The organism is Sciscionella sediminilitoris, assembly GCF_000737195.2.
GTDB lineage: Bacteria > Actinomycetota > Actinomycetes > Mycobacteriales > Pseudonocardiaceae > Sciscionella > Sciscionella sediminilitoris.
In genome coordinates, this window is sequence record NZ_JALM01000016.1 from 57,128 (window position 1) to 114,798 (window position 57,671).

A 57,671-nucleotide genomic window follows, 5' to 3' on the forward strand; every position below is an offset into this window, starting at 1 on the left:
TCTACGGTCCGCCGGGGACCGGCAAGACCACGCTCGCCAATCTCGTGTCCACCGCGACCAACCGCCGGTTCGTGGCGCTGTCCGCGCTCTCGGCCGGGGTGAAGGAAGTGCGTGCGGTGATCGCCGAGGCCAAGAACCGGCTCGGCCGCAGTGGCGAGTCGACGGTGCTGTTCATCGACGAGGTGCACCGCTTTTCCAAGACCCAGCAGGACGCGCTGCTCGGCGCGGTGGAGGACCGGGTGGTGCTGCTGGTCGCCGCGACCACGGAGAACCCGTTCTTCTCGGTGGTCTCACCGCTGCTGTCCCGCTCGCTTGTGCTGCAGCTGCACTCGCTCACCGACGCGGATGTGGCCACCCTGCTCGAGCGTGCGCGCACCGAGGAACGCGGGCTCGGGGGAGCGCTGCGGATCACCGAGGAAGCACTCGAGCACCTGGTGCGGCTCGCTTCCGGGGATGCGCGCCGGGCACTGACCGCCTTGGAGGCCGCCGCGGACGCTGCCTCGGCGCTCAATGCCGAGGCGATCGAGCTGTCCACGGTCGAGTCCACCGTGGACAAGGCCGCGCTGCGCTATGACCGGGACGGCGACCAGCACTACGACGTGATCAGCGCGTTCATCAAGTCCATCCGCGGCTCGGATGTGGACGCCACCATGCACTACCTGGCGCGGATGATCGAGGCAGGGGAGGACCCGCGGTTCATCGCGCGCCGGCTGGTGGTGCACGCCTCCGAGGACATCGGCATGGCGGACCCGACGGCGCTGCAGTCCGCGGTGGCCGCGGCGCACGCGGTCGCGTTCATCGGTATGCCGGAGGGGCGACTCGCGCTCGCCGAGGCCGCCATCCATCTGGCCACCGCGCCGAAGTCGAACGCCACCATCACCGCGATCGACGCGGCGCTCGCCGATGTGCGCGCGGGAAAGGCCGGGATGGTGCCCGCGCATCTGCGGGACGGGCACTATTCGGGCGCGGGCAGCCTCGGACACGGTCAGGGCTACCGATACCCGCACGACACGCCGGACGGTGTGCTTGCCCAGCAGTATCCCCCTGATGAGCTGGTCGGCGTGGATTATTACCATCCGACTACACATGGGGTGGAACGTGGACTCGCCGAACGGGTGCCGAAACTGCGCAGGGTCGTGCGCGACCAGGCACGCTAGACTGTCCGGCCGGCAGGGCACGGGATGTGCGGACGTCGGGGTTCGCCACCACCGACGGGACGCACGGCGAGGGAAACAGACTGATGGTCGAGACGCTGACCAGCGATGACTCGCGGACACAGGTCCGAAGAAGACCGGGAATCCGGCACGCCTGGTGGTTGCCGGTGGCGGTCGCGGTGCTGTCCGCGCTGGTGTTCGCCGTCGCCGAACCGACCCTGATCGACGACACCTACATCACCCTGTCCTATGCCAGGAACATCGCCTTTCACGGGCACTGGGGGCTGATCCAGGACAGCGTCGCCAATTCGGCGACCTCCCCGCTGAACGTGTTGCTGCTCGCCGCCCTGACCTTCGTTTTCCGGAACGCCGTGGTCGCGGCGGGGGCGCTGTTCGTGATCACCCAGGTCACCCTCGCCCTGGCGCTGCGTGCGGCCGGAAGGCACGCCGGGCTGCCCGAGCGGTTCGCCCCGCTGGCCATTCTGCTGCTCACGGTGAACCCGCTGATGCTGTCCTCACTCGGCATGGAGGTCTCGCTCGGCGCCGCGGTGCTCGCCTGGGCGCTGGTGTTCGTGCTGCGGCACAAACCGCTCGCACTCGGTGCCACACTCGGCCTGCTCTCGCTGATCCGGCTGGACCTGCTGGTGCTCGGCGCGGTGCTCGTGCTGGTGCGTCCCCGGTTCTGGCGGGGACTCGGCCGCACCGTGCTGGCCACGATCGTGGTGGCGCTGCCGTGGTATCTGCTCAGCTGGTTCCTGCTCGGCTCGGCCGTCCCGGACACGCTGATCATCAAGACCATGCAGGGCACCTGGGGCAAATGGGGTTTCGGCAACGGACCGCTGCTGTACCTGCAGGCCTTCCCGAAGGCCACGGTGCTCTCCTTCCTTCCGGTGGCGCTCGGGGTGCTCGCCGGCCTGATCTGGCTCGCCCTCGCGGTACGGCGCGGACCCACGTGGAGCGGGTTGCGCCCGTTCGCGGTGCTGCTGCTGGCCGGGGCCGTGCACTACGTGGCGTACTCGATGCTGATCGTGCCGCCGTATCACTGGTACTACGGGCCGAGCATGTCCGCGGGCATCATCTTCCTGGCCGCGGCGCTGTGCGCGGTGCGCGGTCCCCTCGGCTGGATCGGCACCGGGATCGGCGGACTGCTGGTGGCGGCGAGCGTGGTCTGGTACACCGCGCACGGTCTGCCCCGCACTTACGCGCCGATCATGACCAACTGGACCTCGACCGCGGAGTACCGCAAGATCGGGCGGGAACTGCACTCGATCGTCGGCGACCGGCCGGTGCGCAGTGGCGGGGAGATCGGCGTGCTCGCCTACTCCTGTGACTGCGCGGTCGTCGACGAGTTCGCCGACCGCGGCATCATGCTCGGCGAGATCGACAAGGCGCGCAGCAAGTCGAGTGGTCTCGGCAAGACGTTGCAGGACATCAACTTCACCTTCCTCGACCGGAGCGTGCGCCCGCTCCGCCCCGAGTACGCACTCGGGGCGACCCTGTCCGCGCATGCCCCGGCCGGGGCGATCAAATCCTGGCCCATCGGATCGCCGTGGGCCAAGTACAAGGTGCTGTACCTGCTGCGCCAGCACTGAACTCCAGCACTGAACTCCAGCACTGAACTCCGGCACTGATCTCCGGTACCGGCGGCGGGCTCTAGGCGAGTGGCCGCACCGGCTCTCCGCGCTGGAACACCGCGCGCACCCGGGAGCGGTAGCCGGTGAAATCGAACGGGTCCCCTTCGAGCAGCACCAGATCGGCGCGGAAACCGGGTGCGATGGTGCCGACCTCGTCCGCGCGGCCGAGCAGTTCCGCCGCCCGCACGGTGGAGGCGCGCAGCACCGCGTCCGGTGCCATCGAGACACCGTGCAGCAGCTCCAGCTCGCGCAGGTTGTCCCCGTGCGGGAACACGCCGCTGTCGGTGCCCATGGCGATCGGTACCCCGGCCGCCACGGCACGGCGCATCGAGTCCCGGTGGATCTCGAGGACCTCGTACGCCTTGTCGACCACCGAGTCCGGCATGGCCGCGCCTGCCTCGATTTGCTCGATCAGAGCGGTGGGCGCGAGCAGCGTGGGCACCAGCCAGGCCTGCTTGTCCAGCAGCAGTTCGATGGCCTCGTCATCGAGATAGATACCGTGCTCGATGCTGCGCACCCCGGCACGCAGGGCGTTCTTGATGCCCTCGGTGCCCTGTGCGTGCGCCATCACCCGGAGCCCGGCGCGGGCCGCCTCGGCCACGCATACCGCGAGCTCCTCGGCGTCGAAGTGTGCGTGCCCCGGATCGTCGCCGGGGGAGAGCACCCCGCCCGTGGTGCAGATCTTGATGACATCGGCACCCGCGCGCACCAGCTCGCGCACCCGGACCCGCATCTGGTCCGGGCCGTCCACGACCATGGCCGGACGGCCCGGATGCTCCTGCATCAGCGGCAGGCAGGCCCCGTTCGGCAGCAGGCCGTCGGTGTGCCCGCCGGTCTGCCCGAGCACGGTGACCGCCGTGGCCAGTTCGGGTCCCTCGATCAGCCCGTCGGCGAGCGCGGTCTTCATCCCGAGATCGGCCCCGCCCGCGTCGCGTGCCGAGGTGATGCCGCAGTCGAGCAGCGCACGCAGGTTCCGCGCGGCCGCGTAGAACTGGTACGAGAACGGTTCCTGCATCATCCGCAGCCGGTCCGCGCCGGAGAACACGACGTGCACATGGCAGTCGATGAGTCCGGGGAGCACGGTCAGCCCGGTGACGTCGAGTTCGGCGTCACCGTCGAGTCCGGTGCCAACCTCCAGGATCCGGTCGCCCTCGATCACGAGCTCGGCCTCGCGGACCGTCGTGCCGTCGAATACCTTGCCGCCGCGCAGGATCGTTCGCTTCGTCATGCTATTGATCTTGGCACGGCCGGCTAGGAGAGCTCCCCGGCTTCGAGGATGCGCAGCACCGGGACTCCGGCTTCGTCCGAGGCGGCCAGGTCGATCTCGGCGAGGATGCCCCAGTCGTGATCGCCCTCGGGGTCGTCGAAGATCTGGCGCACCACCCAGCGCTGCGACTCGATGGTGATCATCAGCAGCGCGGGCCCGCGCGCGTCCGGACCGGTGCCCAGTTCGGCGTGCTCGGCGAAGTAGTCCTCGACCGCCTCCGCCCAGTCCTGCGCGCTGAGGTCGGTGAGTTCGGCTAGGGTCTCGTAGTCCCGGCGCGCGCAGCATTCGACCAGCCGGAACAGCTGGTTGCGCACCAGCACCCGGAAGGCTCGCTCGTTGCGGGTGACCGGTGGCGCCTCGGGTTCGGGTGCGGGACCGGCGGTCGGCTCCGGTGCCTCGGGATCGCGCAGCCGTTCCCATTCCTCCAGCAGGCTGCCGTCCACCTGGCGCACGAGCTCGCCGAGCCAGACCGTGATGTCCTCGAGCTCTTCGGTGCGGGCCCGATCCGGGACGGTGCGCCGCAACGCCGCGTACACATCCGCGAGATAGCGCAGCACCAGTCCTTCGGAACGGGCCAGCTGGTAGAAGCCGATGTACTCGACGAAGTTCATCGCCCGCTCATGCAGATCGCGCACCACGGACTTGGGGGACAGGGCGGCGTCGGCGACCCAGGGATGCGCCCGGCGATAGGTCTCGAAGGCGGGGTCCAGCAGCTCGGTCAGCGGCTGCGGATAGCTGACGTCCTCGAGCAGCTCCATGCGCTCGGTGTACTCGATCCCCTCGGCCTTCATGCTCGCCACGGCCTCGCCCTTGGCCTTGTTCGCCTGGGCGCGCAGCACCGGCCACGGATCCTCGACGGTGGCTTCCACGATGGAGAGCACGTCGAGTGCGTAGTCGGGCGCCTGGTCGTCGAGCAGTTCGATGGCGGCGAGTGCGAACGGGGCCAGCGGCTGGTTCAGGGTGAAGTCCCACTGCAGGTCTTCGGTCAACCGCACGGTACGGCCCGCTTCGTCCGGGGTGTCCAGCCGTTCGACGATCCCGGCGGCGAGCAGGGAGCGGTAGATGGAGATGGCCCGAAGGATCAGCTTGCGCTGGGTGGCGCGGTCACAGTGGTTGTCGGTGAGCAGCTTGCGCATGGCCGCGAAGGCGTCCCCCGGTCGCGCGACCACGTTGAGCAGCATGGCGTGGTTGACGGTGAAGCTGGAGGTCAACGGTTCGGGTTCGGCTTCGATCAGCTTCGTGAAGGTGGGTTCGCCCCAGCCGATCTGGCCGGGCGGCGGCTTCTTCTTCACCACCTTGCGGCGCTTCTTCGGATCATCGCCCGCTTTGGCGAGCGCCTTCTCGTTCTCGATCACGTGCTCGGGAGCCTGGGCGATGACGTTGCCCGCGTCGTCGTAGCCCGCCCGTCCCGCGCGCCCGGCGATCTGGTGGAACTCGCGGGCGGTGAGCAGCCGGGACCGGGTGCCGTCGTATTTGGACATCGCGGTGAACACCACGGTGCGGATCGGCACGTTGATGCCGACGCCGAGGGTGTCGGTGCCGCAGATGATCTTCAGCAGCCCGGCCTGGGCCAGCCGTTCCACGAGGCGCCGGTATTTGGGGAGCATGCCCGCGTGGTGCACTCCGATGCCGTGCCGGATCATCCGGGACAGTGTCCTGCCGAAGCCCGAGGAGAACCGGAACCCGCCCAGTTCGGCGATGATCTGGTCGCGTTCGGCCCGGGTGGCCACGTTGACACTGGTCAGTGCGGACGCCTGGGTGATCGCCGCCGCCTGGCTGAAGTGCACGAGATACGCGGGCGCCTGCTTGGTCTCCACGATCTCGTCGATGGTCTCCGGCATCGGGGTGAGCACATAGCGGTAGAACAGCGGGACCGGCCGCTGCGCGCTGGTGACCACGCTCGTGGCGCGGCCGGTGCGCCTGGTCAGGTCCGTCTCGAAGAAGCTCACATCGCCGAGAGTCGCGGACATCAGCAGGAACTGCGCGTGCGGAAGTTCGAGCAGTGGAACCTGCCAGGCCCAGCCGCGGTCCGGATCGGAGTAGAAGTGGAACTCGTCCATCACCACGAGCCCGATATCGGCTTCGGCGCCCTCGCGCAGCGCGAGGTTCGCGACGATCTCGGCGGTGGCGCAGATGATCGGGGCGTCGGCGTTCACGCTGGAGTCGCCGGTCATCATGCCCACGTTGTCCGCGCCGAACACCTCGATAAGGGCGAAGAACTTCTCCGAGACCAGCGCCTTGATGGGTGCGGTGTAGAAGGTGGTGCGGTCGGTGGCGATCGCCATGAAGTGCGCCCCGGTGGCCACCAGGCTCTTCCCGGTCCCGGTCGGCGTGGACAGGATCACGTTCGACCCCATCGCCAGCTCCATCAGCGCCTCGAGCTGCGCCGGGTACGGGTCGATACCGGTCTCCCCGACCCAGGTGGTGAAGGTGTCGAAGAGGCTGTCCGGATCGGTCGATGCGGGGATGCGGTCGGTGAGGGTCAATCCGGGGGCCTCAGAACGCCTTGTTGACCGTGGTCTGCCCGCGCCGCATGGTGTCGTCGCAGTGCCGCAGCGGCCACTCGAACTGCTTGGCGTCCATCTCGTGCACGGTCCGGTCGGCGTACTGGCGGAGTTTGGTCAGCATCGCCTGGTTCGGTACCACATCCTTGCGCACCCAGTCACCCGCGGGCTTGCCCTCCTGCGGCGGGTAGGAGATCACCGGGTAGTAGTCCCGGGCGATGCGCGGATCCGAGGACACCCCGTTGCCTGGGCCCCACGGTCCGCGTGAGTGGATGAAGGTCGGCTTCACCTGGTTGAACACGTAGTCACGCAGCCCGGGCATATCGCCGTGGTTGATCAGTTCGGCGATGTGCGGTTCGGCGAGCCCGGCCATGTCCACGATGTGCAGCCTGCTGGTCAGCGAACTGCCGCCGAGGTCGGGAGCGAGCAGGGTGCCGCCCTTGAGTCCGAGCATGTCGGCGTAGGCATTGAAGGTGCGGCCGATCCGGTCGGCCACATAGCACATGGACAGCGTCGGTTCGCTGCGGAACTGATGGGCCTGCGCCATGAGCCCGGACCCGGAGGCGGCCGCCGAGACCGCGAGGCCCAGGGAGAGCACCACCTGTCCGCGCGGTTTGCACTGCGCGAGGGCCCCGAACACGCCGAGGGTCCCGGTGATCGCGAGCAGTGCCCAGACCGGGGTGGCGAACCGGAACTGGCCCATCCAGTCCGGTTCGATGACCACATAGGCGAGTACCGCCAGGGTCAGCGGCACGAGCAGCGTGGCGAGAGCGGCGCGCCAGGGGCACTTGGCCAGGGCGAAGCCGATGCCGATCAGCGCGGCGAGCACCAGCGCGGGGCCGACGTAGTCGAGCAGTTCGCCGATCCGGTTCAGATTGGCCACCGTCGGCAGGCCCTGCGATTTGGCGACCGAGGTGTTCGGGACGAGTTTGCCGAACTCCAGGTAGCGCCAGAGCAGGTACAGCCCGAAGGGCACGATGAACGCGGCGACGGAGACCAGGATCCTGCGCACGCTGAGCGCGATGGTGTCCCGGTGCAGGTGCACGAGCACCGCGAGCGGATAGGCGCCCGCGTAGATCGCCCCGTCCGGCCTGGTCAGTGCCGCGAGCGCGGCCAGGACCCCGGCGATGATCCCGACCCGCGCGGTGAGCAGCCGCCCGTCGATCGTCGCGCGGAACAGCAGCACCGCGATCCCGACGGCGAGCAGCGCGTACAGCGAGTTCTCCAGTCCGGAGAAGCACCAGATCACGAAGGAGGGGATGGCCGCCATGACCGCCGCGGCCAGGAAAGTCGCCAGCCACGGACGCTTGGTCACCGCGCGCGCCGCGTGATGGCAGAGCACCAGGATGCCCGCGCAGCACAGCAGGCCGAGCAGTTTGGGGAACAGCACGTAGTCCGGGATGCCGAACCAGGTGCCGTGGTCGAACAGGCCGAGCAGCCTGCCGAGCACGAGCAGCACCAGCCAGGTCGGATTGGAGAAGCCTTCCACCGGGGCCGAACCCGGAGCCACGACGGGGCCGAGACCGTCGGCGACATCCCTGGCGTAGGCGAACGTGATGGCGGCGTCGTCGACGATCCAGTTGCCGTAGATCGAGGCTCGCCAGGCGATCAGGGCGAGCCCGGCGAGGATGGCGAGCACCGCGGGAGCGATGCGGCGTAAACGTCCTCTGCCGGTCTCCGCCGGGGCCTCGGGCTTGTCTTGTGAGGCGACCGGCTCTGCAGTTAGGGTCTGCGTCATCTTCTCTTCGGGGGTCGTCGGTACGCGCGCATGCGACACTAGTGAGTCGAGAGTGTATTCGCCGCTGGGTATGCGGTGCGCGCGGCCCTGCATCAACGGGGCGTATTCGTCCTGGGGTTACCGTGTCTCTCCGTGACGATCCTGTTCAATGTTCTGCTCTTCGCCCATTTCCTTGGGCTGGCCGCACTCATCGGAGCGGCCTTCCTGCAGCGCAGGGCCGCGGCCGGGGAGGGACTCTCCGTCGCCTGGCTGTGGGCCAGCCTGACCCAGTTGATCAGCGGCCTGGCCATGGTCGGGCTGCGGGACGCGCACGTGGTCAGTACTCCGCTGGACACGAGCGGGCACATCAAGATCGGCGTGAAGCTCATCGTGCTGCTCGTGATCGCGGTGCTCGCCATCGTCGGGCGTAACCGCACCGAGCGCGCTCGCGGTCTCGCGCTGACCATGGGCGGGTTGACCGTGCTCAACATCGGCATCGCAGTCTTCTGGGGGTAGCCACATGACCAGTAAGCAACTCGACGAACCGTTCATCTCCTCGGCGGAGGCGCCGCGGGAGATCACCGTCAAGGCGGTGATCCTCGGCGTGGTGCTCGCCGCCGTGCTCGCCGGCGCGAACGCCTACCTGGGATTGAAGGTCGGGCTCACCGTTTCGGCCTCCATTCCGGCCGCGGTGATCTCGATGGCGGTGTTCCGCCTGCTGCGCGGATCCACCATCGTGGAGAACAACATCGTGCAGACCGCGGCCTCCGCGGGCGAGGCGCTCGCGGCCGGGGTGATCTTCACGCTGCCCGCGCTGGTGCTGCTCGGCTACTGGCAGGGTTTCCCGTTCCTGCCGGTGATGGCGATCGCGCTGTGCGGCGGGGTGCTCGGTGTGCTGTTCACCGTTCCGCTGCGGCGCGCGCTGATCGTCAACGCGAAGCTGGCCTTCCCGGAGGGCGTGGCCACCGGTGAGGTGCTCAAGGCGGGCGAGCGCGGCGGCAAGGAAGCCAAGTACGTGGTGATCTCCGCGATCGCGGCCGGGATCCTCAAGCTGTGCCAGACCGGCTTCGGTATCGCGGCGGGCACGCTGAGCGGAGCGGCGACCGCGGGCCGGGCGGTGTTCGGCTTCGGCAGCGAGATGTCGGTGGCCCTGCTCGGGGTCGGCTACATCGTGCGGGTCAACATCGCCGGGCTGGTCTTCACCGGCGGCGTGCTCGCCTGGGTGGTCGGGATCCCGCTGTACATGACCTTCGCGGACCCCTCGGTGCTCGCGCACACCGTCGACGGCGCCACCGGTTACGACGCCGCCGAGGCGGTGTGGAGCGATCAGGTGCGCTACCTCGGTGTCGGCGCGATGGCCATCGGCGGGGTGTGGGCGCTCGGTTCGGTGCTGCGCCCGGTGGTGAACAGCATCCGCTCCTCGGTGCGCGCGGTGCGGGCGGCCAAGTCGGGCGAGTCGAACGGGCTCGAACGCACCGAGCGCGACATCCCGGCGAACTTCCTGCTGTGGGGCACCATCGGCATGGCGGTGCCGATCTTCCTGGTGTTCCTGTTCGTGGTGGACCGGGCCCGGCTGCAGATCAGCAGCGGGCTGTTCGTCGGCACGATCATCTTCGGGGTGCTGTTCGCCCTCATCGCGGGCTTCCTGTTCTCCTCGGTCTCCGGGTACATGACCGGTCTCGTCGGCTCCTCGAACAACCCGGTATCCGGGGTCACCATCCTGACGCTGCTGGTGGGCGCGCTGCTGCTGCTCGCGATCCTGGGCGTCGAGATCAACTTCACCGGGCACGAGCTGGCCGCGACGGTCGGTGCGGCCACCGCGGTGCTGATGGCGGCGGTGGTCAGCTGCGCGGCCGCGATCGCGGGGGACAACCTGCACGATCTCAAGGCGGGCCGCATCGTCGGGGCGACCCCGTGGAAGCAGCAGACCATGCTGATCGTGGGTGTCGTGGTCGCCGCCGTGTGCATCGCACCGATCCTCTCGGTGCTCTACAACGCGTACGGCATCGGCAGCTCGCTGCCCCGGCAGGGGATGAATCCGAGCGAGGCGCTGCAGGCACCGCAGGCCACGCTGATGAGCTCCATCGGCAAGGGCGTGTTCGACGGCGGCCTGCCGTGGTCCATGATCGGCATCGGGGCGGGCCTCGCGGTCCTGATCATCGTGCTGGACCAGATCCTGGTCCGCAGGGGTGCCCGGTTCCGTACCCCGGTGCTCGCCGTCGCGGTCGGGCTCTACCTGCCCATCGAGCAGTCGGTGGCGCTGTTCATCGGTGGCCTGGTCGCGGTGTTCGCGGACCGGGCGCTGCGCAAGAACGGGGCCGACCCGAAGGAACACCGGCGCGGCATGCTGTTCGCCTCCGGCCTGATCACCGGTGAGGCACTGGTCGGCATCATCCTCGCGATCCCGTTCGCCGCGGCACAGAGCGCCGACGTACTGGCGCTCAGTTCCTCGGCGCTCGGCATGTCCGAGGGAGCCTTCACGGTGCTCACCGATGTGCTCGGCGGCGCGGCCTTCGTGTGCTTCATCATCTGGCTGTTCCGGGTGGCCCGCAGGCGCAGTGAACAGAACGGCGAGCAGAACCAGGAGTGACCCGCGCACCCGCGCCGTGTTCACCGGGTACACCTGCGAACGCTCGGTAGCGGCGCGGGTAGGGTTGTCGACCACAGCACACTTCCGCACTGGGAGGAATTTCGTGACACCAGGGCAGATCGCCGCAGTCGTCGCCGCAGGGGCGTTCGTCGTGCTGGTACTGCTCGTCGCCGTCGTGGTGGTGAAGCTCTCGCGCACGCTCGACGAGGCGACGATCGCGATCCGCAAGGCGCACGAGAACACCGATCCGATCTTCACCGAGGCCTCGACCACGCTGACGCACGTGAACACCCAGCTCGAGCGGGTGGACGGGGTAACCTCGAACGTACGCACCATCACCGGAAACGCCTCGGCGCTGTCCTCGTTGTTCACCGCGACCCTCGGTGGCCCGCTGGTGAAGACCGCCGCGGTGTCCTACGGGGTATCCCGGGCGATCAAGGCCCGGCGCGAGGCGGCGGGTGCGCCGCAAGGCAAGCACACCAGGCGTGCGCGGAAGGGGCGCCGGAAGTGAAACGGTTGTTCTGGCTCGGGGTCGGCGTCACGGCAGGCGTGATCGCCACGCGCAAGGTGAACGCGACCGCGCGCAAGGCCACCCCGGCCGGCATCGGGGAGAACATCGGCGCCGGACTGCGCGAGCTGGCCGAGGCGGTCGGCGCCTTCGGCGCGGATGTGCGCGCGGGTATGTCCGAGCGGGAAGAGGAGCTCGCGCGCGGGGTGACCGAGCGTACCGGCGTCGAGCTGCCGGGGCGGCGAGCTCGCGGGGCGGGCGAGCGCGCGTCCTGACGTTCCGGCCAGCCCGTCCGCCGTTATCGGCCAACCACCCCGCAGTCACAAGGAAGAAACCGTGCAGACACACGAAATCATCAAGCGCTTCCGCGATCATTTCGAGAAGGCGGGCCATACCTGGGTTCCCTCGGCCTCGCTGATCTCGGACGACCCCACGGTCATGTTCATCATCGCCGGGATGGCGCCGTTCAAGCCGTTTTTCCTCGGCCAGCAGACCCCGCCGTACAAGACGGCGACCAGCGTGCAGAAATGCATCCGCACCCCGGACATCGACGAGGTCGGTAAAACCACCCGGCACAACACCTTCTTCCAGATGGCCGGGAACTTCTCGTTCGGCGACTACTTCAAGTCCGAGGCCATCCGGCTGGCGTGGACCCTGGTCACCGGCAAGGTCGCCGAGGGCGGGCTCGGTTTCGACCCCGAGCGGCTGTGGGCCACCGTCTACGAGTCCGACGACGAGGCCTACCGGCTCTGGCAGGAGGTCGCCGGGCTGCCCGCCGAACGCATCCAGCGCCGCAGCGGTGAGGACAACTACTGGGACATGGGCGTTCCCGGTCCGGGTGGCCCCTGCTCGGAGATCTTCTACGACCGTGGCCCCGAGTTCGGCGCCGACGGCGGGCCGGAAGCCGACGAGGACCGGTACCTGGAGATCTGGAACCTCGTGTTCATGCAGGACATGCGCGGGGAGCAGAGCCCGAAGAAGGGGTACCCGCCGGTCGGCGAACTGCCGCAGAAGAACATCGACACCGGTATGGGCGTCGAGCGGGTCGCGTTCCTGCTGCAGGGCGTGAACAACGTGTACGAGACCGATCTGCTGCGCGTGGTCATCGCCAAGGCGGAGGAACTCTCCGGGAAGCGCTACGGCGAGAACGAGGCCGACGACGTGCGGTTCCGGGTCATCGCCGATCACGCCCGCTCCGGGGTCATGCTGATCGGCGACGGTGTCACCCCGTCCAACGAGGGCCGCGGCTATGTGCTGCGCAGGCTGCTGCGCCGGATCATCCGCTCGGTGCGCCTGCTCGGGGTGCAGACCCCGGTGCTGGCCGAGCTCGCGGCGACGGTTCGGGACGCGATGGCACCGTCCTACCCGGAACTGGTCACCGAGTTCGAGCGGATCGAGTCGGTGCTGATCGCCGAGGAGCAGGCGTTCTCCGCGACACTGACCGCGGGTTCCCGGATCTTCGAGAACGCGGCCGAACAGGCCAAGGCGGCGGGCGCGCGGGTGCTGTCCGGGGACAAGGCCTTCCAGCTGCACGACACCTACGGGTTCCCGATCGATCTGACTCTGGAGATGGCCGCCGAACAGGGTCTCGAGGTGGACGAGAGCGGGTTCCGCGCGCTGATGTCCGAGCAGCGGGCCCGCGCGCAGGCGGACGCGAAGGCGCGCAAGTCCGGGCACGGTGACCTGTCCGAGTACCGGGAACTGCTCGACACCCACGGCCCGACCGAGTTCCTCGGGTACACCGATCTGGAATCGGACGCCCGGGTACTCGGGATGCTGGTGGACGGTAAGCCCGCGCGCACCGCGAGCGCCGGAACCGATGTCGAACTGGTCCTGGACCGCACCCCGTTCTACGCGGAGGGCGGCGGGCAGATCGCCGACACCGGCACGCTCTACGGCGAGGGTGTCGCGGTCCGGGTGCGCGATGTGCAGAAGCTGGTGCCCGGCCTGTTCGTGCACCGGGTCACGGTGACCGAGGGTGAGCTCGCGGTGGACACCCGCCTTTCCGCGCACGTGGACTCGGTACGCAGGCACGCGATCGAGCGCTCGCACTCGGCAACGCACCTGGTGCACGCGGCGGTGCGCGGGGCCTATGGCAAGCAGGCAGCGCAGGCCGGTTCGCTCAACGAACCGGGCCGGATGCGGTTCGACTTCACCGTGCCGCGCTCGGTCTCCCCGGATGTGCTCGCCGGGGTCGAGGAGGAGGTCAACCAGTACCTCCAGGACGACTGGGAGGTCAGCTCCTACACCACCACCATGGACAGGGCCATGGAGCTCGGCGCGGTGGCGCTGTTCGGTGAGAAGTACGGCGACAACGTGCGCGTGGTCGACATGGGCGAGTACTCCCGCGAGCTCTGCGGTGGCACGCACGTGAACCGGATCGGCCAGCTCGGCCTGGTCAAACTGGTCGGGGATTCGAGTGTCGGCTCCGGGGTGCACCGGGTCGAGGCGTTGGTGGGCATGGACGCGATGCGGCACGCCAGCAAGGAACACCTGCTCGTGTCCCAGCTGGCCGGTCAGTTCAAGGTGCCTGCCGAGGAGCTGCCCGAGCGCATCGAGGGCGTGGTCAACCGGCTGCGCGCAGCGGAGAAGGAGATCACCGAGCTGCGCACCAAGGAGGTGCTGGCCTCGGCGGGCAAGCTCGCGCAGCAGAGCACCGAGGTCGGCGGGGTGCAGGTGGTCGCCGAACAGGTCGAGGTCGGAGAGGGCTCGGCCCTGCGTTCGCTGGCCAGTGACGTGCGGGCCCGGCTCGGCTCCGCGCCCGGTGTGGTCGCACTGTTCGCCCCGAACGACGGCAAGCTCAGCTTCGTGGTCGCGACCACCGAGGCGGCACGGGAACGCGGGCTCGCCGCGGGCAAGCTCGTGGGCGCCCTCGCCCCTGCCGTGGATGGCCGCGGCGGCGGTAAACCGGACCTCGCACAGGGCGGTGGCTCGGACCCGTCCGGGGTCCCCTCGGCCATCGAGGCCCTGCGCTCGGCGGTAGCGGGCTGACCTTGGCAGGTGATCCCGGTCCCGGTCGCAGGCTCGGCATCGACGTCGGCGCGGTACGCGTCGGCGTCGCGCTGAGCGATCCCGCGCCACTACTCGCGTCACCACTCGTTACCCTCCCGAGAGACGAGCGGGACAAGACCGACATCGCCAAGCTCGTCGCGTTGATCGAGGAACACGAGGTGGTCGAGGTCGTGATCGGATTGCCCAAGACGCTCGCCGGCGGGCACGGCAGCGCTGCACAGCACGCGAGTGCCTACGCGGAGGAACTCGCCGCGCGCATCCGGGTGCCGATCCGGTTCGCCGATGAGCGCCTGTCCACGGTCAACGCGGGCCGGATGCTCTCCGATCGCGGCGTACGGGGCCGCAAACAGCGTTCGGTGATCGATCAGGCCGCCGCGGTGGACATCCTGCAGACCTGGCTGGACGCGCGGTCGAACGCCGCGGCGCGGGGCGATCTGGGCCGGGAGGACACGTGAACGACGACCTCGGCCTGTTCGACGAGGAGGATTACCCGCGCGAACCATCCAGATCCCGGGGGCGGGAGCAGCTGCGCAGAAAACGGCGGATCACCTGGCTCGGCTCCGGCGTGATCGTCGCGGTGCTGCTGCTGTTCGCCTGGTTCGGTGTCCGCCAGCTGCTCGGGCTCAGCTTCGCCGACTACGAGGGCGGCGGACAGGGACAGGTCGTCGTCCAGGTCACCGCGGGTCAGTCGCAGCGCGCGATCGCCGCCGAGCTCGCCGACAAGGACGTGGTGGCCAGTGCCTCCGCCTATACCCACGCCGCGGAGGACAACGACAAGGCGCTCTCCATCCAGCCCGGCTACTACCAGATGCGCGCCAGGATGTCCGGTCAGGCCGCGGTCGCTCAGCTCACCGACCCCGGTTCCCGGGTGGGCAACCTGCAGATCCGGCCGGGTACCCGGCTCCAGGATGTGAAGCAGCCGAACGGATCCGTCACCAAGGGCGTGCTCAGCCAGATGGCCGCGTCGAGCTGCGCGGAACACAACGGGGACAGCACCTGCGTCTCGGCGAACACATTGCAACAGGTGGCGGGTTCCACCGACCTGACGAGCCTCGGCGTGCCGTCCTGGGCGGCCAAGGAGGCGGGCAAGGTCGACGCGGCGCACCGGCTCGAGGGACTGATCCTGCCCGGTGTGTACGAGGTCAAACCGGGCTCCTCGGCGAAGGATCTGCTCAGCACCGTGCTGCGTGCCTCGGCGGAGAAAATGAGCTCCGCGGGTCTGCCACAGGCCGCCGAGGGGAGTGGGCTGAGCGCCTATCAGGTGCTCACCGTCGCCTCGCTGGTGCAGGGTGAGGGCGTGGAGAAGGACTTCGGCAAGGTCTCCCGGGTCATTCACAACCGGCTGACCCAGAAGCAGCGGCTGGAACTCGACTCGACGGTCAACTACGTGCTCGATCGCCCGGAGATCCGCACCTCGAAGACCGACCGGGACAAGGCGGGCCCGTACAACACCTACGCGAACGCGGATCTGCCACCTTCACCGATCGACTCGCCGAGCATCGAGGCGATCAAGGCGGCCGCGAAACCGACTCCGGGGGACTGGCTGTTCTTCGTGAAATGCGAGAAGGACGGGTCCTCCTGCTTCGCCAAGACCGTCGACGAACACCGGCAGAACGCCAAGAAGGCACAGGAGAGCGGTGTCTACTGAGCCAGCCAGGATCGCGGGAGTGCTCGGCGATCCGATCGAACACTCCCTTTCCCCGGTACTGCACAACGCGGCCTTCACCGCGCTTGGCCTGGACGACTGGGAGTACCGGCGAATCCGCTGCGGCGAAGCGGAACTGCCCGGTCTGGTGGACAGCTCCGGCCCGGAATGGGTCGGCTTCTCGGTCACCATGCCCGGCAAGCGGGCAGCACTGCGGCACGCGAGCTCACTGACCGGCAGGGCACACGCGGTCGGCGCGGCGAACACCCTGCTGCGCAAGAAGGACGGCTGGCACGCCGACTGCACCGATGTGAGCGGGGTGAGCGGGGCACTGCGCGCGGCCGCCGGGTTCACCGAGGGCGGTCGGGGAGTGGTGCTCGGCGCGGGCGGGACCGCCGCGGCCAGTGTGGTGGCCTTCGCCGAGCTCGGATTCACCGAGGCGACCCTGGTGGTCCGCGATCCGGACCGGGCAGGGGAGACCGTGGCCGCCGCCGAACGTGCCGGACTCGACGTACTGGTGCAGACCTGGGCGGAGACCGACTTCGGTGCGCTCGCCGCGAAGGCGGACGCGTTGGTGAGCACGGTGCCCTCGGCGGCCGTGGAACCCATCGCCGAGGAACTCGCGCAGGCGCACGCGCTGCTGGATGTCATCTACGATCCCTGGCCGACCCCACTGGCCCGGGTGGCGCCGCGATTGGCCACCGGGCTGGACATGCTGCTGCACCAGGCGTTCGAACAGGCCGAACTGTTCACCGGACAGGCAGCCCCGCGCGAGGCGATGCGTGACGCACTGCGCGCCGCGATCGGGGGCACCCTGGAGCTACCGCTGGACTGATCCGGCGAGGTGCTCGATTCCCGCCCGGATCCGGTCCTTGTCCATGCCCCGGGCGCTGAGCAGATAGTCCATGATGTCCGCGCGCATCGCGGTGAAGAGGGCATGCGCGAAGTAGTCCGCGTCGATGTCCGGGTTCACCGCGGCGATCCGCGCCCGCAGTTCGGCGATCCAGAACTGGCAGACCGGATTCGCGTAGTAGGCGTCCGGACCGAGATGCTCGAAGGCCCGGTTGAGCGCCCGGTTCTCCCAGGCGAACTCGAACAGCGCGTCCAGGATGGCGGCGAACGCCTTAGCCGGTTCGGCGCCCGGGCCGAGTGGCGGTGGTCCCTCGGTGAGCGCGGTGCGCAGCCGCGCCACTCGTGGTTCGAGGATTGCCTCGATCAGGCCGGTGCGGTCGGTGAACCTCCGGAACACGGTGCCCTTGCCGACCCCTGCCGCCTCGGCGATCCGCGCCATGCTCACGGGCGCCACGCCTTCCCGGTCGAACAGCTCGGCGGCCGCGCGGAGGATGCGTTCCCGGTTGCGGGCGGCGTCGGATCGCTCGGCGGGCACGAGAACCTCCTGGCATAACTGGACCGGTGGTCCGTATAGTATTGAAGCGGACCGTCGGTCCAGTTATACCCGAAGGAGATATCGTGCCGGAAACCGACCTGCGCAGCTGGAACGCCGAGATGATCGCGAGGTTCCTGGCCGCCCCTCCCGAACCGTATGCCGAGCACCGCCCCGTGGTGCGGGTGATCGAGGTACCGGGACGGCGCAGCGGGGAGCCGCGCCCGTTCGCCGTGAACATCACGCTGATCCGGGGTTGAGTAGCAGTGGTACAGCGGTTAGCGCTAAGCCGGGATCTGCTGGTCAGGGCGGTGCGGATACGGTTTCGTCGTGCCGGTGGAGTTTCTGACCGATGAGCAGGCGGAGTCGTACGGGACGTTTCGGGTAGAGCCGACTCGTCCGGAGTTTGAGCGGTTCTTCTTCCTCGACGACGAGGACCGTCGACTGATCGGCAAACGCCGTGGTGATCATTCGCGCCTGGGGTTTGCGTTGCAGGTGTGCACGGTGCGCTACATCGGGTTGTTCCTGGCTGATCCACTGGATGTGCCATGGCCGGTGGTGGAGTACCTGGCCGGGCAGTTGGGCATCGATGACCCTTCGGTGGTCAAGCGCTACACCGAGCGGCAGATGACGCCGTACGAGCATGCCTGGGAGATCGAGCAGGCGTTTGGCTACCACAAGTACGACGATCAGGTCTGGGGCAGGAAGTTCCGCACGTTCCTCTACGGCCGCGCTTGGACCCACGCCGAGGGGCCGGTGGCGTTGTTCAACCACGCGACGGCGTGGCTACGCCGGCACCGGGTGCTGTTGCCAGGGGCCAGCGTGCTGGCCCGGCAGGTTTCCGCGGCGAGGACTGCGGCAGAGGATCGGCTGCATGCCACGGTGGCTCGCGCGGCGCGACGGGCGGATCCGGCGCTGCCGCCGGCGTTGGTCGCGCTGCTGGCGGTGCCCGATGGTGAGCGACGCTCGGAGCTCGAGCGGCTGCGCCGGCCGCCTACGCGCTCGACGGGGACGGCGATGGCGCGGGCGCTGGATCGGGTCAATGAGATCTCCGGGTTCGGGCTGGGGAGAGTGGATGTGTCGCGGGTGCCGGTGAACCGCCTGTCCACGCTGGCGCGCTACGGGATTGCCAGCAAGGCTGCGGCGCTGGAGCGGGCGCCGGAACCGCGGCGGACGGCACTGGTGACCGCGGTGATGCGGAACCTGGAGGCGGCGGCGATCGACGACGCGCTGGATTTGTTCGCGCTGCTGATGGCCACGCGGTTGATCTCCCCGGCGCGGCGGTCCTCGGAGAAGGAACGTCTGGCGAATCTGCCGGGTTTGGAGCGGGCGTCGCGGACGTTGACCCGGGCCTCGGCGGTGCTGGTGCGGCTGTTGGATGAGGCCGTCGAGTCCGGGGTGGCGCTGGATCCGCCGCTGGTGTGGTCGAAGCTTGCGGAGGTGGCGCCGCGCGAGCAGGTCACTGCGGCGATGGCGATGGTGGACAAGCTGGTGCCCGAGGAGGACGGGTCGGCCGAGATCGCGTTGCGTAAGGCGCTGGCGGGGCGCTACAACACGGTGCGCCCATTTCTGACGCTGTTGGGCGAGTCCCCGGCGTTGGTGGCCGCGCAGGGAGGCAAGCGGGTGCTGGCCGCGGTGCGCAAGCTGCCGGGCTTGGCGCGGCGCAAGACCGGAAAGCGCCCGCTGTCGTCGGCAGAGGTCGATGCCGAGCTGGTGCCGCGAGCCTGGCGGCCGGCGGTGTTCGCGAACCCGGCGCTGCCCGCGGGCGCCGTCGATCGAGACGCCTATGTGGTGTGTGTACTTGAGCAGCTGCACCGAGCCCTGGTGCGTCGTGACGTCTACGCGGCGCCGTCGAATCGGTGGTCGGATCCGCGGGCCAGGTTGCTCGACGGCGCCGGGTGGGACGCGGTGCGCGAGGACGTGCTGGCCGGTCTGTCGCTGGACATGCCGGTCGCCGAACACTTGGCGGAGCTGACGGGCGGGCTGCACGCGGCCTGGCAGCAGATGGCCGCGCGGATGGACGAGGCCGGTCCGGAGGCGAAGGTCGAGGTCGTCGTCCCGCCGGAAGGCGGGCGGGCACGACTGAGCGTGGACAAGCTCGGCGCGGTCGACGAGCCGGAGTCGCTGACCTGGCTGCGCACGACGACGGAGGCGATGCTGCCCCGGATCGACCTGCCGGACCTGCTGTTCGAGGTGCACTCCTGGACCGGATTCCTCGACGCCTTCACCCACGTGTCGGAGGGCTCCTCGCGCATGGCCGGGCTCGACATCAGCCTGGTAGCGCTGCTGGTCGCCGAATCCTGCAACATCGGCCTGACACCGGTGATCAACCCGCACTACCCGCAGTTGACCCGCTCGCGGCTCTCGCATGTGGACCAGAACTATCTGCGTGGGGACACGATCGCAGCGGCGAACGCGAAACTCATCGACGAGCAGGCGCGGATTCCACTGGCGCAATGCTGGGGTGGCGGGATGCTGGCCTCGGTGGACGGGCTGCGCTTCGTCGTCCCGGCCCGCACCATCAACGCCGCCCCGTCACCGAAGTACTACGGCTACAAACGCGGCATCACCTGGCTCAACGCCGTCAACGACCAGGTGTCGGGAATAGGGGCAATGGTGGTGCCCGGCACCCCACGCGACAGCCTGTTCATCCTCGACACCCTGCTCAACCTCGACGGCGGCGTGAAGCCGGACATGATCGCGACCGACCATGCCTCCTACTCGGACATGGTGTTCGGATTGTTCAAGATGCTCGGCTACCGCTTCTCGCCACGCCTGCGGGATCTGTCGGACCAGCGGTTCTGGCGGGCGGAAGTGGCCGGTGAGCAGGAGGCAGGTCACTACGGCCCGTTGAACGCGGTCGCGCGGAACAAGGTGAACCTGTCCAAGATCGAGACCCACTGGCCGGACATGCTGAGGGTGGCCGGGTCGCTGGTCACCAACCAGGTCCGTGCCTACGACCTGCTGCGCATGTTCGGCCGCGAAGGCCGGCTCTCCCCGCTCGGGCAGGCCTTCGCCGAGTACGGCCGGATCGACAAGACGCTGCACCTGCTGGCGCTGTGCGACCCGGTCGACGACTCCTACCGGCGCCGGATGAACCGCCAGCTCACCGTGCAGGAATCCCGCCACCGCCTCGCTCGGGCGATCTGTCACGGCAAACGCGGCAACATCGTGCAGGCTTACCGCGACGGGCAGGAAGACCAGCTCGCTGCTCTTGGCCTGGTCTTGAACGCGGTGGTGCTGTGGACGACCCGATATCTGGACGCCGCGGTCGCCGAGATCGAAGCCACCGGACATGTCATCCCGGATGCGGACAAGGCTCGGCTGTCACCGCTCAAGGACAAGCACCTCAACTGTCTCGGCCGGTACGCCTTCACCGCGTCTCAGCCTGCTCGTGGCCTGCGCCCATTGCGCGACCCAACGACCCGCGGCGACGATGACACCGACGCCTGATCGGCTCAATTGGGGATCGGCTTGCGGCACATTCATGAACTGCCCTCTGGGGGTCGACACGCATGGGTTCCATCAGCGTTGGGCCGCTGCTCGGCGGTGTATGGCGGGCGGGTACCAGGGCTGCAGGTCATTCGGGTAAGCCTCCCAGAGGCGGAAATGGCGCCGCCCGCCGATCCGCGCTGACCGGCCACTCGGCGGGTGTTTGCGTCCCAGTCTGGCCGGGTAGTGCCTTCACTGTGGTTGTTGCCACACTATGAGGAGGCGTGATTGTCATGGCAGATGAGCTGCGCGGCCGGCGGGTCGCGATCCTGGCCACCGACGGTGTCGAGCAGGTCGAACTCACCCAGCCCCGCCAAGCGGTCGAGCAGGCCGGGGCGCAGGTGACGCTGCTGTCGATCCACACCGGACAGATTCAGTCGATGAACGCCGACATCGACAAGGGCGACACCTTCACCGTCGACCGGTTGGTCTCCGACGTTTCCGTTGATGACTTCGACGCCCTGCTCCTGCCCGGCGGCACGGTCAACCCCGACGGGCTGCGGGTCAACTCCGACGCGGTGGGTTTCGTGCGGGAGTTCGTGGGCTCCGGCAAGCCGGTCGGCTCAATCTGTCACGGGCCGTGGACGTTGGTCGAGGCCGACGTGGTCCGCGGCCGCACGTTGACCTCGTTCCCCAGCATCCGCACCGACATCCGCAACGCCGGCGGGAACGTCGTCGATGAGGAGATCGTCACCGACCAGGGTCTGGCCACCAGCCGCGACCCCAACGACCTGCCCGCGTTCTGCTCCAAGATCGTCGAAGAGTTCGCCGAAGGCCGCCACCGGGCCCCCACCAAGACCTGAGTCGAACCCAACCGCCAAGGAGAAGAACATGAAGGCACTGGTCTACAACGGCCCCCGCGACGTCACCGTCTCCGAGGTTCCCGACGCGCGTATCGAGCGGCCCAACGACGTCCTGGTCAAGATCACGGCAACGAACATCTGCGGGTCGGACCTGCACATGTACGAAGGGCGCACCGACTTCGATAAGGGCCGTATCTTCGGCCACGAGAACCTCGGCGAGGTCATCGAGGTCGGCGGCGGCGTCGACAAGATCAAGGTCGGGGACATGGTGTCCGTCCCGTTCAACGTCAGCTGCGGGCACTGCCGCAACTGCGAACACGGACTGACCAACTACTGCCTGGCCGCCAACGAACCCGACATGGCAGGTGGCGCCTACGGGTTCGCCGACATGGGCGGCTGGGCCGGCGGCCAAGCCGAGTACCTGCGCATCCCGTGGGGCGACTTCCAGTGCCTACGCCTGCCCGATGACGCCAAGGAGAAGCAGAACGACTACACGATGCTCTCCGACATCCTGCCCACCGGCTGGCATGCCGTGGAGATGTCCGGGCTGGTTCCCGGCGAAGCCATCGTGATCTACGGGGGCGGTCCGGTCGGGCTGATGGCCGCGCTGTCCGCGAGCGTCAAGGGCGCGGCGAAAGTGATGGTCGTCGACCGTCATCCCGACCGGCTGCGCCTGGCCGAGCAGATCGGCGCGATCCCGATCGACGACTCGAAGGGCTCCCCGGTCGACCAGATCATGGAGCAGACAGGCGGCCGTGGCGCCGACCGCGGTGCCGAGTGCGTCGGCTACCAGGCCCACGACCCCCAAGGCAACGAGGACAACGCGCTGACCCTCAACAACCTGGTCGCCTCGGTGAAGTTCACCGGCGGCATCGGCACCGTCGGCGTGTTCGTCCCCCAGGACCCCGGCGCGCCGGACGAGTTGGCCCAGCAGGGCAAGGCCCGGTTCGACTTCGGCTCCTTCTGGTTCAAGGGTCAGCAGATGGGCTGCGGGCAGGCCCCGGTCAAACGCTACAACCGCCACCTGCGCAACCTCATCGCCGAAAACAAGATCACACCGTCCTGGATCGTGTCCCACAACCTGACCCTCGACCAGGCGCCGGAGGCCTACCAGCACTTCGACGCCCGCGACGACGGCTGGACCAAGGTCGTGCTCAACCCCGCCTGAACCACCAAGCCGAGAAACCGGGTGCCGCGAGAAACGGACAGGGAAGCCAGCAACGATGAGACAGATCGAGACAGTGGCCCTCGACGATGCCCGCAGGGTGATCGCCGCAGGCGAGCAGAAGGCCCACGAGATCGGGTCGCCAAGCAACGTGGCCGTGGTCGACGCGGGCGGGAACCTGGTCGCACACATCCGGATGGACGACGCCTGGATGGGCAGCATCGACATTTCGATCAACAAGGCGTTCACCGCGCGGGCCTTCGACACCTCGACCGGTGACCTCGCGAAGAACTCCCAGCCCGGCGAGCAGTTCTACGGCATCAGCGACTCCAACCACGGCCGCGTGATGATCTTCGCCGGAGGTTTGCCGCTACACGGGAGCGACGGGAACGTCGTCGGCGGGGTCGGAGTCTCCGGGGGCACCGGCGAGCAGGACCAGATCGTCGTCGAGGCCGCCATGGCCGCGTTCTGACCCCCCGCACGACGTCTTCGAAGGAGATCGATCATGGCTGAACCAGTGACCGTCGGGCTTCTCGTGCGTATCGAGGCGCTACCCGGACGAGAAAACGACGTCGAGAACTTCCTGCAGCAGGGGCTCGGCATCGTGGAGCAGGAGCCCAACACGGTGCGGTGGTTCGCCATCCGTTTCGGGCCCTCGTCCTTCGGCATCTACGACGCCTTCCCCGACGACTCCGGTCGCCAGGCCCACCTCTCGGGCCAGGTCGCCCAAGCCCTCGCCGACAACACCGGCACCCTGTTCGCCCAGCCCACCATCGAACCGGTGGACGTGATCGCCGAGAAACCCCCGACCTGATCGGCCACCGAGGTGGTTGGGCTCGTCTCAACAGCCGAACCCTCACTGAGACAGCCGCGACGGATCGTCGCCGAAGTGATTGCCCATGTACGAGCAGGAACGACGGTGACCAGGCTCGTCTCAGTTACCTAGTACGGTGAAATTCTCACTGAGCGGGGGCTAACCGTTATACTCCTGCTCGTGTCCGGAACCCTGATCGGCTATGCCCGTTGCTCCACCGACGAACAAGACCTCACCGCCCAGCGCCAGCACCTGGCCGAGCTCGGCGTGACCGAAGATCGGATCTACCTCGATCACGGACTCACCGGCACCAAGCGAGCCCGGCCCGGCCTGGACCAAGCGCTCGCCGCCGTCCGCGAAGGCGACACGCTCGTAGTGCCGAAGCTGGACCGGCTCGCAAGATCGGTGCCCGATGCTCGCGCTATCGGTGATGACCTGGCAGGGCGCGGCATCAAGCTCTCCCTTGGCGGACAGGTCTACGACCCCACCGACCCGATGGGCAAAATGTTCTTCAACATCTTGGCCACCTTCGCCGAGTTCGAGGTCGACCTGCTGCGGATGCGCACGCGCGAGGGCATGGCCGTCGCCCGCGCCAAGGGCAAGCTGCGTGGCAAGAAACCCAAGCTATCCCCGAAACAACAGGCTGAACTCCGGCGAATGCACGCCACCGGCGAGTACACGATCGCTGACCTCACCGAGCTGTTCTCCGTATCCCGACCGACGGTCTACCGCACCCTGCAGCGCACCGTTAGCTGACGAACAGTCAGTTGACCAGTAGGTCCTGGCTTAGCGCTAACCGCTGTACGGCTGCTACTCAAGCCCGTGATCGACGGGGCGCGCTATGTGTGCACCTCGACGAGGAAGCGCGACTGGGTGCGGAATCTGCTCGCCGCGGGATCCTGCGCGATCCGGGGCGAGGGCCGGTACACCGCGGTGCTCGTGGAGGGAACCGCGGCGGCCCGGGTGTTCGCCACCTATCTGCCGCTGGCCGGCTATGTGGACGAGGCGCTGCCCTTCGCACCGGACGCGCCACTGGCCGAGATCGAACGGCACAGCGGCGAGTTCGCCGTGTTCCGGCTGGCGTAACCGCAGGGCTAGGCTCGCCGCATGGCATTCGAGGACGTCGTGGTCGGCGAAGCGCGGCCGTATGCGGACAAGGTGGTCATCGAGGAATACGACCCGAGCTGGCCGGACCGCTATCGGGCGCTCGCCGACCAGCTGCACGCCGTCCTCGGAGACACCCTGCGGCTCGTGGCCCACAAGGGCTCGACCTCGGTCCCCGGACTCGCCGCCAAACCGATCATCGACCTCGTGGCCGCGGTCACCGACTCCGCGGCGGAACCGAGCTATGTGCCCGCGCTGGAAGCGGTCGGTTACCGGCTCCGGGTACGCGAACCCGACTGGTACCAGCACCGGATGCTGCGCAAGCGGATCGTGGACGGTGCGGACGAGAACGCGCATCTGCACGTGTACACCGAGGGCTGTCCGGAGATCGCGAAGAACCTGGCCTTCCGGGACTGGCTGCGCGCCCACCCCGAGGACCGGGACCGGTACGCCGAGGTGAAACGCGAGCTCGCCAAGCGAGAGTGGCGCTACGTCCAGGACTACGCCGAGGCCAAGACCGAGATCATCGAGGACATCATCGCGAAGGCCCGCGCCGCCGGAGTGGAAGTCCCGGCCTGACCGGGCCTGCCCGCGTGAATGGACCGTTCACGCGGGGTTTTTCTTGTCGCGGGGTGGTTCCGGGCGCAAGGCTCGAAGCATGGAACTCGTACGTTCAGCCTGGCCGGTGCCCGTGCTCGCGCTGCTCGGCTGGCCGTCCGGCCGGGCGGTCCGGGCGCTGCTGGCCAGGGTTCCCCGTGGCGTGGACTGTTCCGGGCGATGGTGCGGGTGGGGAACCGCGGCGCTGTGGAGCCTGACCGGAGTGTTGGCGGTGACCGGGGTCCTGCCCTGGCGGTGGGTGCCCGTCGCGCTGGGGCTCGCCCTGTTCGCGGTCCCGCTCGTCCTCGCGGATGTGCGAGCCAGGCGGTTGCCCGATCCGCTCACCCTCGCGGCCCATCCCGTCCTCGGTGCCACGGCGGTGTTCGCGGAGCCGCAGGCATGGCAACGCATCGCGGCGGCGGGTCTGGTGCTCGGCGGCACCCATCTCCTCGTGCACCGGCTGGCCCCGCACGCGCTCGGTGGCGGGGACGCCAAGCTCGCTGGTGCGCTCGGTATGCCGCTCGGTGCACACGGCTGGTTCCCGGTGCTGGTGTTCGCCCCGCTCGCCGCGGTGCTCAGCCTGGGGCTGGCCCTCGGCACGCGGAGCAGGACGGTGCCCCATGGTCCCGCGATGCTCGCGTCCGGCTGGCTGCTGGTGGTGTTGTAGCCGTTGCCCCGGGTACCGGCTACTTCCGCTCCAGCGCGGCCAGGCGCAGTTCGAGCTGGTCGATCCGGTGCCGGAGCAGAGCCACCTGGGCTTCCAGGCTGACTTCCCGTTCCGCCCGGCGCTGAATGCGCGGCGACGTGGCGGCGCGTTCGATCACCGCCTCCAGCTGGACAAGGCGCTGCGGTCCGTGGGGGCCGTCCACCAGCCGGGAACGGATCTCACCGTTGCGGTACCAGGACCGCAGCGCCGAGCGGGAAACGCCGGTCTCGGCTTGCGCCCTGGCCAGCGTGACCCAAGGGGTCTCGTCCAGCTGCTCGAACAGCTCCAGCTCGTTCTGCCAGCGCGCGAGCCGGTCCTCCCAGTCCGACGGTGTCTCCATGACACCCTCCCTTCGGCATGGTGACCCTGTCAATAACAGTGTATTGACAGGGTCGCAACCATAGAACCATGCCATTCGAACGGTTCACGGTGAAAGCCCGCCAGGTGGTCGTCGCGGCCCAGGAAGAGGCGAGACGGCTCAAGCACGACCACATCGACACCGAGCACATCCTGCTGGCCTTGCTCGATGCACCGGACAGTACGGCGGCAACGGTGCTGCACCGGCTCGGCTACGACAAGCAGACCGCTCAGGCCGATATCGCCGCGCTGGTCGGCCCCGGCACCGGGGAGCTGAGCGGCCACATCCCGTTCACCGCGCGCGCGAAAAAGACCCTGGAGCTCGCGCTGCGCGAGGCGACGCAGCTGCATCACAACGAGATCGGTACCGAACACATCCTGCTCGCCCTTGTCGGGGAAGGCGGCGGTGTCGGCGCGAAGGTCCTCGCCGAGCGGATCACGCCGGTCGGCAAGATCCGGGCAGCGGTGCTGGCCTCGGTGCAGGGTTCACCGGAAGCGCCGGCGGATTCCTGGCCTGCGGGTACGCCTGCCACCGCGGACACTGTGGCGGGTGCGAGCGCGCTGGCCGGTGGCGCACCGGTCGGCAGCCACCACCTGCTCGAGGCGATGCTGCGGGCGGAGAACAGCATGGCGGCCAGGGTGCTGCGCGAACTCGGGGTCGACCCGGACACGGTCGCCGCCAAGATCGACGAGCTGGATCCGGAGAGCACCTCGGACGCGAACCCTGAGGAGGCCGCGGCGCGCAGGATGGAACTGCGGCTGCTCGGCGAGGAGGTGCACCTGATCCTGCGCGATCCGGCGACCGTCACGCTCGCCAAGCAGGTCACCGAGTTGTCCGGCGGCGCGATCCAGGGTTCCGGGCCGGTCGCGGGTCTGTTCGTCCCACTCTGGCGAGCGGCCGACCAGCTGCTGGCGCAACTGCGGCGGATGCTGGAACCGGAATCCGGAGAAGAACACGGCACCGCCAAGGTCGTGCGCACGGTCCTCGGGCCCCGGCTCCGCAGGCGAACCGGCTGAATCGGGGCAATCATGCGGATCGTCATCGTCGGCGCCGGGCTCGGTGGCCTGCTCCTTGCCCGGGTACTGCACCTGAACGGCCTCGATGCCGTGGTGTACGAACGCGAATCCTCGCATGCGGCTCGCCCTCAGGGCGGCATGCTCGACATCCATTCCGGACAGCGAGCCCTGCGCGAGGCCGGTCTGATCGACGGGTTCTCCGCGATCGCCCGGGGTGCGGGCCAGGACATGCGGCTGCTCGAGCCGGATGGCACCCTGTTGCTGCAGGAGGACACACCCGAGGACGCCCCGCTGGATCGTCCGGAGGTGGACCGCGCCGACCTGCGTGCGCTGCTGCTCGATGCTCTACCGGAACACACGGTGCGCTGGGGGCACGCGTTCGACCACGCCGATGGCCATGTCGCGCACTTCGCGAACGGCAACAGGGCGAGCTACGACCTGCTGGTCGGTGCCGACGGCGCGAACTCCCGGGTCCGTGCGTTGCTCACCGAGGTGCGCCCGGCGCACATCGGCCAGAACGTCGTGGAGATCGGGATTCCGGATATCGACCGCACCCACCCCGAGCTCGCGGCGATGCTCGGGCGCGGCAACTACTGGGCGCTCGGCAACGGGCAATCCCTGGCGGCGCAGCGTAACGGCGACGGCCGGGTGCGCATCGGGCTCAGCTTCTACAACACCGCCGAGGACTGGTTCGCCACCAGCGGGATCCCGTTCGGTGATCCGCCAGCCGCCCGCGCGCGGCTGATCGAACTGTTCGCCGGCTGGGACGCGCGGTTCACCGCACTGATCGCCGCCTGCGAGGACACGATCCTGCCCCGGTCGATCACCGCGCTCCCGGTCGGCCTGACCTGGCCATCGAGGCCGGGCATCACGCTGCTCGGCGACGCCGCTCACCTGATGCCGCCGGTGGGCCAGGGCGCGAATTTGGCGCTGCTCGACGGTGCCCTGCTCGGTCGCACCCTGGCCGCGAACCCGGACGACGTGCCCGCAGCCGTCGCCGAGTACGAGCGGCAGATGTTCGAACGCGCCGGAGCCGCTGCCCGGATGTCCGCGGATATGCAGGAATTGCTGATGTCGCCGGACGCCGCCCGCAAAATGCTGGAGTTCTTCCAGCCGGGCTGAACGCGGTACCCGGGTGCTCGCGGTGGACGGCGCGGAGCCGGACAGAAGCTCCAGGTTACGGCGTCGGCCCCGGCCGGTTCAGCCAGGCCTCTGCGTAGGCCGGTGGGGCGGTTCATGGGAGGATCGGACCCGTGCTGCGCTGGATGACCGCCGGAGAATCACACGGGCCCGCCCTGGTCGCGATGCTGGAAGGCATGCCGGCCGGTGTCGAGGTCACCACATCCGATATCGCCGCCGCCCTGGCGCGGAGGCGGCTCGGCTACGGCCGGGGTGCGCGAATGAAGTTCGAGGCCGACGAACTCGACATCCTGGGCGGGGTGCGCCACGGCAGGACCCAGGGTGGCCCGATCGCGGTTCGCGTCGGGAACAGCGAGTGGCCGAAGTGGCAGGAGATCATGTCCGCCGATCCGGTCGCGGACGAGGCACTCGAAGGCAAGGCCCGCAACGCCCCGCTGACCCGCCCGCGGCCCGGGCACGCCGACCTCTCGGGCATGCAGAAGTACGGCTTCGACGATGCCCGTCCGATTCTGGAGCGAGCGAGCGCGCGGGAGACCGCCGCCCGCACCGCGGCCGGTGAGGTGGCCCGGCAGTTCCTGCGCCAGAGCATCGGCGCCGAGGTGCTCAGCCACGTTGTCGCGCTCGGTTCGGTGCGCGCCGCGTCCGAATCCCTGCCCGGTCCCGGCGACCTGGAGCGGATCGACGCCAGCCCGGTGCGCACCAATGACGAGGCCGACGCCGCGGCGATGGTCGCCGAGGTGGACGCGGCGCGCGCCGAGGGGGACACGCTCGGCGGTGTCGTGGAGGTCGTGGTGCACGGACTTCCGCAGGGGCTCGGCTCGCACGTGCACTGGGACCGCAAACTGGACGGCCGCCTCGCCGGTGCCCTGATGAGTATCCAGGCGATCAAGGGCGTCGAGGTCGGGGATGGCTTCGAGGTCGCGATGAGCCGGGGAAGCGCCGCGCACGACCAGATGCACCCGGAGACGGTCGGGGTGAGCCGCTCCTCGAACCGCGCGGGCGGCCTCGAGGGCGGCATGACCAACGGCGAACCGCTGCGGGTCCGCGCGGCGATGAAACCGATCTCCACGGTGCCCCGCGCACTGTCCACAGTGGATGTGACCACGGGGGAGACGGCGGTGGCGATCAACCAGCGCTCCGATGTGTGCGCGGTGCCCGCCGCCGGGGTCGTCGCCGAGGCGATGGTGGCCCTGGTGCTCGCGGACGCCGTGCTGGAGAAGTTCGGCGGGGACACGCTCGGCGAGGTGGCCAGGAACTGCGCCGCCTACCGGTCCGAGCTCGCCGAGCGCTATGACTGGAGCACGAAATGAGCCGGCGTCCCGCCGCGGTGCTCATCGGTCCGCCTGGCGCGGGCAAGACCACCGTCGGGGAACTGCTGGCGGACCGGCTCGGCGTCCGGTTCCGCGACGTGGACGCGGATATCGTCGCCAGGCAAGGAAAACCGATCGCGGAGATCTTCGCCCAAGACGGCGAAGGGCGGTTCCGGGAGCTCGAGGAGCAGGCGGTCGCCGAGGCGCTCGCCGACCACACCGGTGTACTCGCCCTCGGTGGCGGCGCGGTGGGCCGTCCGGACACGCGCGACCGGCTGCTCGCCGGGCACCGGGTGCTGTTCCTCAACGTGGGCATCGAGGAAGAGGTGCGCCGGACGAGCACGTCCGCCGCCCGGCCGCTGCTGCACGGCACCGACCCGAGGACCCGGCTCGCGGCGCTGCTCGAACAGCGCCTTCCGCTCTACCGCGCGGTCGCCGAACTGGAGATCGACACCGACGGACGCAGCGCGGAAGAGATCGCCGCGCTCGCGGCCGAACACCTCGCCAAGACGGGAGCACCCAGCCAATGAGCGCATCGACCCTCGCCCGGATCCCGGTGAATGCCGAGCGGCCCTACGAGGTCGTGGTCGGCCGCGGCCTGCTGGACGACATCGTCCGCGCGGTCGCGGACTCGCCCTCGGTGGCGATCATCCACCCGCCGACCCTGACCGCCACCGCCGATGTGGTCCGTGAGGAGATCGTGGCCGCGGGGCCGGAAGCGAACCGCATCGAGATCCCGGACGCCGAGGACGGCAAGGACCTCTCGGTGGCCGCGTTCTGCTGGGAGGTGCTCGGCAAGATCAAGCTCGACCGCACCGGCACCATCATCGGGCTCGGCGGCGGTGCGGTGACCGACCTCGCCGGGTTCGTCGCCGCGACCTGGCTGCGCGGGGTGCGGGTCATCCACGTGCCGACCACGGTGCTGGGCATGGTGGACGCCGCGGTCGGCGGCAAGGCCGGGATCAACACCGAGGCGGGTAAGAACCTCGTCGGCGCGTTCGCCGAGCCCGCGGGGGTCTTCGTGGACCTCGCGACCCTGGAATCCCTGCCGCGTAACGAATTGCTCGCCGGGATGGCCGAGGTCGTCAAGGCCGGATTCCTCGCCGACCCCGCCATCCTCAGCGCGATCGAGGCCGATCCGGAACAGGCGACCGATCCGGCCGGGGATGTGCTCGGCGACCTGGTTCGCCGGTCGATCGCGGTGAAAGCGGAAGTGGTCTCCGCGGACCTGCGCGAGGCCGGACGGCGGGAATTCCTCAACTACGGGCACACCCTCGGCCACGCCATCGAGCGGCGGGAACGGTACCGGTGGCGGCACGGGGCCGCCGTTTCGGTCGGCCTGGTGTTCGCGGCCGAGCTCGCCCGGCTCGCCGGCAGGCTGGACGACGCGACCGCGGAACGGCACCGCGCGGTGCTCGAACTGCTCGGCCTGCCCACCCGGTACGCGGCCGATGCGCTGCCCGCACTGGTGGAGACCATGCAGGGGGACAAGAAGACCCGTTCCGGGGTGCTGCGCTTCGTGGTGCTCGACGGGCTGGCCAAACCGGGGCGCCTGGAAGGTCCCGATCCGAGCCTGCTCGCGGCCGCCTACTCGGCCGTTGCCGACGAACGCGGCCCGGGCGGTGGCGAGGTGCTGCTGTGAAGGTCTTCGTGCTCAACGGCCCCAATCTGGGCAGGCTCGGCAGCAGGGAACCTGGGATCTACGGCAGCACCAGCTACGCCGGGCTCGAGGAACTGTGCGCGCGCACCGGAGCCGAGTGCGGGGTCGAGGTCGAGACCAGGCAGACCGACCACGAGGGCGAACTGGTCGGCTGGCTGCACGAGGCCGCCGACGCGGACAGTCCCGTGGTGCTCAACGCCGGGGCATGGACCCACTACTCGATCGCGGTGCGCGATGCCGCGGCCCAGCTGCGCGCCCCGCTGATCGAGCTGCACATCTCGAATGTGCACGCCAGGGAGCCGTTCCGGGCGAAGAGCGTGCTCTCCGACATCGCCACCGCCGTCGTGGCGGGCCTCGGCGTACGCGGCTACGCGCACGCCATCCGCTGGCTGGCCGAACGGGATTCCTGACCGGATACCACAAGCAGCGCGAACGGGTGACCACGACGGTCGGTACCGGCAGCGTGGTGTCTCACTAGACTGGCCGCGTGGTCGGGGCAGATGGTCGCCGGAGCGCACGGCGTTCGGTGCAGGGTGGCATGATCACGGTCGCGCTCGGCACGCTGTTGCTGGCCGTCGGATGCGGCGCGGGCGAGGAAGCCGATGCCGCGGCGGCCTCACCGCAGCACGATCAGAACGACGGCGTACACGTTCCAGGGCAGGGGCCGCGGCTGTCCGTCGACCGGCCCCGGGACACCCTGAACATCGCGGGCGGGGGAACGGCCGCGCCGTACAACTACGCGCCGAGCGTCATGGCGGACGGTTCCACCACCCGGATGTGGTGGTGCAGCCAGCTACCGGACGCCGGCCCGCCGGGCGACGACATCCTGTACGCGCAGGCCCCCGGTATCGACGGCCCCTACGGTTCGAACGGGGTCGCCGCGACGGCCGCGCTCTCCGGCAGCGGCGGGACCGCCTTCGACGCGAAGCACACCTGCGATCCCTCGGTCATCCGGGTCGGCGGCACCTACTACATGTACTACACCGGTGCGGCCGGCGATAAGGCCCACGGCAACGCCATCGGGATGGCGAAGAGCACCGACGGGACGACCTGGCAGCGCAACGGCGAGCCGATCGTGCGGCCCTCGCTCGGCAACGACGGGCAGAACACCTACGGCGCGGGCCAGCCTTCGGCGCTGTACCTGGACGGCTGGTTCTACCTGCTCTACACCGACACCTCGAGCCGTTCGGCGGGGGACAACGGGGCGGGCCAGTTCGTGTTGCGGGCCAAGGATCCGACGTTCACCGAACAGGTGCAGATGCTCACCGGATCCGGGTTCACCGACAAGGGCATGCTCGCGCCGGGCAACGAGAAGAACCTGGTGGACGCGTTCTCCGCGGACTGGATGTTCTCCGATGCGCTGGACGCGTTCGCGCTGGCGCACGAGACCAAGCACGGCACCGAGATCACCTTCTTCGACCGGAACCTGCGCAGCCAGCCCTATCAGCCGGTGCTGCTCACCGGGCCATGGCAGGAAGGGCCGGGCCTGGCAAGGCGCGGCGACGGCCACGCACCGGTCTCCACGAGCGATCCCTGCTCCCGGGTACCGCTCGACGTGGTCCGCGCGACGGTCACGCCGAACGCGCCGTCCAATCTGAGCCATTTCGGGCTGGATGTCACCGGTGTGCACGGCTGTGCCACTCCGGGCCGCGCACTCGGCCTGCTGCGCGGCTACGGAGTGCTTTCCCCGCAACGGACCGTGTACCTGGTGGTGGACGGCGGCATCGTGCGGGTGGAACGGCGCTCCGTCGCCGAGGCGCTGGCCCTCGGGGTGCTGGACACCAGGGTGCCCGCGCTGGACGGGGCACCGATGCTCGCCGACCTCGCTCCGGCCGCGCCGGGGATCACGGCCACCGGGCGCCCGCTCGGCCTCATGCTCTCCGACGGGAAGCTCTGGCCGGTCGGCAAGGATGAGCTCGCGCGGCTGAACTCCTCACCTGTGCAGACCGTGTCCCCGGACCGATGGGACATCTACCCCTCGGGCAGCGACCTCTCCCGCTTGCGCGGCTGACGGCGGCGCACACCCTCGCGCCCGCCGACCAGCCTGCCGATCAGCAAGCCCAGCCAGGAGGGCACGAGCACGAGCAGGCCGATGAACGGGGCGGGCCCGATCAGCGCCGGACCGATCGCCCAGGCGCCGGTGTTGTCCACGAACGCGGCCTGGCCGATCACTCCGAGCAGGGCGCCGAGGACGCCCGCGAGCAGGGCGGCCTTGAGCCACAGATAGTTGTCCCCGGTGTTGCCGAGTAAGTGATCGATCGCCGCCCAGGCCATGGCGACCGCGCCGAGCAGGCACAGCCCGGCCACGGTCAGCGCCGCGGGAACGGAGCCGCCCACCGCGAGCTTGGCGTAGAGGGTCTGCACGATTCCCCACAACACCGCGAGGTTCACCCCGCGAATCAACCAGCCACGCATGACGCCAAGGCTAACCCCTCCTGGCCCACCAGGTAGCATTGATTGTCCCTCGAATACGCGGCGATCCAGCGCGGCGAACCGAGACCAGCGGCGATCGACGGCTGATCCAAGGCTAGTGACGACTCAAGAACAGGAGCGAGACCACCACCGTGGCCACAACCAATGACCTGAAGAACGGCCTCGTGCTCAACATCGACGGCCAGCTCTGGTCCGTCGTGACCTTCCAGCACGTCAAGCCCGGCAAGGGCGGCGCTTTCGTGCGCACCACGCTGAAGAACGTGCTGTCCGGCAAGGTCGTCGACAAGACCTTCAACGCGGGCACCAAGGTCGAGACCGCCAACGTCGACCGGCGCGACATGACCTATCTGTACTTCGACGGCTCCGACTACGTGTTCATGGATCCGGACACCTACGACCAGATCACCGTGCAGCCCGGCATCGTCGGCGATGCCGCGAACTACATGCTGGAGAACAGCACGGTGCTCGTCGCCAAGCACGATGAGAGCCCGCTGTACGTTGAGCTTCCGGGTTCGGTGGAACTCCTCATCGAGCACACCGACCCCGGCGTCCAGGGGGACCGCTCCACCGGCGGTTCGAAGCCCGCGAAGCTGGAGACCGGGGCGGAGATCCAGGTCCCGCTGTTCCTCAGCACCGGTGAGAAGGTCAAGGTCGACCCGCGGGATGGCCGCTACCTCGGCCGCGTGAACTCCTGAGATGGCGGATTCCGAGAGTTCCGGGAACAAGCGGCACGGCGCGGGCGCCCGTAACAAGGCGCGCAAGCGTGCCGTTGACGTGCTCTACGAGGCGGAGGCGCGCGAGCTCGATCCCGTCACGCTGATCGCCGAGCGCGTCGGCTCCACGGATGTGCCGCCGGTCAACGACTACACGGTGGCCCTTGTCGAGGGGATCCAGGCGAACCTGGCCCGGATCGACGAACTGCTCGCCGAGCATTCGGAGGGGTGGACGGTCGAGCGCATGCCCGCGGTCGACCGCGCCCTGCTCCGAATGGGTCTGTACGAGTTGCTGTGGGCTTCGGATGTGCCGGACGCGGTCGCCATCGACCAGGCCGTCGAGCTCGCGAAGGTGCTCTCCACCGACGACTCGCCGCGATTCGTCAACGGGGTGCTCGGGCGTATCCAGCTGATCGCCGACCAGCTGCGCGCCGTTCTGTGACTCACCCGAAGTAGGGGGCCGGGCACCGAGCGTGCCCGGCCGACGGCATACCAATACCGGCTTGGATCCGCGTGGTCCAAGCCGGTACGTGGTTATTCGTCGTGCGCCGGGCGGGCCTCCGGGGGCAGCACGCCCCAGTCGATCAGCCGCTCGGTGAGCTCACCGGGTGCCATGTCGTAGATGATCGCGAGCGAACGCAGGTCCTCGTTGCGGATGGAGAGCACCTTGCCGTTGTAGTCTCCGCGCTGCGCCTGGATCGTGGCCGCGTACCGCGCGAGCGGACCGACTTTCTCCACCGGCAGCTGCTGCAGCCGTTCCAGGTTGATCACGATCTTGGTCGCGGGTTCGGTCACGGCGGGACTGCGGCCTTCCGGAAGCAGCTCGGCGACCGGGACTCCGTAGAAGTCCGCGAGCTCCGAGAGCTTCTGCACGGTCACAGCACGGTCGCCGCGCTCATACGAGCCGACGACGACCGCTTTCCACCGGCCCGCCGACTTCTGCTCGACACCATGCAGCGACAGGCCCTGCTGCTGGCGGATACCACGAAGTTTCGCACCGAGTGCTTTGGCGTACTCGCCCATCTGGCGGTTCTCCATTCCCTACTTCCCCGGCGCCTCACGAGCGTCCACCGGGAGCTACCGTCAACACGCAGAGTAATGGTTACCGAGTGTTGTCACAACCGTCAAGCGTAATTCTTTTCGGGTCGATGCATAACTCCTGTCACCGGGATGCGCGGTTCAGTGCGCCGCCTGCTACGGTTCTACCAGCCGTTCGGGTGTTGCCCGTACGGGATTCGGACACCTTTAAGGCCCGTCCAGTGAGGCGGGGAAGGAGTCATGTGACGACACGCCGAGAAGGCGTGACGTCGGCCGAGGAACCAGAGGGTCGGCGAGTGCTGCTCTCCGAGGCCGATGTCGCGCGCACCATTGCCAGGATGGCCCATCAGGTCATCGAGAAGACCGCACCCGAAGAGGGTGCCCCGCCGGTGTTGCTCGGGATCCCGAGCAGGGGAGCGCCGCTGGCCAGACGACTGGCCGGGCGGATCGCGGAGTTCTCCGGGCAGACCGTGGACACCGGGATCATCGACGTCACGCTCTACCGGGACGATCTGCGGCTGCGCCCGAACCGGCCGCTGGAACCGACCACGCTGCCCGAGGACGGCATCGACGGCAGGCTGGTCGTGCTCGTGGACGACGTGCTCTACTCCGGACGCACCATTCGTGCCGCCCTCGACGCACTGCGTGATCACGGCAGGCCGAAGGCGATCCAGCTCGCGGTGCTCGTGGACCGCGGGCATCGTGAGGTGCCGATCCGCGCCGACTACGTCGGCAAGAACGTGCCCACATCCCGTGCGGAGGACATCGCCGTGCTGCTCACCGAGACCGACGGAACCGACAGCGTGGTCCTGCGGCCGGCCCGGGAGGAGGGCGAGAACGAATGACCCACCTGCTTTCCGCCGAGCATCTCGGCAGGGACGACGCGGTGGCCATCCTGGACACCGCCGAGGAGCTCAAGCGCACGCTGCTGCACCGCGAGGTGCGCAAGCTGCCCACGCTGCGCGGGCGGACCGTGATCACGATGTTCTACGAGAACTCCACCCGGACCAGGGTCTCCTTCGAGATCGCCGGGAAGTGGATGAGCGCGGACGTGATCAACGTGTCCGCGAGTGGTTCCTCGGTGAGCAAAGGGGAGTCGCTGCGGGACACCGCGGCCACGCTCGCCGCGGCCGGGGCCGACTGCGTGATCGTGCGCCATCCCGCCTCGGGCGCACCGCAGCGGATCGCCGGCTGGCTCGACGGGGTCAGCGTGATCAACGCGGGCGACGGGATGCACGAACACCCGACCCAGGCGCTACTGGACGCGGCGACCCTGCGGGAACGGCTCGGCGGGCTCGAGGGCAGGCGGGTGCTGATCGTCGGCGACGTGCTGCACTCCCGGGTGGCCCGGTCCAATGTGCACCTGCTGCGCACCCTCGGCGCCGAGGTCACCCTGGTGGCGCCGCCGACCATGCTGCCCGACGGGATGGACCGCTGGCTCGATGAGGCCAAGGTCCCGGTCAGCTACGACCTGGACGCCGAACTGCCCGGCACGGACGCGGTGATGATGCTGCGGGTGCAGGCGGAACGGCTCGGCGGGGGCGGCGGCGACTCGTCCGCGGGCTTCTTCCCGTCCACGCGGGAGTACTCGATCAGTTACGGGCTTTCCGAGGCCCGTGCCCGGCTGCTGCCCGAGCACGCGGTGATCCTGCATCCCGGACCGATGCTGCGCGGGATGGAGATCGCCTCCTCGGTGGCCGACGCGCGGAATTCGGTGATCACCGAGCAGGTGCGCAACGGAGTGCACGTGCGCATGGCGGTGCTGTACCACCTGCTCGCATCGGAGGAGACGAAATGAGTTCGCTGTTCAAGGGGGTCCGTCCGTACGGCGAGGACCCGGTCGACATCCGCGTCGAGGGCGAGGTGATCACCGAGATCGGTACCGGGCTCGAACCGGGGGAGGCGCGGGTCTACGAACGGGACGGGCTCGTCGCGCTTCCCGGGTTCGTCGATCTGCACACCCACCTGCGGGAACCGGGCCGCGAGGACGCCGAGACGATCGAGTCCGGTTCGGCCGCCGCGGCCCTTGGCGGGTACACGGCGGTGTTCGCGATGGCCAACACGGACCCGGTCGCGGACAACGACCTGGTCGTGGAGCACGTGCACCGGCGCGGGCAGGCGGTCGGACTGGTCGATGTCCAGCCGATCGGCGCGGTCACCGTAGGGCTGCGCGGGGAACGGCTCGCCGAACTGGGGGCCATGGCGCGCAGCTCGGCCGGGGTCCGGGTGTTCTCCGACGACGGGCACTGTGTCGCCGATCCGCTGGTGATGCGCAGGGCGCTGGAATACACGAAGGGGCTCGGCGCGGTGATCGCCCAGCACGCAGAGGAGCCCCGGCTCACCGCGGGCGCGCAGGCGCACGAGGGCGCGAACGCGGCGCGGCTCGGACTCGCCGGCTGGCCCGCGGCGGCCGAGGAGGTCATCCTGGCCCGCGACTGCCTGCTCGCCGGTCAGCTCGGTGCCCGGCTGCACGCCTGCCATGTCACCACCGAGGGCGGCGCGGACGTGCTGCGCTGGGCCAAGGCCCGCGGCGTCGAGGTCAGCGGTGAGGTCACCCCGCACCACCTGCTGCTCACCGATGAACGCCTCGCCGGCTATGACCCGGTGAACAAGGTCAACCCGCCACTGCGGGAGGGCTCGGATGTGCGTGCGCTGCGCGAAGCCCTCGCCGAGGGCGTGCTCGACTGCGTGGCCACCGACCACGCCCCGCACGCGGTGCAGGACAAGGACTGTGAATGGTCGGGGGCGCGCCCGGGCATGCTCGGCCTGCAGACCGCGCTCTCGGTCGTGGTGGAGACGATGGTGCGCACCGGGCTGCTCGACTGGCGCGGAGTCGCGCGGGTGATGAGCGAGCGGCCCGCGGAGATCGGCGGGCTGGCCGGGCACGGGCGGCCGATCGCGGTCGGCGAGCCCGCGAACCTGGTGCTGCTGGACGAATCGGCGGAGTGGACGGTGCGCGCGAGTGAGCTGGCCAGCATCGCGCACAACTCGCCGTATGACGGTATGCGGCTGCCTGGCACGGTGGTCACGACCGTGCTGCGCGGCGCGGTGACCGCGGACGAAGGGAAACTCGCCTGATGGAACGGACGCTTCTGGTACTCGCGCTGCTCGCGTTCTGCGCGCTGTGCGCCGGTCTGATGTGGCTCGGTTTCCGCAACCGCCGCAAGCGCCAGGCCGATCTGCCCACCCTGCCTGCGGTGCCCGCCGAGCTGGACCGCACCGAGCGGCTCGACCCGATCGAGGGCGTGTACGTCTCGACCACCACCACCGAGAGCTGGCAGGACCGGGTCGGGCAGGGCGATCTCGGGTTCCGCTCCCGGGTCGCCGTGCACCTCTACGAGCAGGGCGTGTACTTCGAGCGGACCGGGGCCCATGAGCTCTGGATCCCGCGCTCGGCGATCGAGCACGTACGCACTGCCCGCGGCCTCGCGGGCAAGGTGATGGGCACCGAGAGCCTGCTGGTGTTCCGCTGGTCGGTGGAGGGCAGCACGTTCGACACCGGAGTGCTGGCCGACGACCCGGCCTGTTACTCCGCATGGCTGACCGCCTTCGGCGGCGAACTGGCGAAAGGAGAACCGCGATGACCGCGGCACTGGTGCTCGAGGACGGCCGGGTCTTCCGCGGCGAGTCGTTCGGGGCGAGTGGCAGCACCCTCGGTGAGGTCGTGTTCTGCACGGGAATGACCGGATACCAGGAAACCCTGACCGATCCCTCGTATCACGGGCAGATCGTGGTTTCCACGGCCCCGCAGATCGGCAACACCGGATGGAACGGTGAGGACGACGAGTCCGGCCGGATCCAGGTCGCCGGCTACGTGGTGCGGGATCCGTCCCGGCGCAGCTCGAACTGGCGGGCGAGCGGCTCGCTGGACGACGCCCTGGAACGGGACGGTGTCGTCGGCCTCGCCGGGGTGGACACGAGGGCGCTGACCAGGCACATCCGCGAACGGGGCGCGATGCGGGCCGGGATCTTCTCCGGCGCGGCGCTCGCGGACGAGGACGCGATGGTGGCCCGGGTGCGCGAGGCACCCGCGATGGCCGGCGCGGACCTGGCCGGTGCGGTGTCCACGCCCGAGCCCTATGTGGTCGGAGCGGACGGCGAACGCCGCTTCCGGGTGGCCGCGCTCGACCTCGGGATCAAGTCGAACACGCCGAGGATGATGGCGGCCCGGGGTATCGAGTCGCACGTGCTTCCGGTCTCCGCGAGCCTGGACGAGGTGCTCGCGGTGGAACCGGACGGGGTGTTCTTCTCCAACGGTCCCGGCGACCCGGCCACCCAGGAGCACTCGATCGAACTGGTGCGCTCGCTGCTCGAGCGGCGGATTCCGCTGTTCGGGATCTGCTTCGGTAACCAGATCCTCGGGCGGGCGCTCGGTATGGGGACCTACAAGATGACCTACGGGCACCGCGGGATCAACGTGCCGGTGGTGGACACCGCGAGCGGGCGGGTCTCGATCACCGCGCAGAACCACGGATTCGCGCTGGAGGGGGAGCCGGGCGCGCCGTTCGGCACCCCGTTCGGTTCGGCCGTGGTCAGCCACGTCTGCCCGAACGACCAGACCGTGGAGGGGGTGCGCTGCCTCGAGGTGCCCGCCTTTTCGGTGCAGTACCACCCGGAGGCGGCCGCGGGACCGCACGACGCCGCCGTGTTGTTCGACGAGTTCACCGAGCTGATGGAGTCCCACCGTGCCCAAGCGCACTGATATCGAACATGTGCTCGTGATCGGCTCGGGTCCGATCGTGATCGGGCAGGCGTGCGAATTCGACTATTCGGGCACCCAGGCCTGCCGTGTACTGCGCGCCGAGGGGCTGCGGGTCTCGCTGGTGAACTCGAACCCGGCGACGATCATGACCGATCCGGAGTTCGCCGACGCCACCTATGTCGAGCCGATCACCCCGGAGTTCGTCGAGCAGGTGATCGCCAAGGAGCGCCCGGACGCGCTGCTGGCCACCCTGGGCGGGCAGACCGCGTTGAACGCCGCCGTGGAGCTGCACGAGCGCGGGGTGCTCGAACGCTACGGGGTGGAGCTGATCGGCGCGGACATCGACGCCATCCAGCGGGGCGAGGACCGGCAGAAGTTCAAGGACATCGTGGCCTCGATCGGTGGGGAGGTGCCGCGCAGTCAGGTGTGCCACTCGATGGAGGAGGTGCGCGCCTTCGTCGAGGAACACTCGCTTCCGGTGGTGATCCGTCCCTCCTTCACCATGGGCGGGCTCGGCTCCGGCATGGCGCACACCGAGGAGGACCTGGAGCGGATGGCCTCGCTCGGGCTGTCCGAGTCCCCGGTGCACGAGGTGCTCATCGAGGAGAGCGTGCTCGGCTGGAAGGAGTACGAGCTCGAGCTGATGCGCGACCGCAACGACAACGTCGTGGTGGTCTGCTCGATCGAGAACGTGGACCCGATGGGCGTGCACACCGGTGACTCGGTGACCGTGGCCCCCTCGATGACGCTGACCGACCGCGAGTTCCAGCACATGCGCGATGTGGGCATCGACGTGCTGCGCGCGGTCGGGGTGGACACCGGCGGCTGCAACATCCAGTTCGCCATCAACCCGGAGACCGGGCGGATGGTCGTGATCGAGATGAATCCGCGGGTCTCCCGTTCGAGCGCGCTCGCCTCCAAGGCGACCGGGTTCCCGATCGCGAAGATCGCCGCGAAACTCGCCATCGGCTACAGCCTGGACGAGATCACCAACGACATCACCGGGGAGACCCCGGCCTCGTTCGAGCCGACGCTGGACTACGTGGTCGTGAAGGTGCCCCGGTTCGCCTTCGAGAAGTTCCCGGCCGCGGATCCGAGCCTGACCACCACCATGAAATCGGTCGGCGAGGTCATGTCGATCGGGCGGAACTTCACCGAGGCGCTCGGCAAGGCGCTGCGCTCGAGCGAGACCAAACGGGTCGGTTTCTGGACCGCGCCGGACCCGGACCGGAGCCTGGAACGGACCCTGGATGTGCTGCGCACCGGACACGACGGGCGGATCTACGCGGTCGAGCAGGCGCTGCGGCTCGGGGCGAGCGTGGAGCAGGTGGCCACGGCCTCCGGCATCGACCCGTGGTTCGTCGACCAGATCGCCTCGATCAGCGAGTTCGGCACCGTGCTGCGTGAGGCGGCCACCCTGTCCACGGAGCTGCTGCGCCGGGCCAAGTACATGGGCATCTCGGATGCGCAGATCGCCGCCCTGCGCCCGGAACTGGCGGGCGAGGACGGGGTACGCACCCTGCGGCACCGGCTCGGGGTGCGCCCGGTGTTCAAGACGGTGGACACCTGCGCGGCGGAGTTCGCCGCCAAGACCCCGTACCACTACTCGGCCTACGAACTCGATCCGGCAGCGGAATCCGAAGTCACCGAACAGCGCGAGCGGCCCAAGGTGATCATCCTGGGCTCCGGTCCGAACCGGATCGGGCAGGGCATCGAGTTCGACTACTCCTGCGTGCACGCCGCACTGTCGCTGCGCGCAGCGGAGTTCGAGACCGTGCTGGTCAACTGCAACCCGGAGACCGTCTCCACGGACTACGACACCGCGAACCGGCTCTACTTCGAGCCGCTGACCTTCGAGGATGTGCTCGAGGTCGTGCACGCCGAGCAGCAGTCCGGAACCGTGGCCGGGGTGATCGTGCAGCTGGGCGGGCAGACCCCGCTCGGTCTGGCGAAGCGGCTCGAGTCGGCCGGAGTGCCGATCGTGGGGACCAGCCCGGACGCGATCCACCTCGCCGAGCACCGCGGCGCGTTCGGTGAGGTGCTGGAACGGGCCGGGCTCCCGGCTCCCCGCTACGGCACCGCGACCAGCTTCACCGGGGCCAAGGAGATCGCCGACGACATCGGCTACCCGGTGCTGGTGCGCCCCTCCTACGTGCTCGGCGGGCGCGGTATGGAGATCGTCTACGACGAGGCATCGCTCGCCGACTACATCTCCCGGGCCACCGAGGTCACCCCGGAGCACCCGGTGCTGGTCGACCGGTTCCTGGACGACGCCATCGAGATCGACGTGGACGCGCTCTGCGACGGCGAGGAGGTGTTCCTCGGCGGGGTGATGGAGCACATCGAGGAGGCCGGGGTGCATTCCGGTGACTCGTCCTGTGCCCTTCCGCCGATCACCCTCGGCGCCCAGGACATCGAGGCGGTACGCCGTTCGACCGAGGCGATCGCGCACGGCGTCGGGGTGCGCGGGCTGCTCAACGTGCAGTACGCGCTCAAGGACGATGTACTCTACGTGCTCGAGGCCAATCCACGGGCCAGCCGCACCGTGCCGTTCGTGTCCAAGGCGACCGCGGTGCCACTGGCCAAGGCGGCCGCCAGGGTCATGCTCGGATCCCGCATCGCCGATCTGCGCACCGAAGGACTACTGCCCGCCGAAGGCGATGGCGGGCACACCCCGCCGCACGCACCGATCGCGGTCAAGGAAGCGGTGCTGCCCTTCCACCGATTCCGCACCCGCGAGGGTGAGGGCGTCGATTCGCTGCTCGGGCCGGAGATGAAGTCCACCGGCGAGGTCATGGGGGTGGACGCCAGCTTCGGCAAGGCCTTCGCCAAGTCCCAGGCCGCGGCCTACGGCTCACTGCCGACCAAGGGCACCGTGTTCGTCTCGGTGGCCAACCGGGACAAGCGAGCGATCATCTTCCCGGTGAAACGCCTGGCCGACCTCGGGTTCGCGATCCTGGCCACCGAGGGGACCGCCGAGGTGCTGCGCCGCAACGGGGTGGAGGCCACCGTGGTGCGCAAGCACTTCGAGGCCGAGGACAACATCGTCAGCCAGATCCTCGCCGGTGAGGTGAGCATCATCATCAACACGCCGTACGGCAACCGCGGGCCGCGCGCGGACGGCTACGAAATCCGTACCGCCGCGGTGGCACGGGACATTCCCTGCGTCACCACGATCCAGGGCGCGGCGGCCGCGGTGCACGGCATCGAGGCCTCGATCCGCGGGGACATCGGGGTGCGGCCGCTCCAGGAACTCCACCGGGACCTGGCATGACGGGACCCGCGGAGACCTTCGGCGAACGACTCGCCTCGGTCACCGGGGAGCGCGGCAGGCTGTGTGTGGGCATCGACCCGCATCCCGGCCTGCTGCGCGACTGGGGGCTCGAGGCGGATGCCCGGGGGCTGGAGAAGTTCGCCAGGACCTGTGTGGAGGCCTTCGGATCACTCGCCGGGGTGATCAAACCGCAGTCCGCGTTCTTCGAGTCCTACGGTTCGGCGGGCATCGCGGTACTCGAGCGGGTGCTCACGGACGCGCGCGCGGCCGGGGCGGTGACCCTGCTGGACGTCAAACGCGGCGACATCGGCTCGACGATGAGTGCCTACGCGCAGGCCTACCTCGCGGATGGCGCGCCACTGGCCGCGGACGCGATCACGCTCTCACCCTATCTGGGCTTCGGCTCCCTCGAACCGGCGATCGAGCTGGCCAGACGTACCGGCAGGGGAGTGTTCGTGCTCGCCCGCACCTCCAATCCGGAGGGGGCGGGCGTGCAGCGGGCACATACGGAGGGCCGCAGCATCGCCCAGGCCATCGTGGACCACGCAGCCGAGATCAACGCGGACGGCGCGGGCAGTGTCGGCGTGGTGATCGGCGCGACGGCCGCGCACGGGCTCGACATCGGCTCGCTGCGAGGTCCGATCCTCGCCCCGGGGTTCGGGGCGCAGGGGGCCGGCCCGGAGGAGCTCAGCAGCGTTTTCGGGGCCGCCAGGGAACACGTGCTGCCCGCGTCCTCCCGGGACATCCTGGCCAAGGGCCCGGAGGTGGACCGGTTGCGGAACGCGGTGCGCACGGTGTCGGCACTACTCTCCGAACACGAATGAGCGGTAAATTGACTACTACCAGTAAAAAAACGGTGGTGAAGCGGACAATGACCGGCGTGTCGACCGTCAGGGGGCTGTGAACCGCGGCGCCGCTCTGGTAGAACGATCAGTCGTCGCGACCCGCGCAGCACGCAAGCTCACCCCCGCGTCACAGCGGTTTTTCGCAGGTGGGTACGGTCGCGAAGCGGAACAAATCCGATCGAACCCCCGAACGAAACCACGGAGGAAATCGTGGCCCTTCCCCAGCTGACCGAGGAGCAGCGGGCCGCAGCCCTGGAGAAGGCGGCTGCCGCTCGGCGTGCCAGGGCTGAACTCAAAGAGCGTCTGAAGCGAGGCGGAACCAGCCTCAAGGACGTTCTCGACAAGGCCGAGAGCGACGAGGTGCTCGGCAAGATGAAGGTCGCTGCTTTGCTCGAGGCGCTTCCCGGCGTCGGCAAGGTTCGTGCGCAGCAGATCATGGAGCGGCTCGAGATCGCCCCGAGCCGTCGGCTTCGCGGTCTCGGCGAGCGCCAGCGAAAGGCACTGCTCGCCGAGTTCGCGGCCTGACGCGTGCCAGGGCACGCGGGCGCCCCCGAGCGGGGTGCCAGCCGCAAAGGCGACGCCTCGAAGGGCCGGCTGGTTGTTCTGGCCGGCCCTTCTGGCGTCGGCAAGAGCAGTATCGTGGCCGAACTGCGCAAGCTGTACCCGCAACTGTGGTTCTCCGTCTCGGCGACCACCAGGGAACAGCGCCCCGGCGAGGTGGACGGGCGGGACTACCGCTTCGTCAGCCCTGCCGAGTTCGACCGGATGATCGCCGAGGGCGAGCTGCTCGAATGGGCCGACATCCACTCTGGGACACACCGTTCCGGAACCCCGCGCCAGCCGATCGAGGAGCGCCTGAACAGCGGTGAACCCGCACTCCTCGAACTCGACCTGCAGGGTGCGCGCTCGGTGCGCGCGGCGATGCCGGACGCCCTTCTCGTGTTCATCAACCCACCGAGCTGGGACGAGCTCGTCGCGCGGCTGACCGGACGCGGCACCGAGTCCGAGGAGGTCGTCGCCCGCAGATTGGCGACCGCCAGGGAGGAACTCGCCGCACGACCGGAGTTCGACACCGAGATCGTCAATGCCGACGTGCACTCGGCCGCGCGGGAATTGCTAGACTTGCTTACCGGGGCATAGTCCCCGACCACCGCTTTCGCACATTCGCTCTGGAGTAGACGCACCGATGACCATGCCAGCGGGGACATCCGCGAGCGCCAAACCGGCCAACCCGGACGAGGGAATCACCGCCCCGCCGATCGACGACCTGCTCGAGCACGTCAGCTCGAAGTACGCGCTCTCGATCTTCGCGGCCAAGCGGGCCCGCCAGATCAACGACTACTACGCGCAGCTCGGCGAGGGCCTGCTCGAGTACGTCGGACCGCTCGTCGAGCCGGGCCCGAAGGAGAAGGCGCTGTCCATCGCGATGCGCGAGATCCACTCCGGCCTGCTCGAACACACCGAGGGCGAGTGAAATAGTTCCCAGCGCGTTGACATCGGGTTAACGCGTGAGTGTGCTTGTCTCGTGACTGAGCCTGACGGCGCGGTTCCTGCTCCGCGCGAGAAGAAACGGATCGTGCTCGGTGTCGGTGGTGGCATCGCCGCGTACAAGGCCTGCGAGGTCCTGCGCGGCCTCACCGAGTCCGGGCACGAGGTGCGGGTGGTGCCGACCGAGGCTGCGCTGCGCTTCGTCGGCGCGGCCACCTTCGAGGCGCTGTCCGGAAACCCGGTGCACACCGGGGTCTTCGAGGACGTCCCCGAGGTCGAGCACGTGCGCATCGGGCGCGAAGCGGATCTGGTCCTGGTCGTTCCGGCCACCGCCGATCTGCTCGCCCGCGCCGCGCACGGCAACGCCGACGATCTGCTCACCGCGACCCTGCTGACCGCGAGTTGCCCGGTCATGTTCGCTCCCGCGATGCACACCGAGATGTGGGAGCACGCGGCGACCAAGGCGAACGTGGCGCTGCTGCGCTCCCGCGGTTCGGTGGTCACCGAGCCCGCGAGCGGCAGGCTGACCGGCAAGGACACCGGCAAGGGCCGGCTCGCCGAACCGGCCGAGATCGTCGCCATGGCGAAGCTGCTGCTCGCCAGGCCGGACGCGCTGCCCTACGACCTCGCGGGCAAACGCGTGGTCGTCTCCGCTGGCGGTACCCGGGAGCCGCTGGACCCGGTGCGCTGGCTCGGCAACCGTTCCTCCGGCAAACAGGGCTACGCGCTCGCCCAGGTAGCCGCCGCACGCGGTGCCCAGGTCACCCTCGTCAACGCGCACACCGCCGCGCTTCCCGAACCCGCGGGGGCCGAGCTCGTACAGGTACGGACCGCTGCGGAACTACACGAGGCGATGAGGGATGCGGCCCGGGTAGCCGATGTCGTCGTCATGGCGGCGGCCGTCGCCGATTTCCGGCCGGAAAGTGCGGCGGATCACAAAATAAAAAAGTCGGAAAAAGAGCCGGATGCGGTTCGGCTCATTCGCAACCCCGACGTGCTCGCCGAATTGGTATCGGCCCGCACGAAAGGACAGGTCATCGTCGGTTTCGCGGCGGAAACCGGTGACGAATTCGGCGATGTTCTCACCCATGCGCGCGCCAAGCTCAAACGCAAGGGTTGCGACCTTCTCGTCGTCAACGCTGTCGGCGAAGGGGGCGCGTTCGAGGGCGACGATAACCAGGGATGGTTACTCTCCGCTGATGGCCTGGAGACGCCGGTTCCGCGTGGTTCGAAGGCCGCGCTCGCTGCCGCAGTGTGGGACGCGGTAGCCATGACCGCCGTATCCTGACATGATCGGGTGCGTCCGAATTAACCGTGACTACTAGTCCACTACTGAGCTAGGGGAGTTTTGTGAGTAGCAGGTTGTTTACCTCGGAGTCCGTCACAGAAGGGCACCCGGACAAGATCTGTGATGCCATCTCGGACTCGATTCTGGACGCGTTGCTCGCCCAGGATCCCCGTTCTCGTGTCGCCGTGGAAACCATGATCACCACGGGCCAGGTGCACGTCGCGGGCGAGGTCACTACCGAGGCATATGCCGATATTCCGGATATCGTCCGCAAGAAGGTCCTGGATATCGGTTACGACTCGTCCGCGAAGGGCTTTGACGGAGCCTCGTGCGGTGTGAGTGTCTCGATCGGCTCACAGTCACCCGATATCGCACAGGGCGTGGATACCGCGCACGAGAAGCGCGTCGAGGGTGCGATCGACGAGATCGCCGCCCAGGGTGCCGGTGACCAGGGTCTGATGTTCGGCTACGCGTGCACCGACACGCCCGAGCTGATGCCGCTTCCGATCGCGCTCGCGCACCGCCTCTCCCGTCGGCTGACCAAGGTCCGCAAGGACGGGGTGCTGCCGTACCTGCGTCCGGACGGCAAGACCCAGGTCACGATCGAGTACGACGGGGAGAAGCCCGCGCGCCTCGACACGGTGGTGCTGTCCACCCAGCACGCCGAGGGCATCGATCTGGACAAGATGCTCGCCGTGGATATCAAGGAACAGGTGGTCGGGCCGGAGTTCGCCGAACTCGACCTGGACACCAGCGAGCCGAAGCTGCTGGTGAACCCGACCGGCCGGTTCGTGGTCGGTGGCCCGATGGGTGACGCTGGGCTGACCGGGCGCAAGATCATCGTCGACACCTACGGCGGCATGGCCCGCCACGGTGGTGGCGCCTTCTCCGGCAAGGACCCGTCCAAGGTCGACCGCTCCGCCGCCTACGCCATGCGCTGGGTCGCCAAGAACGCGGTCGCCGCCGGGCTCGCCGGGCGCATCGAGGTGCAGGTCGCCTACGCGATCGGCAAGGCCGCTCCGGTCGGGCTGTTCGTGGAGACCTTCGGCACCGAGAATGTCGACCCGACGAAGATCCAGCAGGCCATCAACGAGGTCTTCGACCTGCGTCCCGCGGCGATCATCCGGGACATGGATCTGCTGCACCCGATCTACAGCTCGACCGCGGCCTACGGCCACTTCGGGCGTACCGATGTGGAGCTGCCCTGGGAGGACACCTCGCGCGCCGAGGCGCTCGCCTCCGCCGCCAAGCTGTAAACCGCGCAGGGCACACGAAACACGAAAGGGCCGGGCACCCACGGGTGGCCCGGCTCTTTCGTGTCGTGTTCAGTCCGGCGGCGGGGGAACGTCGTCGAACGGGGTGTCGTCGATATCGCAGCTCGCGCCGTCCCGCGGGCGGTGCAGGGTGAACAGGTAGTCCCGCTTGACCGCCTCGGCGCAGTGGCTGCGCACCAGCATCGTGGAGTGCCCCGAACCGTTCACCACGAGCATCCGCGCGTTGCGCAGCTCCCGCTGTCCGTCCCGAGCCCCGGCGAGCGGGGTCGAGGGATCGTGCCGTGAGTTGATCATCAGGATCGGCGCGGGGGAGCGGTCGTAGGGCCCGAGGTAGCGGTCGGTGGCGTGCGCCCGCCAGTAGGCGCAGGGCATCATGTCGTACACGCCGAGCGCGCCCCAGTACGGCACCCGATGGGTCTCCCGTGCGGCCGCGCGCGTGTACGGCGCGGAACCACGCGGCACGATCGAGTCGGCGCACTGGATGGCGTTGAACGCTTCGCCGCTGTTGTCCTGGTACGGCGCCGAAGCCGCGCGCAGGGCCTTCCCGGTCTGCGGTTCGCCGGAGGCCACGTAGAGCTTCTGCAGCAACACCGCCATGTCCTGCCACCGGTCCGGGCTGGCGAGCTTGCCGTTGACGTAGTTGATCACGTCCGCGTAGGTGTAGCTCGTCCCGTCCACGACCAGCGGTTTCTGCCGGGCAGCCGCGGTGAGCACGGCGAACTTGGCCTCGAGGTCACCACCGGCGAACGCGCACCGCGCATCGGGAGCGGCGCATTGCCGCAGGAAGCTCGCGAAGGTGTCCGCGACCCCCTCGGGTACCCGCTGCCGGGTATCCAGCGGAGTGGTCCGGCCCTCATCGCCGTGCCCGGTGCTGTTGCCCTGGAAGTCGAGGGAACCATCGAGCACCATAGCGCGCACCCGGTCCGGGAACAGGCTCGCGTAGGTCGCGCCGAGCTGGGTGCCGTAGGAGATGCCGTGGAAGTTGAGCGCGGAGTCGCCCACCGCGCGGCGCATCCGGTCCAGATCCCGCGCGGTGTCCGCGGTGGAAACATGGTCGAGCAGCCGCCCGGCCTGGGCACGGCACCGGTTCGCGAGATCCCGGTTGTCCCGGTAGAACGTGTCGCGTTCGGGCGCGGTGTCCGGGAAGGCGGGGATGCGGGCCATGAACTCGTCCCGGCTCGCGGTGTCCGGGAAGCAGTTCACCGGGACGGACTTGCCGACCCCGCGTGGATCCCAGGACACCAGGTCGAACCGTTCGCGCAGCTGTTTCGAGAACAGCCAGTCCCAGTGTGCGCGCTGGCGCAGGTGTTCGACGCCGTCCCCGCCCGGGCCGCCGAAGTTCACGAACAGCGAGCCGATCCGGCGCCCCGGATCGGTGGCCGGGAGCCGGATCATCGCCAGCTGGATCTGTTCTCCGCCCGGATGGCCGTAGTCGAACGGTACGGGCAGCTTGGCGCACTGGAACCCGTCCTGACAGTCGGTCCAGTTCGGCGCGGGCACCGGTGCGGCGGCGTGCGCTGGACCGGCGCCGACCGAGGCGGCCAGCACCACCGCACACGCGAGAGAGGACAGGGCGCGCATGTCCGTTGATCCTGCCCGGGCGGGGCGGGTACGCCAAGTCCCCGAACGGTTGTGCGGGATACTGCGGCGGTGAGCAACAAGGCGGCGAAGGGCGCACGGGTACCGGCGGCGAATCTCCCGATCGCCCGGTGCTGCGTGGATGTGCCGCTTGCTCACCTCGACCGGCTGTTCGACTACCTGATACCCGCCGAACTCGACGCCGATCTGGTCCCCGGCACCAGGGTCCGGGTGCGGTTCGCGGGACGGCTGGTGAACGCCTTCGTGCTGGAACGCGCCGCGGAATCCGAGGTGCCGAGCGGGAAGCTGGCCTATGTGGAGCGGCTCGTCTCGCCCGATCCGGTGCTCTCCCCGGAACTTGCCAGGACCGCCCGCGCGATCGCGGACCGGTACGGGGGAAGCCTGATCGACGTGCTCCGGCTCGCGATTCCCCCGCGGCACGCCCGCGCGGAGGCCGCGGCGGAGAAGGACGAGCTGCCCCCGGTACCCGAGGCCCCGGGCATCGAGGGGTGGCAGCGGTATCCGCGGGGAACCGCGTTCGCCGAGGCGGTGCGCTCCGGGAATCCGGCCCGCGCGGTATGGCAGGCGCTGCCCGGTGAGGACTGGCCAGCCAGGCTCGCCGAACTGGCCGGGATCGTCGCGGCCAGCGGGCGGGTGGCCGTGCTCGTACTGCCCGATCACCGGGATGTGGAGCGAGTGGACAAGGCCTGCGCCGCGCTCGTTCCGGAGGAGAACACCGTGGTGCTCGCCGCGGATCTGGGCCCGCAGGCCCGGTACCGGCGTTGGCTCGCCGTGCGCAGGGGACTGGCCAGGATCGTGATCGGGACCAGAGCCACCGCGTTCGCCCCGGTCGGGGAACCGGGCCTGCTCGTGGTCTGGGACGACGGGGACGACCTGCACGCCGAACCGCGCGCGCCCTATCCGCACGTGCGGGATGTGCTCGTGCAGCGGGCGCACCTGTCCCGGTGCGCGCTGCTCGTCGGCGGGTTCGCGCGCACCGCGGAGGCCCAGCTGCTGGTGGACTCCGGCTGGGCGCACGAGATCCTGGCCACCCGGGAGACGGTGCGCGAACACGCGGCCCGGGTCACCGCGCTCGGCGAGCACTCCGGCCAGGACGCCCGCGATCCCGCGGCCCGCGCCGCCCGGTTGCCGCTCGAGGCGATCTCGGTCGCCCGCTCCGCGCTGCAGTCCGGCCATCCGGTGCTCGTGCAGGTGCCCCGGCGCGGCTACGTCCCGACCCTTGCCTGTCAGCAGTGCCGTGCCCCGGCGCGCTGCCGCCGCTGCGCGGGCCCGCTGGCCGGACACGAGAACGCCCCGCCGGACTGCCGCTGGTGCGGTGCCGCCGAAGCGCACTACCGCTGCCCGACCTGCGGTTCCACCCGGCTTCGCGCGGTCGTGATCGGCAGTAAGCGCACCGCCGAGGAGATGGGCCGCGCCTTCGCACCGTTCCCGGTGCGCACCTCGGGCGCGGGCACCGTGCTCGCGACGGTCTCCGGTCAGGCCGCGCTCGTCGTCTCCACCCCGGGAGCCGAACCGGTCGCGGACGGCGGCTACGGGGCCGTGCTGCTGCTCGACGCCTGGGCCTCCCTCGGGCGTGCCGACCTGCGTGCCTCCGAGGAGACCCTGCGGCGCTGGATGACCGCGGCCGCGCTGGCCCGGCCGGGGAGCACCGGAGGCCGGGTCATGGTGATGGCCGAGTCCGGGATCCCCACGGTGCAGGCACTGGTGCGCTGGGACCCGGTCTGGCACGCGCGCGCCGAGCTCGCCGCGCGCACCGAGCTCGGTTTCCCGCCCGCCGTGCGGATGGCCAGCGTGGACGGGGTGCCGAGCGCGGTCGCCGAGGTACTGGACACCGCGCGGGTGCCGGAGTCCGCGGAGATACTCGGTCCGGTGGAACTTCCCGGGACCGAACGGGAGCGAGCGCTGATCCGGGTGCCGCGCACGCACGGGCCCGCCCTTGCCGCCGCACTGCACGAGGCGATGGCCGGGCGGACCGCGCGCAAGGAACGGGACACCGTGCGGATCCAGCTCGATCCGCTGGAACTCGTCTGACGATCAGCGCACCAGGTCGGCGACCACGGGCCGGTGGTCGGCGGCGAGTGTGTCCGGGACGTGCGCGCCCGCCCGGCCGAACCCCGGCGGGATCAGCACCTGATCGATGCGGCGTTTCGGTTCGTCGGCGGGATAGGTGAGCCCGCCGGGCCCGCGCCAGGCATCGCGCAGGGCGATGTGCAGCGGGCGCAGCTCGGGCGCGTCCGGATCGGCGTTGAAGTCCCCGAGCAGCACCCCGGGAGCGGGGCGCATGATCCGGCGCATATCGGCGACCTGGGCCTGGCGCACCGTGGGATCGGGCCGGAAGTCCAGATGGGTCACGTACAACCACAGCGGCCGGCCGTGCGGGGCGAGCAGCACCTGCGCGAATCCCGGCGCCGGTGCGGGTTTCGCGCTAGGGTCCTGTGTGGACAGCCGGGTGATGTCCCGGTTGCGGGCGTGCAGGATCGGGGAACGGGAGAGCACGGCGACCCCGAACTCCCGCCGCGGCGCGCCCGGTTCCTTCGGGTCGAGCGAATAGATCGGCGCGAAGTACGGATGCATCCCGGTGCGGCGCGCGAGTTCCGCGGGTTCGTCGAGGAACCGGCTGCGCTCGTCCCAGTGCCGGTCCACTTCCTCGAGCCCGACGACGTCCGGATGTTCGGCGTTGATCGCCGCGGCCGTGCGGTCCAGGTCGAAACTGCCGTCCATGCCCGTTCCGGCGCGGATGTTGAAGTTCATGATGCGCAGCGCGGATCCGGTGCCCGCTTCCGCGGTGACCGCGGTCCCGGCGAGCAACAGCACCAGCGCGGCAAGCACCCCAGCGATTCGTGACATGCGGACACCTTCCCGTTGGCGCTTCGCTGGCGCAACATCGAGGGGATGGCGGGTACGAGTCTAAGGAGCGTGCAAATGGTGACAGAACCGGCGATTCGGTGCGCGGACCGGGAAATCGGGTACCCGGAGTTCGGTGAGCGGGCGACCCGGATCGCGGCCGGGCTGCGCGCCGAGGGCATCGGCGAGGGTGAGCTCGTCGCACTCGTACTGCGCAACAGCGTGGAGTTCCTGGAGATCGTTGCCGGGGTCGGGCTCGCCGGTGCCCGTCCGGTCCCGGTGAACTGGCATCTGCGCGGACCCGAGCTGCGCCATCTGCTCGCGGACTGCCAGGCGCGCCTGGTGTTCACCCAGACCGAGTTCGCCGAAACCGTGGCCGCGGCCGCGCCGCCGGGCTGCGCGGTGGTGGAAGTGGTGCCCACGGAGCGGCTCGCCGCGGAATACGGCATCACGCACACCGGAGCGCACGGCGCCCACCCGCTGTTCGAGGACTGGCTGGCCGCACAGGAACCGCGGATCGAGGCACCCGCCCAGTCGGTGTTCGGCGCGGTGTTCTACACATCCGGGACCACGGGGAATCCGAAGGGAGTCCTGCGTGCTCCGCTCGGCGAGGAGGCCAGGCACGCCGCGCTGGGCTCGCTGGAGACCCGGATGGGCATCGAACCGGGGGTGCGCACGCTGATCCCCGCACCGCTCTATCACACCGCGCCGTACGGAGCAGCCACATCCGCGGTGCTGGTCGGCGCGGACATCACCATCGCGCCGCGGTTCACACCGGAGTCCTTCCTGCGCCTGCTCGCCGAGCGGGCCGTGGAACAGGTGCAGGTGGTACCGACCATGCTCGTGCGGCTGCTCGACCTCCCCGAACAGGTACGCACCGGCTACGACCTCTCCGCACTGCGCTTCGTGGTGCACGCGGCCGCGCCCTGTCCGGTGGCGGTGAAGCGGGCGGCGATCGACTGGCTCGGGCCGATCCTGTACGAGTATTACGGCGGGACCGAGACCGGAATCGTGGTCTGGTGCGACACCGAACAGTGGCTGGCGCACGAGGGCACCGTCGGCGCACCGGTGGACGGGGCCGCGGTGCGGATCATCGGAGCCGAGGGCGGCGAGCTGCCCGCGGGCGAGGTCGGCACGGTGTACGTGCGTCCCGCCACGAGCTGGCCCGACTTCACCTACCTCGGCGACGACGCGAAGCGCAGGGCCATCGAGCTCGACGGCTACGTGACTCTCGGGGACATGGGATATCTGGACGGCGACGGCTTCCTCCATCTCACCGACCGCGCCACCGACATGATCATCTCCGGTGGGGTGAACATCTACCCGGCGGAGATCGAGGCGGCGCTGCTCGGTATGACAGGGGTGCGCGATGTCGCGGTGTTCGGCATCCCGGACGCGGAGTACGGCGAGGCGGTGGCCGCGCACGTGGAAGCCGAAGCGGGGGTGACCGAGGAGGACATCCGCGAATACGCCCGTGGGCGGCTCGCCGGGTTCAAGGTGCCCTCCCGGGTCGTGCTCGACGGCGCCCTGCCCCGGGAGGAGTCGGGCAAGCTGTTCAAGCGCAGGCTCCGCGAGCGGTACTGGCAGGGCCACGCGAAGCGGATCTGAGCCGGGGACACCCCTACGGGAAGGATGAGACCGCGATCCTCCCGCGGGCCGATGCGCGCGTAGCTGCCCGGCGGCGAAGCTTGTGTCATCAGCGAGCACGAGAGACACGAGCCGGACGAGGAGTGATCGAGATGGCTACCGCGACCGCCACCGCCGACCAGGGCTTCACCGCACTGCACGGACTCGGGACCGCCGCGCGGTTCCTCGGCAACCTGCTGCTCGCGGTGGTCACCGTGGTGTTTCTGGGGACCGCCCCCGGCGAGCTTGGTACGGGCGCACCCCGAACGCGTAAACGAGCACGATGACCGCGACGCTGATCAGGCTCAGGTACAGCTGGGAGCGGGCACTCTCCACGAACAGCATGGACACCAGCACCAGCACGATCCCGATCAGGGTGAGCCAGCTCAGCCACGGGTAGAACCACATCCGCAGCTTGAGCCGCTCGGGCTCGGTGCGTTCCAGGGTGCGGCGCATCCGCAGCTGAGAGGCGGTGATGATGGCGTACAGGAACAGGGCGACCGCGCCCGCCGAGTTGATGATGAAGTCGAAGACCGCACCGGGGGCGAGGTAGTTCATCAGCACCGCGATGTAGCCGATGACGGTGGACAGCAGGATGGATTTCCACGGCACCCCGCGCTTGTTCGTGTCGCCGACCCAGCGTGGGGCCCAGCCGTGCTTGCGCAGCGCGAAGTGCATCCGGGAGGCGGTGTACAGCCCGGAGTTGAGCACCGAGAGCGCCGCGGTGAGCACCACGACGCTCATGATCGTCTCGGCCGCGGGGATGCCGAACCGGCCGAAGGCCGCGGCGAACGGGCTGGTCTTCTCCGGGATCTGCTGCCACGGGGTGATCATCACCAGCAGCACCGCGGAGCCGACGTAGAACAGCAGCACCCGCCACACGGTGGTGGTGGTCGCCTTCGCCACGGCCTGCTCGGGCTGATCCGACTCGGCCGCCACGATGGTCACGATCTCCGCGCCGAAGTAGGCGAAGATCACCAGCACCACACCGTGCACCACGGAGAACCCGCCACCGGCGAAGAAACCGTCCCGGGCGATGTTCCCGACCGAGAAGTGCGCCCCGGGCCAGAACCCGAGCACGAACAGCACCCCGATCACCAGGAACACCACGATGGTGAGCACCTTGACCGAGGCCAGCCAGAACTCGGTCTCCCCGAAGGAGCGCACCGAGACCAGATTGCTCAGCGTCAGGGCGAGCATGAGCAGCAGGGAGAACACCCAGGAGGGCACCGCGTGGATCCAGCCGTGCAGGATCTCCGCGCCCGCGACCGCCTCGAAGGCGACCACGCCGACCCAGTAGTACCAGTACAGCCAGCCGATGGTGAATCCCGCCCAGTTGCCGAGCGACTGTCGCGCGTATTCGGCGAAGGAACCGACGGTCGGGTGCGCCGCGGCCATCTCGCCGAGCATCCGCATCACCAGGACCACGAGCAGCCCGCCGATGGCATAGGAGAGCACCGAGGCCGGGCCGACGGTGTGGATCACCGCGCCGCTGCCGATGAACAGGCTCGAGCCGATGATCCCGCCGAGCGCGATCAGCTGCAGATGGCGGGGCCGGAGATTCTGCTTGAGTCCCTCGTCCGGGGCTGGCATAGGTGAACTCCCGTAGTTCGTGTGCAAACCTGCGGAATGTTAACCGTTCACCGCGAAGGGACCAGAGCGGACACGACCGTTTAAACTCGGGCGGCATTCTTCCCGCTCGCGAAGGTCCGAGGTGATCCATGACGGTCCAGCCGATCCGCTTGTTCGGCGACCCCGTGCTGCACACCCCCGCCGAGGAGGTCGTCGACTTCGACGCGGAACTGCGCACCCTGGTCAAGGACCTCTGGGACACGATGGAAAAGGTCGGCGGAGCCGGTCTGGCCGCGCCACAGCTGGGGGTCGGCCTGCGTGTGTTCACCTACCACTGCGACACCTTCGCCGGGCACATCGTGAATCCGCGCTGGACCGTGCTGGGGGAGGGCTTTCAGCTCGGACCGGAGGGCTGTTTGTCCATTCCGGGGCTGAGCTGGGACTGCGAACGGTACGCGCACGTGGTCGCGACCGGCCAGAACCTGCACGGCGAGCCGATCACCGTCGAGGGCACCGATCTGCTCGCCCGCTGCATCCAGCACGAGACCGACCACCTCGACGGGGTGCTGTTCGTGGACCGGCTCGACGAGCAGACCAGGGAACGGGCCCTGCGCGAGATCCGCTCGGCCGAGTGGTTCGACGGCGAACTCCCGGTCATCAAGGAAAACCCGCACGCCTCCTTCGGTGGTGCCTGATGCGTCTTGTCTTCGCGGGAACCCCGGAGGTCGCCCTGCCGAGCCTGCGCGCCCTCGCTGCCTCGGAGCACGAACTGCTCGCCGTGGTCACCCGGCCGGACACGGTCGCCGGACGCGGCCGCTCGGCGAAACGTTCCCCGGTGGCCGAGTTCGCCGACGAACACGGCATCGAGGTGCTGACCCCGCCGCGGGCCGACGATCCGGAATTCCTCGCCCGGTTGCGCGAACTGGAACCCGACTGCTGTCCCGTGGTGGCCTACGGCGCGATGCTGCGCCGGTCCACCCTGGAGATCCCGGTGCACGGCTGGGTCAATCTGCACTTCTCGCTGTTGCCCGCCTGGCGCGGCGCCGCCCCGGTGCAGGCCGCGATCCGTGCCGGGGACGAGATCACCGGGGCAAGCACCTTCCGGATCGTGCGCGAACTCGACGCCGGACCGGTGTACGGCGTGGTCACCGAACGCGTCGGTGCCCGGGACACCGCGGGTGCGCTGCTCGAGCGGCTCGCCGAGTCCGGCGCGGGCCTTCTGGTGTCCACTGTGGACGGCATCGCGGACGGATCCGTCGTGGCGCGCGAGCAACCCGCGGAGGGCGTGAGCTATGCGGGCAAGATCGAGGTGGCCGACGCGCGGGTGGACTTCACCGCGCCCGCGGCCGCGATCGATCGGCTGCTGCGCTCGGTCACCCCCGATCCGGGTGGCTG

55 protein-coding genes (2 of these 55 running past the window's edge) are annotated in these 57,671 nt (G+C 69.3%); 45 read left to right on the forward strand and 10 right to left on the reverse strand.

All coding sequences use genetic code 11. The features are described 5' to 3' along the window. Both AD72_RS07710 and AD72_RS07715 read left to right on the forward strand, forming a co-directional pair. On the forward strand, positions 1–1,157 hold the 3' portion of the coding sequence (locus AD72_RS07710) for a replication-associated recombination protein A (protein WP_051898233.1). It extends 175 nt beyond the left edge of the window; the window shows 1,157 of its 1,332 coding nt (coding positions 176–1,332); the start codon falls outside the window, past its left edge; it ends in the stop codon at positions 1,155–1,157. Positions 1,158–1,240: 83 nt separating this feature from the next. Beyond that, entirely contained in the window at positions 1,241–2,746 is a 1,506-nt protein-coding gene (locus AD72_RS07715; protein WP_037345135.1) for a hypothetical protein, read from the forward strand. Between the two features lie 61 nt (positions 2,747–2,807). Here AD72_RS07715 and AD72_RS07720 read toward each other — a convergent pair whose 3' ends face one another. Genes AD72_RS07720 through AD72_RS07730 form a run of 3 tightly spaced genes read right to left on the reverse strand, consistent with a single transcriptional unit; the run spans position 2,808 to position 8,297 of the window. Then, positions 2,808–4,016 (reverse strand): metal-dependent hydrolase family protein, encoded by a 1,209-nt coding sequence (locus tag AD72_RS07720; protein ID WP_031465724.1) that lies wholly within the window; start codon positions 4,014–4,016, stop codon positions 2,808–2,810. 23 nt (positions 4,017–4,039) lie between these two features. Next, positions 4,040–6,541 carry a DEAD/DEAH box helicase gene (locus AD72_RS07725; protein ID WP_031465725.1) on the reverse strand — a complete coding sequence of 834 codons (2,502 nt, stop codon included), beginning with the start codon at positions 6,539–6,541 and terminating at the stop codon, positions 4,040–4,042. 10 nt (positions 6,542–6,551) lie between these two features. Beyond that, positions 6,552–8,297: a hypothetical protein gene (locus AD72_RS07730; RefSeq protein WP_031465726.1), complete on the reverse strand. Its 1,746-nt coding sequence runs from the start codon at positions 8,295–8,297 to the stop codon at positions 6,552–6,554. A 132-nt stretch (positions 8,298–8,429) separates the two neighbouring features. On the opposite strand from AD72_RS07730, the gene AD72_RS07735 reads away from it, so the two are divergent. The 8 genes from AD72_RS07735 to AD72_RS07770 all read left to right on the forward strand — a co-directional run bounded on the left by AD72_RS07735 (position 8,430) and on the right by AD72_RS07770 (position 16,866). Beyond that, positions 8,430–8,792 (forward strand): hypothetical protein, encoded by a 363-nt coding sequence (locus AD72_RS07735; protein WP_031465727.1) that lies wholly within the window; start codon positions 8,430–8,432, stop codon positions 8,790–8,792. A gap of 4 nt (positions 8,793–8,796) precedes the next feature. Beyond that, positions 8,797–10,866 carry an OPT family oligopeptide transporter gene (locus AD72_RS07740; protein WP_031465728.1) on the forward strand — a complete coding sequence of 690 codons (2,070 nt, stop codon included), beginning with the start codon at positions 8,797–8,799 and terminating at the stop codon, positions 10,864–10,866. Positions 10,867–10,969: 103 nt separating this feature from the next. Beyond that, a complete protein-coding gene (locus AD72_RS07745) occupies positions 10,970–11,377 on the forward strand; it encodes a DUF948 domain-containing protein (protein ID WP_031465729.1) in 408 nt (135 codons plus the stop codon). After that, entirely contained in the window at positions 11,374–11,649 is a 276-nt protein-coding gene (locus tag AD72_RS07750) for a hypothetical protein (protein WP_031465730.1), read from the forward strand. Before AD72_RS07745 ends, AD72_RS07750 begins: the two co-directional genes overlap by 4 nt. Before the next feature lie 61 nt (positions 11,650–11,710). After that, on the forward strand, positions 11,711–14,365 hold the full coding sequence (gene alaS / locus AD72_RS07755; protein ID WP_031465731.1) for an alanine--tRNA ligase: 2,655 nt from the start codon (positions 11,711–11,713) through the stop codon (positions 14,363–14,365). A gap of 2 nt (positions 14,366–14,367) precedes the next feature. Continuing rightward, positions 14,368–14,841 carry a Holliday junction resolvase RuvX gene (gene ruvX, locus AD72_RS07760; protein WP_082468804.1) on the forward strand — a complete coding sequence of 158 codons (474 nt, stop codon included), beginning with the start codon at positions 14,368–14,370 and terminating at the stop codon, positions 14,839–14,841. Continuing rightward, positions 14,838–16,034, forward strand: a complete 1,197-nt coding sequence (gene mltG, locus AD72_RS07765; protein WP_031465733.1) for an endolytic transglycosylase MltG — start codon at positions 14,838–14,840, stop codon at positions 16,032–16,034. Before ruvX ends, mltG begins: the two co-directional genes overlap by 4 nt. Before the next feature lie 19 nt (positions 16,035–16,053). Next, positions 16,054–16,866, forward strand: coding sequence for a shikimate dehydrogenase (locus AD72_RS07770; RefSeq protein ID WP_031465734.1), 813 nt, complete (start codon positions 16,054–16,056; stop codon positions 16,864–16,866). Here AD72_RS07770 and AD72_RS07775 read toward each other — a convergent pair. Then, positions 16,852–17,418 (reverse strand): TetR/AcrR family transcriptional regulator, encoded by a 567-nt coding sequence (locus tag AD72_RS07775; RefSeq protein WP_031465735.1) that lies wholly within the window; start codon positions 17,416–17,418, stop codon positions 16,852–16,854. The genes AD72_RS07770 and AD72_RS07775 overlap by 15 nt on opposite strands. Positions 17,419–17,501: 83 nt before the next feature. On the opposite strand from AD72_RS07775, the gene AD72_RS36400 reads away from it, so the two are divergent. The 10 genes from AD72_RS36400 (at position 17,502) to AD72_RS07820 (ending at position 26,057) form a co-directional block, all read left to right on the forward strand. Then, a complete protein-coding gene (locus AD72_RS36400; RefSeq protein WP_156365081.1) occupies positions 17,502–17,675 on the forward strand; it encodes a hypothetical protein in 174 nt (57 codons plus the stop codon). A gap of 70 nt (positions 17,676–17,745) precedes the next feature. Next, complete coding sequence (locus AD72_RS07780; RefSeq protein ID WP_031465736.1) at positions 17,746–20,868, forward strand: Tn3 family transposase; 3,123 nt, start codon at positions 17,746–17,748, stop codon at positions 20,866–20,868. Between the two features lie 272 nt (positions 20,869–21,140). Continuing rightward, the gene (locus tag AD72_RS07785) at positions 21,141–21,710 is read left to right on the forward strand and encodes a type 1 glutamine amidotransferase domain-containing protein (protein WP_031465737.1); all 570 of its coding nucleotides are present in this window, start codon (positions 21,141–21,143) and stop codon (positions 21,708–21,710) included. 28 nt (positions 21,711–21,738) lie between these two features. Beyond that, the gene (locus tag AD72_RS07790; RefSeq protein WP_031465738.1) at positions 21,739–22,878 is read left to right on the forward strand and encodes a glutathione-independent formaldehyde dehydrogenase; all 1,140 of its coding nucleotides are present in this window, start codon (positions 21,739–21,741) and stop codon (positions 22,876–22,878) included. Positions 22,879–22,933: 55 nt separating this feature from the next. Continuing rightward, on the forward strand, positions 22,934–23,347 hold the full coding sequence (locus tag AD72_RS07795; RefSeq protein ID WP_031465739.1) for a GlcG/HbpS family heme-binding protein: 414 nt from the start codon (positions 22,934–22,936) through the stop codon (positions 23,345–23,347). A 33-nt stretch (positions 23,348–23,380) separates the two neighbouring features. After that, the gene (locus AD72_RS07800; protein ID WP_031465740.1) at positions 23,381–23,689 is read left to right on the forward strand and encodes a putative quinol monooxygenase; all 309 of its coding nucleotides are present in this window, start codon (positions 23,381–23,383) and stop codon (positions 23,687–23,689) included. Positions 23,690–23,869: 180 nt separating this feature from the next. Beyond that, entirely contained in the window at positions 23,870–24,445 is a 576-nt protein-coding gene (locus tag AD72_RS07805; protein WP_031465741.1) for a recombinase family protein, read from the forward strand. Between the two features lie 66 nt (positions 24,446–24,511). Continuing rightward, complete coding sequence (locus tag AD72_RS07810; RefSeq protein WP_031465742.1) at positions 24,512–24,775, forward strand: hypothetical protein; 264 nt, start codon at positions 24,512–24,514, stop codon at positions 24,773–24,775. A gap of 21 nt (positions 24,776–24,796) precedes the next feature. Continuing rightward, complete coding sequence (locus AD72_RS07815) at positions 24,797–25,372, forward strand: GrpB family protein (protein WP_031465743.1); 576 nt, start codon at positions 24,797–24,799, stop codon at positions 25,370–25,372. A 79-nt stretch (positions 25,373–25,451) separates the two neighbouring features. Beyond that, a complete protein-coding gene (locus tag AD72_RS07820; RefSeq protein WP_051898170.1) occupies positions 25,452–26,057 on the forward strand; it encodes a prepilin peptidase in 606 nt (201 codons plus the stop codon). A 19-nt stretch (positions 26,058–26,076) separates the two neighbouring features. Here AD72_RS07820 and AD72_RS07825 read toward each other — a convergent pair whose 3' ends face one another. After that, positions 26,077–26,436, reverse strand: a complete 360-nt coding sequence (locus tag AD72_RS07825) for an excisionase (protein WP_031465745.1) — start codon at positions 26,434–26,436, stop codon at positions 26,077–26,079. A 68-nt stretch (positions 26,437–26,504) separates the two neighbouring features. On the opposite strand from AD72_RS07825, the gene AD72_RS07830 reads away from it, so the two are divergent. The 7 genes from AD72_RS07830 to AD72_RS07860 all read left to right on the forward strand — a co-directional run bounded on the left by AD72_RS07830 (position 26,505) and on the right by AD72_RS07860 (position 33,591). After that, positions 26,505–27,470, forward strand: coding sequence for a Clp protease N-terminal domain-containing protein (locus AD72_RS07830; protein WP_031465746.1), 966 nt, complete (start codon positions 26,505–26,507; stop codon positions 27,468–27,470). 12 nt (positions 27,471–27,482) lie between these two features. Continuing rightward, complete coding sequence (locus AD72_RS07835) at positions 27,483–28,592, forward strand: FAD-dependent oxidoreductase (protein ID WP_031465747.1); 1,110 nt, start codon at positions 27,483–27,485, stop codon at positions 28,590–28,592. A gap of 131 nt (positions 28,593–28,723) precedes the next feature. Next, positions 28,724–29,920, forward strand: coding sequence for a chorismate synthase (gene aroC, locus AD72_RS07840; RefSeq protein ID WP_031465748.1), 1,197 nt, complete (start codon positions 28,724–28,726; stop codon positions 29,918–29,920). Next, entirely contained in the window at positions 29,917–30,450 is a 534-nt protein-coding gene (locus AD72_RS07845) for a shikimate kinase (RefSeq protein ID WP_031465749.1), read from the forward strand. Before aroC ends, AD72_RS07845 begins: the two co-directional genes overlap by 4 nt. Further along, entirely contained in the window at positions 30,447–31,562 is a 1,116-nt protein-coding gene (gene aroB / locus AD72_RS07850; protein WP_031465750.1) for a 3-dehydroquinate synthase, read from the forward strand. The genes AD72_RS07845 and aroB overlap by 4 nt, the downstream gene beginning before the upstream one ends. Beyond that, positions 31,559–31,990, forward strand: a complete 432-nt coding sequence (gene aroQ, locus AD72_RS07855; protein WP_031465751.1) for a type II 3-dehydroquinate dehydratase — start codon at positions 31,559–31,561, stop codon at positions 31,988–31,990. Before aroB ends, aroQ begins: the two co-directional genes overlap by 4 nt. Positions 31,991–32,067: 77 nt before the next feature. Further along, on the forward strand, positions 32,068–33,591 hold the full coding sequence (locus tag AD72_RS07860) for a family 43 glycosylhydrolase (RefSeq protein ID WP_231644754.1): 1,524 nt from the start codon (positions 32,068–32,070) through the stop codon (positions 33,589–33,591). On the opposite strand, the gene AD72_RS07865 is transcribed toward AD72_RS07860, so the two are convergent. After that, positions 33,552–33,995 (reverse strand): hypothetical protein, encoded by a 444-nt coding sequence (locus AD72_RS07865; RefSeq protein ID WP_051898173.1) that lies wholly within the window; start codon positions 33,993–33,995, stop codon positions 33,552–33,554. The two genes, AD72_RS07860 and AD72_RS07865, sit on opposite strands and share 40 nt — an antisense overlap. Before the next feature lie 149 nt (positions 33,996–34,144). On the opposite strand from AD72_RS07865, the gene efp reads away from it, so the two are divergent. Then, a complete protein-coding gene (gene efp, locus AD72_RS07870; RefSeq protein WP_031465754.1) occupies positions 34,145–34,708 on the forward strand; it encodes an elongation factor P in 564 nt (187 codons plus the stop codon). 1 nt (position 34,709) lies between these two features. Next, the gene (gene nusB / locus AD72_RS07875) at positions 34,710–35,168 is read left to right on the forward strand and encodes a transcription antitermination factor NusB (RefSeq protein WP_031465755.1); all 459 of its coding nucleotides are present in this window, start codon (positions 34,710–34,712) and stop codon (positions 35,166–35,168) included. A 92-nt stretch (positions 35,169–35,260) separates the two neighbouring features. Here nusB and bldD read toward each other — a convergent pair whose 3' ends face one another. Next, positions 35,261–35,749 carry a transcriptional regulator BldD gene (gene bldD, locus AD72_RS07880; protein ID WP_020501935.1) on the reverse strand — a complete coding sequence of 163 codons (489 nt, stop codon included), beginning with the start codon at positions 35,747–35,749 and terminating at the stop codon, positions 35,261–35,263. Between the two features lie 257 nt (positions 35,750–36,006). Here bldD and pyrR point away from each other — a divergent pair, with 257 nt between their 5' ends. The 12 genes from pyrR (at position 36,007) to metK (ending at position 48,617) form a co-directional block, all read left to right on the forward strand. Continuing rightward, positions 36,007–36,609: a bifunctional pyr operon transcriptional regulator/uracil phosphoribosyltransferase PyrR gene (gene pyrR, locus AD72_RS07885; protein ID WP_031465756.1), complete on the forward strand. Its 603-nt coding sequence runs from the start codon at positions 36,007–36,009 to the stop codon at positions 36,607–36,609. Beyond that, positions 36,606–37,562, forward strand: coding sequence for an aspartate carbamoyltransferase catalytic subunit (locus tag AD72_RS07890; protein WP_031465757.1), 957 nt, complete (start codon positions 36,606–36,608; stop codon positions 37,560–37,562). The genes pyrR and AD72_RS07890 overlap by 4 nt, the downstream gene beginning before the upstream one ends. Then, entirely contained in the window at positions 37,559–38,842 is a 1,284-nt protein-coding gene (locus tag AD72_RS07895) for a dihydroorotase (RefSeq protein WP_031465758.1), read from the forward strand. Before AD72_RS07890 ends, AD72_RS07895 begins: the two co-directional genes overlap by 4 nt. Next, positions 38,842–39,348, forward strand: a complete 507-nt coding sequence (locus tag AD72_RS07900; protein WP_037345140.1) for a PH-like domain-containing protein — start codon at positions 38,842–38,844, stop codon at positions 39,346–39,348. Before AD72_RS07895 ends, AD72_RS07900 begins: the two co-directional genes overlap by 1 nt. Beyond that, positions 39,345–40,466: a glutamine-hydrolyzing carbamoyl-phosphate synthase small subunit gene (gene carA / locus AD72_RS07905; RefSeq protein WP_031465760.1), complete on the forward strand. Its 1,122-nt coding sequence runs from the start codon at positions 39,345–39,347 to the stop codon at positions 40,464–40,466. Before AD72_RS07900 ends, carA begins: the two co-directional genes overlap by 4 nt. Next, positions 40,450–43,740 carry a carbamoyl-phosphate synthase large subunit gene (gene carB / locus AD72_RS07910; protein ID WP_031465761.1) on the forward strand — a complete coding sequence of 1,097 codons (3,291 nt, stop codon included), beginning with the start codon at positions 40,450–40,452 and terminating at the stop codon, positions 43,738–43,740. The genes carA and carB overlap by 17 nt, the downstream gene beginning before the upstream one ends. Further along, positions 43,737–44,564, forward strand: coding sequence for an orotidine-5'-phosphate decarboxylase (gene pyrF / locus AD72_RS07915; RefSeq protein ID WP_031465762.1), 828 nt, complete (start codon positions 43,737–43,739; stop codon positions 44,562–44,564). The genes carB and pyrF overlap by 4 nt, the downstream gene beginning before the upstream one ends. Before the next feature lie 231 nt (positions 44,565–44,795). Then, on the forward strand, positions 44,796–45,110 hold the full coding sequence (mihF, locus tag AD72_RS07920) for an integration host factor, actinobacterial type (protein ID WP_026198054.1): 315 nt from the start codon (positions 44,796–44,798) through the stop codon (positions 45,108–45,110). A 3-nt stretch (positions 45,111–45,113) separates the two neighbouring features. Next, the gene (gmk, locus tag AD72_RS07925) at positions 45,114–45,725 is read left to right on the forward strand and encodes a guanylate kinase (RefSeq protein ID WP_051898177.1); all 612 of its coding nucleotides are present in this window, start codon (positions 45,114–45,116) and stop codon (positions 45,723–45,725) included. A 46-nt stretch (positions 45,726–45,771) separates the two neighbouring features. Beyond that, entirely contained in the window at positions 45,772–46,059 is a 288-nt protein-coding gene (gene rpoZ, locus AD72_RS07930) for a DNA-directed RNA polymerase subunit omega (protein WP_020501945.1), read from the forward strand. A gap of 51 nt (positions 46,060–46,110) precedes the next feature. Further along, positions 46,111–47,361, forward strand: coding sequence for a bifunctional phosphopantothenoylcysteine decarboxylase/phosphopantothenate--cysteine ligase CoaBC (gene coaBC, locus AD72_RS07935; protein ID WP_255357146.1), 1,251 nt, complete (start codon positions 46,111–46,113; stop codon positions 47,359–47,361). Between the two features lie 62 nt (positions 47,362–47,423). Beyond that, entirely contained in the window at positions 47,424–48,617 is a 1,194-nt protein-coding gene (gene metK, locus AD72_RS07940; RefSeq protein WP_197284899.1) for a methionine adenosyltransferase, read from the forward strand. A gap of 69 nt (positions 48,618–48,686) precedes the next feature. On the opposite strand, the gene AD72_RS07945 is transcribed toward metK, so the two are convergent. Then, positions 48,687–50,216 (reverse strand): alpha/beta hydrolase, encoded by a 1,530-nt coding sequence (locus AD72_RS07945; protein ID WP_031465766.1) that lies wholly within the window; start codon positions 50,214–50,216, stop codon positions 48,687–48,689. Between the two features lie 69 nt (positions 50,217–50,285). Between AD72_RS07945 and AD72_RS07950 the strand changes: the two genes are divergently transcribed. Continuing rightward, complete coding sequence (locus AD72_RS07950; RefSeq protein ID WP_082468805.1) at positions 50,286–52,265, forward strand: primosomal protein N'; 1,980 nt, start codon at positions 50,286–50,288, stop codon at positions 52,263–52,265. Positions 52,266–52,268: 3 nt separating this feature from the next. Here the strand turns inward: AD72_RS07950 and AD72_RS07955 are convergent, their stop codons facing one another. Beyond that, positions 52,269–53,081, reverse strand: coding sequence for an endonuclease/exonuclease/phosphatase family protein (locus AD72_RS07955; protein WP_031465768.1), 813 nt, complete (start codon positions 53,079–53,081; stop codon positions 52,269–52,271). A 75-nt stretch (positions 53,082–53,156) separates the two neighbouring features. Here AD72_RS07955 and AD72_RS07960 point away from each other — a divergent pair, with 75 nt between their 5' ends. Continuing rightward, complete coding sequence (locus AD72_RS07960) at positions 53,157–54,686, forward strand: AMP-binding protein (protein WP_031465769.1); 1,530 nt, start codon at positions 53,157–53,159, stop codon at positions 54,684–54,686. A 228-nt stretch (positions 54,687–54,914) separates the two neighbouring features. Here AD72_RS07960 and AD72_RS07965 read toward each other — a convergent pair whose 3' ends face one another. Then, a complete protein-coding gene (locus AD72_RS07965; protein WP_031465770.1) occupies positions 54,915–56,297 on the reverse strand; it encodes an amino acid permease in 1,383 nt (460 codons plus the stop codon). Between the two features lie 128 nt (positions 56,298–56,425). Here AD72_RS07965 and def point away from each other — a divergent pair, with 128 nt between their 5' ends. Together def and fmt are read left to right on the forward strand one after the other, a co-directional pair. Beyond that, on the forward strand, positions 56,426–56,971 hold the full coding sequence (gene def, locus AD72_RS07970) for a peptide deformylase (protein ID WP_031465771.1): 546 nt from the start codon (positions 56,426–56,428) through the stop codon (positions 56,969–56,971). After that, on the forward strand, positions 56,971–57,671 hold the 5' portion of the coding sequence (fmt, locus tag AD72_RS07975; protein ID WP_037345144.1) for a methionyl-tRNA formyltransferase. The gene runs 253 nt beyond the window's last position; the window shows 701 of its 954 coding nt (coding positions 1–701); its start codon is at positions 56,971–56,973; its stop codon lies beyond the right edge, outside the window. Before def ends, fmt begins: the two co-directional genes overlap by 1 nt.

Coding starts and splice junctions, on each gene's coding strand:
- AD72_RS07715 (WP_037345135.1), top strand. CDS start 1,241: ATGGTCGAGACGCTGACCAGCGATGACTCGCGGACACAGGTCCGAAGA.
- AD72_RS07720 (WP_031465724.1), bottom strand. CDS start 4,016: ATGACGAAGCGAACGATCCTGCGCGGCGGCAAGGTATTCGACGGCACG.
- AD72_RS07730 (WP_031465726.1), bottom strand. CDS start 8,297: ATGACGCAGACCCTAACTGCAGAGCCGGTCGCCTCACAAGACAAGCCC.
- AD72_RS07740 (WP_031465728.1), top strand. CDS start 8,797: ATGACCAGTAAGCAACTCGACGAACCGTTCATCTCCTCGGCGGAGGCG.
- AD72_RS07785 (WP_031465737.1), top strand. CDS start 21,141: ATGGCAGATGAGCTGCGCGGCCGGCGGGTCGCGATCCTGGCCACCGAC.
- AD72_RS07790 (WP_031465738.1), top strand. CDS start 21,739: ATGAAGGCACTGGTCTACAACGGCCCCCGCGACGTCACCGTCTCCGAG.
- AD72_RS07795 (WP_031465739.1), top strand. CDS start 22,934: ATGAGACAGATCGAGACAGTGGCCCTCGACGATGCCCGCAGGGTGATC.
- AD72_RS07800 (WP_031465740.1), top strand. CDS start 23,381: ATGGCTGAACCAGTGACCGTCGGGCTTCTCGTGCGTATCGAGGCGCTA.
- AD72_RS07815 (WP_031465743.1), top strand. CDS start 24,797: ATGGCATTCGAGGACGTCGTGGTCGGCGAAGCGCGGCCGTATGCGGAC.
- AD72_RS07820 (WP_051898170.1), top strand. CDS start 25,452: ATGGAACTCGTACGTTCAGCCTGGCCGGTGCCCGTGCTCGCGCTGCTC.
- AD72_RS07825 (WP_031465745.1), bottom strand. CDS start 26,436: ATGGAGACACCGTCGGACTGGGAGGACCGGCTCGCGCGCTGGCAGAAC.
- AD72_RS07830 (WP_031465746.1), top strand. CDS start 26,505: ATGCCATTCGAACGGTTCACGGTGAAAGCCCGCCAGGTGGTCGTCGCG.
- AD72_RS07835 (WP_031465747.1), top strand. CDS start 27,483: ATGCGGATCGTCATCGTCGGCGCCGGGCTCGGTGGCCTGCTCCTTGCC.
- AD72_RS07845 (WP_031465749.1), top strand. CDS start 29,917: ATGAGCCGGCGTCCCGCCGCGGTGCTCATCGGTCCGCCTGGCGCGGGC.
- aroB (WP_031465750.1), top strand. CDS start 30,447: ATGAGCGCATCGACCCTCGCCCGGATCCCGGTGAATGCCGAGCGGCCC.
- AD72_RS07865 (WP_051898173.1), bottom strand. CDS start 33,995: ATGCGTGGCTGGTTGATTCGCGGGGTGAACCTCGCGGTGTTGTGGGGA.
- nusB (WP_031465755.1), top strand. CDS start 34,710: ATGGCGGATTCCGAGAGTTCCGGGAACAAGCGGCACGGCGCGGGCGCC.
- bldD (WP_020501935.1), bottom strand. CDS start 35,749: ATGGGCGAGTACGCCAAAGCACTCGGTGCGAAACTTCGTGGTATCCGC.
- AD72_RS07890 (WP_031465757.1), top strand. CDS start 36,606: ATGACCCACCTGCTTTCCGCCGAGCATCTCGGCAGGGACGACGCGGTG.
- AD72_RS07895 (WP_031465758.1), top strand. CDS start 37,559: ATGAGTTCGCTGTTCAAGGGGGTCCGTCCGTACGGCGAGGACCCGGTC.
- AD72_RS07900 (WP_037345140.1), top strand. CDS start 38,842: ATGGAACGGACGCTTCTGGTACTCGCGCTGCTCGCGTTCTGCGCGCTG.
- carA (WP_031465760.1), top strand. CDS start 39,345: ATGACCGCGGCACTGGTGCTCGAGGACGGCCGGGTCTTCCGCGGCGAG.
- pyrF (WP_031465762.1), top strand. CDS start 43,737: ATGACGGGACCCGCGGAGACCTTCGGCGAACGACTCGCCTCGGTCACC.
- rpoZ (WP_020501945.1), top strand. CDS start 45,772: ATGACCATGCCAGCGGGGACATCCGCGAGCGCCAAACCGGCCAACCCG.
- AD72_RS07945 (WP_031465766.1), bottom strand. CDS start 50,216: ATGCGCGCCCTGTCCTCTCTCGCGTGTGCGGTGGTGCTGGCCGCCTCG.
- AD72_RS07955 (WP_031465768.1), bottom strand. CDS start 53,081: ATGTCACGAATCGCTGGGGTGCTTGCCGCGCTGGTGCTGTTGCTCGCC.
- AD72_RS07960 (WP_031465769.1), top strand. CDS start 53,157: ATGGTGACAGAACCGGCGATTCGGTGCGCGGACCGGGAAATCGGGTAC.
- AD72_RS07965 (WP_031465770.1), bottom strand. CDS start 56,297: ATGCCAGCCCCGGACGAGGGACTCAAGCAGAATCTCCGGCCCCGCCAT.
- def (WP_031465771.1), top strand. CDS start 56,426: ATGACGGTCCAGCCGATCCGCTTGTTCGGCGACCCCGTGCTGCACACC.